Raw genomic sequence first — 56,467 nt, 5'->3', positions numbered from 1 at the left:
TGGCGGGGCCACTGGCGAGTTCCGCACCTTCACCGTGGAGCGAACATCATGACCCCCTACGCGCTGGCCTCCCTGCCGGCCATGCTGGGCATCCGGTCCGGCACCAAGGTTTCGGTCATCAACCCCCCGCGGGGCTTCGTGCAGAAGCTCAACCCGCTGCCGGACGGGGTGGAGTTCCTCATCACCGCCCAGACGGGGCTGGACGTCATCCTCTTCTTCACCTCCGACGCCACGGAGCTGGTGCAGCGGCTGCCCGCGCTGTCGCGCGCCACCACCGTCAACGGCGGCATCTGGGTCTGCTGGCCCAGCGGCGAGGGCGTGAAGACGCGCCTGTCCGAGGACTTCGTGCGCCAGGCGGCGCTCGACATTGGTCTGGTGGACAACAAGATCTGCATCATCGACGAGACCTGGACCGGCCTGCGCCTGGTGCGCCGTCCTCGCGGGCGGCTGGACAAGCCAGAGGGCCGCAAGCAGGCCCCCGCGCAGGCCTGAACGTCCGTCACCGAGCGCCTGGAAGCCCTGTGGGCGGGCCTACCGTCCATCTGCCCGACAGTGGATGAACGGGCGCTTCTAGCCTTTACACACCTGGAGGGGCGTGGAAAACTCTCCGTGTTTCTGGGTGGTTGTGTGACGCCCCGCGTTGGCGGGACATCAGGCCCAGGCAGGAATTTCGACGGGTTGCGCTTCCGGTTTCCTCCGGACGTCCCTGCTGCTCCGGGGCCCCCAGACGCCCCCCCAAGGTGGCCCACGCATGGGCACCGACCGGGTGTGGAAGAGGGGGCGGACGGCACGGGCGTGGTGGAGGCCTCGAGCGCGTGAAGAGAAGCAGCCCCGCCCGGCACGGTGCCGGTCGCAATGCGGGGCGACATGAACTCGGAGGAGCAGGCGGCGATGTCCTCGGCCCCCACCCAGGTGATGCGTTCTTCCTCCGGATCCTCCGGAAGGCGTCCGCACGCCGGAGGGCCACTGGCCGCCTCTCCCCTCGCAGCGTGCTCGGAGGTGTGGCGTCTCGCCGCCTCCCGTCCGGTGAGGTCCCTCCTACCGCGCGCGCTTCCAGGATTCATCCATGAGCAGTGTGCTCGTCATCAACGCCGCGGGTCGGGAGACCCGGGTGGCGCTCGTCGAGGGCGGCCATATCGCGGAGTTCTACCTCGAGCGTAAGAAGGACAAGGGCGTCGTCGGAAACATCTACAAGGGCCGTGTCGTCCGGGTGCTCCCGGGCATGCAGGCGGCTTTTGTCGACATCGGGTTGGAGAAGGCCGCCTTCCTGTACGTCAGCGACGTCGTCTACGACCCGGACTTCGCCCGCGCGCAGTTCGAGCTGACCGAGGGCGAGCACGAAGACGCCCCGGAGGTCCCCACCGAATCCGAGGCCGACGCCGTCGAGGCCGCCGCGTCCACCGTTCCGGAGGCCCCGCACGCGCTTGCCGCGGGCGCGCAGTCCGCTCCGGCTCCCGCGGAGCCCGTGCTGGCGCACGAGACCGCGCTGGCGCTGGACGTCCAGGCCCAGGCGGCGCCCCAGGGTGAACCCCACGAGGCCCCCGTTGAAGCGGCCCCGGAGGCTCCGGCGGACGTCCGGACGCCCGCCGCGGAGCCCCAGGCTGTCGCCGCGGAGTTCCCCCTCGCGGCTCCCGTGGAGCCCTCGTCCGTGAGCGCCGGCGCCGGGGACGCGCAGGCCGAGGTGTCCACCGCCGCCGTGGCGGTGCCGCTGACGGACACCGCGGCCCCCACCGGGGAGGCCCCCGCGCTGGTGCAGGAGACGCCCGCGGAGAGCGCCACCGTGGCCGCCACGCTCGCCGAGTCGGGCGTGGAGGGCACGACCGAGGCCTCCGAGCCGCCGCCGCACGCGTCCGCCCTGGGGGAGATCATCCCCGCCTCCGAGCCCGCCCGCCCGGCCGAGGTCTCCGGCGAGCGCCGCACGCCGCGGGAGGCCCGGGAGGCCCGGGAGCCGCGCGCGCGGGATGGCCGTGAGAAGGACAAGGACAAGCGCCGCCAGGAGCCGCCTCGCCGCGAGAAGCGCGACGAGGAGAAGGAGAAGCCCAAGCAGCGCAAGACGGACAAGATTGAAGACCTGCTGAAGGTCGGCCAGGAGGTGGTGGTCCAGATCTCCAAGGACCCCATCGGCACCAAGGGCGCGCGGCTCACCTCGCACATCTCCATCCCCGGCCGTCACCTGGTGTTCATGCCCACGGTGGACCACGTGGGCATCAGCCGCCGCATCTCCAACGAGAAGGAGCGCCGGCGGCTGCGCGAAATCGTGGACCGGCTGCGTCCGCCCGGCACGGGCTTCATCGTGCGCACCGTGGCGGAGAATGTTCCCCAGGAGAAGCTGGAGAGCGACATCCGCTTCCTCATCGAGGTGTGGAACCAGGTCGTGCGCCGCAACGAGAAGCGCGGCGGCCCGGGCCTGCTGCACCCGGACCTGGACCTCATCCTGCGCGCCACGCGCGACCTGTTCGCCCACGACGTGGAGAAGCTCGTCGTGGACGACGCGGAGGAGTACGAGCGCATCCAGGGCTTCGTCACCGCGCAGGACCCGGCGCTGCGCGACCGCGTGGTCCTGCACGAAACCGACGAGCCCGTCTTCGACGCCTACGGCATCGAGCAGGAGCTGCAGCGCGCCACCCAGCGCAAGGTGTGGCTGAAGAGCGGCGGCTACCTGATCATCGACCAGGCGGAGGCGCTCACCGCCATCGACGTCAACTCGGGCCGCTACGTCGGCAAGAAGAGCCTCGAGGAGACCATCACCAAGATCAACGTCGAGGCGGCCAAGGAGATCGTCTACCAGCTGCGGCTGCGCAACATCGGCGGCATCATCATCTGCGACTTCATCGACATGGAGAAGGCGCAGAACCGCGACAAGGTCTTCAAGTCGCTGCAGGAAGCGCTGGGCCGCGACAAGGCCAAGACGAACGTGCTGCGCATCTCCGAGCTGGGCCTCGTGGAGATGACGCGCAAGCGCGTGCGCGAGTCCATTGGCCGCGTGCTGCACGAGGACTGCCCCTACTGCGACGGCAAGGGCTTCGTGAAGACGGCCACCACGGTGGCGTACGAAATCTTCCGGGAGATCCGCCGCGAGGCGCCGGGCTACAAGGACTCCACGCTCGTCATCAACTGCAACGCGGAGGTCGCGCGCCTGTTGCAGGGCGAGGAGCGCAACGAGCTGCGGCACCTGATGGACCGCTACAACAAGTCCATCCAGGTCAAGGCGCAGCAGAACTACCACCGCGAGCAGTACGACATCTACGGCCGGTCGGCCACGGGCCCCGAGCACAAGGTGGCCTCGTCGCCGGGCTCCGGTGACGGCGAGCTGGCGATGCAGCAGCGCCGCTCGGAGAACCCCAACTACGGCCGGCAGGACCAGGGCCGCCGGGGTGGCCGGGACCGGGGCGGCGAAGGCCGCGGCGGTGAGAACCGGGGTGGTGGCGAGCGCGGCGGGGAACGCGGTGGCGAGCGCGGCGGAGGAGACCGTCGCGAGGGCCGGCGTCCCGAGCGCGGCGGCGACCGAGGTGGCGAGCGCGGCGGCGACCGCGGCGGCGACCGCAACCGGGGCGGCGAGCGTCGCGGCGGTGAAGGCCGGGGCGGTGAACGCGGCGGTGAGCGGTCCGAGCGCGGTGAGCGCGGGGGTTCGCAAGCAGCCAGCGCGGGCGGTGGCAACGGCAACAACGGGGGGAGTTCTGGCGGCACGCCTCCCGCGGCGTCCGGTGGGGGCTCGTCGGAGCCCTCCAGCGGGGGCAGCGAAGCCTGAGCCGGTGAACGGCGCCGGACCTTGAGCGCGGTCCGCGAGTGACAACCCAGGCCCGGTGGGGATCTCCCCGCCGGGCCTTTTCTCTTGCCCGGAGCCGGTCGTGGCCACGGGCTTCGCGGTGGAGACGTCCGGCCTGCTGTCCAGGGGCCAACCAGGCCCATGGGACCGTGCATGCGGTGACAGCCGCCTCTCGCTGGGGCGGGTGGGCTGGTTCCGCGGGCCCGAGTTTGGCTACGGTGGCGCTTCCACACCGGGGGGTGGGTGTTCGCCCACCGGTTCACGTGAATCCCCTCGGGATGAACCGCCTGCTTCCGCGCCTCCGCATGCTGCTGCCCCTCGGTGCGCCGTCCGCACCGGCACAGGAGCACGCCGGGAGGAGTCCGTGGGTGTGAAGCGGAGCCTGCCGTGGCGCCTCAGGCGGCACCTGGCCCGGACCCGGGCCTGGACGCTCACGACGGCGGCCCGCCTGTGGGCGCCCATCGGGGCGACGTCGGGTGGCCGGTTCGCGGCGGACATCTTCTTCGCCGGACGCACGGTGGCGCGCGGCTTCATGGGCGAGAACCTGCGCCTGCGCGCCGCCGCCCTCACGTACATCAGCATGTTCTCGTTGGTGCCACTGCTGACGGTGGGCCTCGTGCTGCTGCGCACGCTCCACCAGGAGCAGTTCCAGCGGAAGCTGCGCTTCGTCATCTCCGAGGTGCTGGCGCCAGGGGTCAGCGAGGAGTCCGCCGCCCTGCTCGACCGGTTCCTGCATCCGGGCGACTCCATCGCCGTGGGCAGCGTGGGCTTCCTCGCGGTGCTGATGTCGGCGGGCTCGCTGCTGCGCCACATCGACGGTGCGGTGAACGAGCTGTGGGGCATCCGGCGTCAGCGCCCGTGGCTGACCCGCCTGTCCATCTACGCGGGCCTGCTGCTCCTGGGCCCCATCTTCCTGGCCATCTCCTTCTCGGGGACGGGCCGGGTCCGCGTGCTCCTGCAGACCTACGCGCCCAGCGCGCCGCTGTTCATCGCGCTGGGCACCACGCTCATCGCCATGGGCAGCCTGACGCTGCTGTACCTCTGGACGCCCTACGCGCACGTCCGCGTGCGCTCGGCGCTGGCGGGCGGGCTGGTGGCCGGCCTGGGGTGGATGCTGGCGAAGCAGGTCTACGCCGAGTTCGCCGCGCGCAGCTTCCTCTACAACCCGCTGTACGCGTCACTGGGCGCCCTGCCCCTGTTCCTGGCCTGGGTGTACGTGAGCTGGCTGGTGATGCTGTTCGGAGCCCGGCTCTCCTACGCGGTGGAGCACGTCTCCTTCCGCGACTCCCTCTTCGCCTTCGCCGGCCACCCTCGCGCCCACGAGCTGGTCGCCGCGCGCGTCGCCCAGGACGTCACCCTGTGGTGGGTGGATGGGCGCACGCCACCCCTGCCCCGGGAGCTGGCCACGCGGCTGCGCGTCCCGGAGTCGCTGGTGCACGAGGTGGTGGACCGGATGGTGGAGGCCCGGCTGCTGGAGCGCGGGCGAAAGGGCGGGCTGCGGCCGGCGAAGGACCCGTCCGAGCTCACGCTCGCGGACTCCACCCTCGCCGTGCACGGGGTGATGATCACCGGCGGCCCGGAGACCTGGACGGGCCCCCGGGCCCCAGGCTTCGAACAGTTCGAACCGCTGTTCCAGGCAGCCGACTGTGCCGGGGTCGACCTGCTGCGCCGCACCCGCTGGTTGGACCTGGTGATACCCCTGCGTCCGGGGCTGCTGTCCCCGCCCGCTCCCGAGGCCCCCAAGGCAGCGGCCGGCGGCGGAAATCCGTAACGTTTTTAGAGGGTTGGGAGCCTACCCGGCTTGCAAGGAGGAGGTGTTCTGTTATGTATTCGGGACTCGACCACGGGCCAGAGAGCCCTGTCACCAAGGGGTCACGGGGTTTGCGGGAGCGTCCGATGCTCAAGTCCGATCTGATCAACATCCTCGTTGCCAAACGAGGCGTGACCCAGAAGCAGGCGGAGGCGACCATCGAGACGATTTTCGAGTCGATGAAGGACGCCCTCTGCCGCGGGGAGAACATCGAGATTCGCGGGCTTGGCGCCTTCCACGTGAAGAACTACCAGGGCTACCAGGGCCGCAACCCGAAGACGGGCCAGGTCATCCCGGTGAAGCCCAAGCGCGGCCTGCTCTTCCGCACCGGCAAGGAGCTGCGCGACCGGGTCAACCGTCCCGCGCCCCTGCAGGCCCAGTCGGACCTGCCGCCCTCCTCCGAGTTCAAGGGCAGCAGCGGGACTGGCACGCTCTAGGTCTCACCGCCCCACGGCGACCGGCGTCAGCCGGCCGATGGGGCGAATCTGCAGGTCCCCATCCAGCTCGCCATAGGTGAGCACCGCCACGTCCGGGAACGGGCCCTCGCACAGCTTGCGCAGCGGTCGGCGGATGTCCGGAGCCGTGAGCAGCACCGCCCGGCCGCCCGTGGCGATCTGCCGCACCCCTTCCAGGATTTCGACGACGCGCTCCGGGTCCGGCGAAGGCCCTCGTGGGCCGCCAGCGCGCAGCACGTCCTCCACCTCCGGGTCCACGAGGTAGGCGTACAGCGGGCCCGTGGGCGCGAACTGGTGGCTCAGGTAGCGGTGCAGGGCCTGGCGGCAGCGCTCGGCCAGGGCGGTCGCGTCGCCTTCGGTGGTGGGCGCGACGAGTGCCTCCAGGATGGCGCGCAGGTCCCGGATGCTCACCTGCTCCTGCACCAGCCGCCGCAGCACGTCCACCAGCAGCGGCAGGGGCACCTTCTGAAGGGCCTCCTTCACCAGCACGGGCGCCTGGGCCTCCAGGCCCTCCAGCAGACCCTGCACTTCCTGGAGCCCCAGCAGCGCGGCGGCGCGCAGGCGGAGCACGGCGCGGAGGTGGTCCGCGATGAGCTCCGAGGGCTTGCGCAGCGGCACCTGGGCCAGCTCCAGCCGGGAGCGCACCCCCTCCGGGACGCGGCTGATGGACCGCCCGGAGGCAGGCTCCACGGTCGCGTCCGCCTGGACCTCCAGGAAGGCCAGCTCCCCGGGAGGAACGAGCGCGTAGAGAGCCCCAGGCTGCACCACGCCGCCTCCCGCGGGGACCTCGTCCAGGAGGATGCGGTACTCGCCCGGCCCCAGGTAGGCGGCGTGGGTCCGCACCCGGATGCCGGGGATTCGCACCCCCAACTCGAAAAAGAGCTCGTCCCGCACCGCGTTCAGCACCCTGTGCACGAAGGCACCACCGTCGGCCTCCGCGAGGGGCGTCAGCGGCGAGGACAGGTCCAACGTCAGCGGCGTCACCCCCACGGGCGCCTTCGCGCATTCGGGAGGCTTGCCCGCCGCACCGTCAGCGACCGTCGCCCCCGCCGGGGTCCCCTCCTTCGACGGCGACTTCTCCGAGGCCCCTCCCTTGGGACGCAGCGCGTACCCCAGGCCTCCAAGGCCCGCGGCCAGGGTGAGGAAGGTCAGGTGCGGCATGCCCGGCATGAGGGCCAGCGCGACACACAGGCCCGCGACGGTGGCCAGCGTCCGGGAGTCGCCGAAGAACTGGGTGCCAATCTCCGTCCCCAGCGAGTCCTCCTCCTTCTCCGACGCCACGCGGGTGACCACGAGGCCCGCCGCCACCGCGATGCACAGCGAGGGCACCTGGGACACGAGCCCATCACCGATGGCGATGAGGGCGAAGGTGGCCGCGGCCTCGGAGAAGGACAGGCCGTTCTGCAACACGCCAATGAGCGTGCCGCCCAGCAGGTTCACCGCGACGATGACGAGGCCCGCGACAGCGTCCCCCTTCACGAACTTCATCGCGCCATCCATGGCGCCGAACATCTGGGACTCACGCTCCAGGTCGCGCCGCCGCCGCCGGGCCTGGGTCTGGTCGATGGCGCCCGCGCGCAGGTCCGCGTCGATGGACATCTGCTTGCCGGGCATGGCGTCCAGCGTGAAACGAGCGGACACCTCCGCGACGCGCTCGGCGCCCTTCGTCACCACCAGCAACTGCACCAACGTGAGGATGGCGAACACCACCGCGCCGACCACGTAGTCGCCACGCACCACGAACTCACCGAAGGCCTGGATGACCTCGCCCGCGTGTCCCTCCGAGAGGGCCAGCCGCGTGGACGACACGTTGAGCGACAGCCGGAACAGCGTCGTGAAGAGCAACAGCGTGGGGAACGAGGTCACGCGCAGCGCGTCCTTCGCGTGCAGCGCCGCGACCAGCAGCGCCACCGCCACGGCCAGGTTCACCGCGAGCCCCACGTCGAGGAGCCACGCGGGCAACGGGATGATGAGCGCGCCCAGCACGGCCGCCATCGCCACCGCGAGCACGACGTCGGAGGACTGGCGGGCCTTCAGCAATACCTTCATGAGCGGTTGCTTCACGTCTGTCTCCGTGGACGGTCGTCCGGCCCGCGCGTCTCCATCGCGGTCCGCAACACGACGGCCGCTGCCTGGTACAGCTCCTCGGGGATGGACTCGCCGACGTCGAAGTGGATGAGGCTGCGGGCGAGCGGCACGTCCCGGACCACGGGAATGCCTTGACGCCGTGCCTCCTCCTTGAGCGCGAGCGCGTCCTGTTCGCGCCCCTTGGCCACGAGGTAGGGCGCGTCACATTCGCCCGCGTCGTAGCGGAGCGCGACCGCGATGTGCGTGGGGTTGACGATCACGGCGCTGGCCTTTTGCACCCCTCGTGCCGACCCGCCCTGTGCCAACTGCCGATGCAGGGCCCGCCGCTGCCCCTTGTGACGCGGATCGCCTTCGCTTTCCTTGTGCTCTCGTTTGACTTCGTCGCGGGTCATCATCAGGTCGCGCAGGTGCCGACGACGCGCGAGCGCGTAGTCCACCGCACCGCAGCCCAGGACCACCCACGCCAGCCGCGACACCAGCGCCGCCAACCGGCCGACAAGGAACTCCAGTCCCCGGGTTCCCTCGAGCCACGCGGCCCGCAGGGCATCCGGGCCAACCGCCTCCACCTCGCTCCAGACGATGGACGCCAGCAACGCCGCCACGAGCAGGGCCTTGCCCATTTCCATGAGGGGCCGCACGCTGAAGAGGCGCTTGAGGCCCGCCGCCGGGTTGATGCGTTCAAGCTTCGGCGCGGCATGGCTCGCGTCCATCTCGAAGCCCACGGTGGCCACCGACACCGCCAGGGATGCCACCACGGCGCCCCCCAGCGCGGGACCACAAAGCCGGACGGCGATCCAGGCCCCGTCTTCCCACGCACCCACGAGGCTCTGCTCCAACATCAACCGGGATGCCCAGTCCTTCAGCCGGGTGAAGCCATCTGGCGCGAACGCGGTGAAGCCCAGCAATCCCCCTAGCGTCACCGCGCTGGCGGAGAGCATGCGGCTGCGAGGAAACTGGCCCTTGCGCCTCGCCTCCCGCAGCCGTTTCGCGGTGGGCTGCTCGGTCTTCTCCCCACTCATCGCGAGACCTCCCCCAGCAGCGACAGCGCGCCCTCGGTCGACGCGACACCCGCGAGCAGCCGCTCACACAGCAGCCCCACGCCCAACCACAGCAACGCGCCTCCCCCGAGAATGCGCAGGGGAGCCCCCAACTCCTGGAGGTTCACCTGGGCCGCGGCTCTCGAGGCCACCCCCAGGAAGCAGTCCACCGCCAGTGCCGCCGCGGCGACCGGGGCCCCCAACGCGAGCCCCGTGGCCATCGCACCGCCCACCATCACCACCACGTGCACGGCAGCGGCCTCCGTGGGCACGAAGGCCCCCAGCCGCACCACCCCGAAGCCTCGCAGCAAGGCTGAAAGGACCAGCGGGAACAGCGCGCCAGACACCACCCGGGCCACGAGCAGGTGGTACAGCCCATCTCCCGTGGCCGACTCGCGACTGCCCGCCAGCGGTAGGCTCGCTTCCGCGGAGGACCCTCGGAAGAGGTCGATGAAGCGACCTCCCATCCTCGCCGCGTCGAAGGGCAGCGCGGACACGAGCCCGACGGAGACACCGTAGGCCAGCTCACGCACCACGAGCGCCACCATCACCCACGGCGTCTCAACCTCACCGTTGAACCCCACCCCTGCCTCGACATGCAGGAAGAGCGACAGCGCGAGCACCAGCCCCAAGCGCACCGTCGTCGGAGCGGCCTGCCCCCCGAGCAACGGGCAGAGGAACGCGATGGGCACGAGGCGTGCCGCGCACAGCGCCACCGCGACCGCGTGCGGTCCCATCGTGAGCAACTGTTCACCCAGCGCGTCCGGGTTCACAGCGCCACCTCCGCGATGAGCGCCAGAAGCTGCTGCGTGAAGCGCGTGAGCTGACTGGCGATCCACGGCCCCGCCAGCACCAACGACACCACCGCCGCGCACAGCTTGGGCACCACGGACAGCGTGCTCTCCTGGAGCTGGGTGGTGGCCTGGAAGAGGCTCATCAGGAAGCCCACCACCATGCTCGCGCCAATGGGCGGCAGCGAGGCGAGCACCATCAACAGCAGGGCTTCGCGCCCCAGCGTGAGCAGGACGTCCTGGGTCATGACATCACCGGTAGCCGAGGATGAGTCCCCGCGCGAGCAGGGCCCAGCCATCCACGGCGACGAAGAGGAGGATCTTGAACGGCAGGCTCACCTGGCTCGGCGACAGCGTCTGCATGCCCAACGCGAGCAATACGTTCGCGATGACCATGTCGAGCACCAGGAAGGGCAGGAAGACGATGAAGCCAATCTGGAAGGCTTCCTTCAGCTCGGTGATGACGAAGGCCGGAATGACGACGAACAGGTCCGTCTCATGCACCTGATCCGCTTCCTCTGGAGGCCGCAGCTCGCGGGCCAGGTCCACGAAGCGCGCTCGCTCTTCCGGGCTGCCGTGCTTCATGAGGAAGCCGCGCAGGGGTTCCGTCACCTGCTTCGCGGCGGCGAGCACCTGCGCTCCGGAATGAACCCCGTCGTACGCCGCCTGCCCCGCGTCGTACATGCGCTCCATCACCGGCGCCATGATGTGCCCCGTCAACACCACCGCCAGCCCCGTGAGCACCACCGTCGGCGGAGCCTGCTGGGTGCCCATCGCCGAGCGGGCCAGCGAGAGCACCACGGCGATCTTCGAGAAGCTCGTCAGCATCAGCACCGCGAACGGCAGCAACGAGAGGAGCGCGAGCATCCCCATCATCGCCAGCGGACTGCCCGCGTAGGACGCCTGCGTCAGCGACGTCTCCGACGCGGACGCGAGCGCGGGAATGAACACGCCGAGTCCCAACCCAAGGGCGCTCATCCCCCACCCCGCTTCCGGGAAGCGCCGCACGGAGGCCGTGCCTGCCGCGCACGGGTGAAGAGCACCGTCGGTTCCAGATCCAATCGAGGCTTCACCGTGGGCCTGAGGGTCGCTCCGGGAAGAATCGCCATGCCCCGGGCCTCGTGGATCTCCGCGAAGGTGTCACCGTACGCCACCAGGTAGCGCCGCCCCTCCACCTGCACGAGCGCGAGGCCGCAGCGTTGGGAGAGCCCTACCCTGGAGACAATGCTCAGGGGTTCCGGCGGGAACGCTCCTGTCTCACCGCCAGCACCGCCCTTGCGGAGCAACACCCATCCCAGCCCCGCGAGGGCCATCGAGCCCACCAGAAGGCGCGAGGTGCCCACCCACGACAGTCCTCCAAGGGGCGCGAGCGCGGCCAACCCCACGAGCAGGGCCGCCGCGAACAGCAGCCGCCCACGGGGAGAGAACGAGGCCACCAGCATGTGCACCGGCGTGCTCACGGCAGCAACGCCAGGATGCGGGCGCCCACTTCGCCTTCGATCTCCACCAACTCCGCACGCGCGACCACCCGGTCGCCCACGCGCAGCAGCACGGGGCTGCTCGCGTTCACACGCAGTGGCAGCAACGTCCCCGGCTTCAGTGCCGCCAGCTCCGACAGCGGCAAGAGCACCCGCGTCAGTTCAATCTCCACGTCCACCGGAAGCGGGGGCATCGCCTCGCTCCGCTTGTTCGTCGCCACCATGTCCGACTCCAGTCGGGCCGCGTGTGGATGCACGCTCCCGGTCGAAAAGCCTTCCCCGCGAAACTCGCCCCGGAGCGCGAAGCCCCGGGTGAGCAACCGGCCCTTGCCCTCGAGGCGGCCATCCCGAAGCCGCACGTCCTCGAAGAGCACGACATCTCCAGCGGACAGCGCGTCCACGGCCGAGGCCTGCAAGGGGCTGCGCCCCATGAGGCACCGCGCGGGCACCGACGCCGCCAGCACCCGGGCAGCGGCGTCCCCCTCCTGCTCCATGGGCAGCTCTTGAAACGCGCTCTGCACGGCCCGCGCGGGCAGGAGCACCCGGCCTCCCGCCTTCACTCCCTCCACGCTCGCCGTCAGGGACACCGCCACATAGGGCTGCCGCGCATCCACCCGCGTCACCACGTCGCTTCGGCGCATCGACACCGCGGACAGCCGGGGGCCGAGCCTTCCCACCCACGCTCCGTGCCCGCGCATCGCGGCCAAAGCGGATAGCACCAGGTACACCAGCGTGGACTCCTCCAGCCGCGTCAGCTCCGCCACCGGCGCTGGACGCATCCCCGTCCCCGCCAGCCTCGACAGGGCCGCGAAGACGAGCGGTACCTCCAGCTCCACGATGGCGGTCCCCCCTACCGCCGACAGCTCCACCAGCGCGAACACCGCTCCCAACTCCAGCTCCCGCTCCGGATGGACCGCCGCGTCCACCAGGTGCCCCTCTACCTCCACCGCCGCGCCCACGTCCCGCGACAGCGCCGCGCTCACATCGCGAAGGAGCTCCGTCCCCCACCGCGCCACCTGGGGGCGCTGTCCCAGCAACAGATGGGTGCGCGTCAGCCGCCGCGCGCCGAGACGGAACGGGCGCGCGGACTTCTTCGCGGTGGCACCAGGGGACCTGACGGGGTTCGTCTGCATCCGGGACTCCAGGAAGTCGAAGGGACACACGGCCCTGTGCACGGTCCTGGCCATGAGGCCGGCGTCGTGGATTCAGGCGGTTGGCGGCTGGGGGAGGTCCACCGTTGGGATGCGGTGTTTCCGCGTCGGGATGGGGCCGCCCGAGCAGCTCCGCTCAGCGCGTGGCCTCGCGGATGCGCCGCTCCGCCAGAGCGGTCAGGACCGGCGAGGCGTGGGAAGGCGATGCGGGTCCTTCCAACTGGGGGAACCGGCTCCGGTGATACGGCGGAAGCCCGCGGAAGACCTCCCGGCGGAGCACCTCGGGCGCCGCGTCCAGGAAGAGGGCCAGCCGACTCGCGGCGTCCGCGCGCTCGCCGAACTCCACCGCGACCTTCGCCTGTCGCTGCGCGGAGGGCATGGCGGCGAACCGCTCCAGATGGCGCAGCGCCCTTCCCGCTTCGGCCTCCACCAATCCCTCCAGCAATTCCGGTCCGCGCCCCTTCGCGAGGACGCAGAGAACCAGCGCGATCCGCTCCAGGGGCAAGGACAACGCGGGCAACGTGACCTCCATCGCCGCGGACTGGGGTGGCTCCTTGCGCGCGGGCAGGAGCTTCCGGGCCATGCGAATCGCCCGGCCCACACGTGTGGCTTCCATGGAACCCATCGCGCGCTCAGGCCAGCTTGCGCGGAGCGCTCGGCGTCACCACCGGTCGCGCGGGCGTTGGCGGAGCAGGGGGCACCGCCGGGGGTTTCTCCGCCAGGAGCCGGTCTTGCCGCCATCGCAGCATCACCCAGACGAGCGCGCCGGACAGCCCCGTGACCAACACGCCCAACAGCGCGAGCAACACCCGCATCCGAAACGGCACCGCCCCGCCTTGGGACGACGGCGCCGCCACTCGCGTGGTCACCTCGTCCACCCGCAGCGACACCGCCTCGGGTGACAGCCCCTCCACGCCCCCCGCGATGAGCTCGCGCAGCGTGTCCGCCGATTTGCGCACGCGCTCCGCGCCGCCAGGGACCGCGCGCAGCATGGCCGAGGCCTTCGACGGCATGGGAGCCTGCCCTGGCCTCGGTGGGGGTGGCACCACCAGGTGCACGCGCGCCAGCAGCACGCCGTCCACCGTCTGGAGCGTCTTCTCCAGCTCCCGCTCCATTCCCCGGACGCGGCAGACCTGCTCCTCCAGCGGGGAGCGCACGAGGCCACTGCCACCAAACACATCGCAGCCCGTCTCCACGGCGGCCCGGGGCAGCCCCAGCTCCGCCAGGATGCGCACCGCGTCGGAGGACTGCGCGTCCGCCACCTCGATGGCCCAGGTGGGTTTCTTGCCCGGCTCGGGCACCTTGCGCGCATCGAGCCCCCGCTCGACGAGCACCGTCTGCAGTTCGTTGGCCTGACGCTCGTCGAGGCCGTGCTGGATGCGCTCCCGGCACGCCGGTGTGCCCAGGAGCAAGAGGAAGAAGAGACAACGAAGGGGAGCGGATCGCATGGAAGGAAGGACTCCTCACACCTGGGTCTGGAGGACCTGCTTGACGCCGCCGGTGGCCTTCTCGACGACCTTGCCGGCGAGATCGAGCTCCTGGCTGGCGCGGTAGACGTGCGCCTGGAGCGCAAGCAACTCCGTGGGGCTGAACGTGCGGCCGGACTCCGCGAGCTTCAGGATGTGGTCCAGCCGCTGCTGCGCCTGCCCCACCCGGTCCAAGACCTCCACGGCCTGCTGGCTCCTCGCCGCCTGGACCGAATCCACCCGGGCGCCCGGCGCGACCTCCGCGCAGCCCGCCTTCGCCCGCTCCACGCCCTCCGCGCGCGAGGAGCCCGCGGCGGCCTCGGTGGGGGTGCGCACCGGCTTTGGCGGCCCCTCCGTCGTCACCGGTACGGGGCGCGACGCAGGAGTGCGCACCCCGTCCAGAACCTTGCTGAACGACTCCCTCCCGGACTCCAGCGCGGGCGAAGGGCCCGCTCCTCCCACGGCTCCCAACTTGTCGATGGCCATCGCGAACGCGCCTCAGCGGATGTTGTTGATGGCGGCCTTCGCCGAGTCGTGGCGGACCTTCATGATGTTGGAGATGGCGTTGTGCTCGCGGCTCTCCTTCTGCATCTCGTTCTGGAGCGCGAGGTAGGCCATGTTGAACTTCTGGCCATCCGCGGCCATCACCTTCTGCGCCTCCAGCAGGTCCCACGCATCGCCCTGTCCCGTCGCCGAGGTCCCCGTCGCTCCCGCGCTGCTCGCGCGCGAAGACACCGTCGCGGCGCTGCCCACCGAGGAGAGCCCTCCCGCCGCGGACACCGACGTCGCTGCTTCAGCGGGCACCGCCGCGGACACCGTGCCGCGCAGGGTGGACACCACCGCGCTGGAGATGGGCCCCGAAGGCAGCATGCCGCCCACGAGGCCCGCGCCCGTGCGCACCACCTCGCGCGCCGCTCGCGCGAACGTGGGGCCGAAGTCCGTCTGGGGCGTCTGACGCGCGACGGACGGGGCGATGCTCAACGAGGGGATGCGGCGGTCTTGCTCCACGAGGTGCCTCCGGCAGGGATTCACCGGGGTTGCCTTCCACCGTCCGTGCCAGGACCCAACCGCTTGAAAGAACTGGGACGTGCCTCCGTGCGCCCATCCCAGACGTCTCCGTCAGGACGGCTCCAGGTCCACGGCGCGGGACGGCGGACGGCGGCCCGAAAACTTGCCTCCGCGCCAACCTGCTTCACAGTTGTCGCGTCCTGTCGCACCCAAAGGCGAGCAATCCGATGATGACCCCCTCCAACGGACCCCGTACGACCGAGCGCTACCACCCGCGCGTGGAAGCCCGGCTCCAGGTCAAGGTGCTTCTGTCGGGCCGCACCGTGCACGCGCAGGCCCGCGACATCTCCATGAACGGCCTGTTCCTCCAGGCCCACCCGGCCGACACGCAGCGCGCGCTCACCATCGCCCTGCCGCTGCCAGGGGACCGGGAGCTCGTCACCATGTGCGCCATCCGCCGCCGGGAAGTGGACGGCGTCGCGCTGGAGTTCGGCGAGCTGGACTGGGACGACCTCATCGCCCTGGCCCGCTTCCTCCATCCGCACCTGCCGTAGGCGTCAGTCCGCGGCCGTCCGGGCCGCGCGCAGCCGCTCCACCAGGTCCATCAGCTCAGCGCCTCGGAACGGCTTGTGGATGTAGCCATCCGCGCCCGCCTGCGTCGCGCTCTCCACGTCGGCCTTCTTCGCCTTCGCGGTGAGCATGTAGAGCGGCACCCCCGCGGTGACGGGGTCGCTCTTCAAGATGCGACACACGGAGATGCCGTCCAGCTGCGGCAGCACCACGTCCATCAGGATGAGCTGGAAGGCGCCGCCGCGGGCCAGCTTCAGGCCCTCCAGGCCATTGGCCGCGCACACCACGTCCACCGCGCCGTCGCTCAGCATGGAGCGCACCAGCTCGCGGATGACGGGCTCGTCCTCGACGAGCAGGATGTGGAACGGCGCCTGGGCGTTGCCAGCCATGATTCCTCGGGGGCCTCTCGTAGGCCATTGGCCCGGCGACGTCCAGCGAAGCGACAACGCCCGGTCCCCCTCTGTACGAAAGCGAGCCACGGCCGGTTTCCCTGGCGGCTGGGGTCGCTCCGGCCCCGCCTAGATTTCGGCGACGCCGTCGCGCTCGGCCCAGCCCTCCAGGCCATTGGGCAGACGGATGCGCACGTACTTCCCCGTCTCCTCCAGCAGCTGCACCTTCAGGCCGGCGTGTACCTCGAAGAGCGAGCGCCCTTCCGAGCGAGGCAGCTCCCGCGCCACCAGCGTGGGGGACAGCACCACCGCCTCGTGCACGTTCTCGTGAACCCAGATGTGCGCCCCCAGCAGGAGCGCCGCGGGCACCGCCGCCGTGAGGCACAGCGCCATCAGCACCACCACCCCGGTGCGGCGCATGGCGGGGAAGACGCGCCGCAGGAGCAGCAGCGCGAAGCCCACGAGCCACGCGACGAAGAACACCCAGGCCACCGCCGCGCCGTCCGTCGCGGCCGCCAGCCGGGGAAGGAAGGCCTCGTCCGCGGTGGAGCCCACCACCTTGTCCACCTGCCGCGCCCGCGCCAGGGCCAGGTTGGCCTCCAGGTCCGAGGAACGGCCGCCCTGCTTCCGGGCCTGCTCCAGGGCCAGCACCGCGCGGCCCAGGTCGCCCCGGGCCAGGTGCGTGGTGCCCAGGTTGTAGAGCACGTCCGGCCCGCCGAAGCCGTGGGCGAGGAGCTTCTCGTAGTGGCCCTGCGCGGTGGCGTAGTCCTCGCGCCCGTACGCGTCGTTGGCCTGCTGGAAGACGGCCTCCGCTTCCTCGGCGGTGTAGTAGCCCTGCGTCGCCGCGTCGCTCATGCGGACCAGCCTTCCATCACCGCCGCCGCGGTCGCCAGCACCTTGCGGCGCTCCCCCGGCTCCACCCCACCGCCGTAGCGACCCAGGTCGCACGCCTCCAGCACGAAGAGCACGCGCGCGCGCCGCTCCGCGTCCACGCCCGCCGCCGCCAGCTTCTCCCCAAGCGCCTCGCGCGTCAGGCCGCCCACGGGGAAGCCCAGCTGCGCCTCCAGGAAGCCCACCATCGCCTTCTCCACCTCCACGTAGAAGGCCCCCGCGTCCGAGCCCGCCTTGAGCTTCTCCGCCTCCGCCAGCCGCTTGCGCGCGGCCTTCGCCTGCTGACGGCCCCGGCCCGCCTCGGAGCGGGTGGCCAGCCGGCCACGCATGCCGCCGACGAACGCCACGCCCACGAGCAGCCCCAACGGGGCCAGCACGCCCGCGAGGAAGAAGGGCCGCATCCACACCGGCTGCGACGGCCCCACGAAGTGGGCCTGGTAGCGCACCGGGCGCAGACCTCCCGCGGTCAGCACGTTCTTCTGCTCGTTGGCCGCGTCCACCATCTGCGAGGGGGTCATCGTCGAAGGCAGGGACGACACCCCGCCCGCGCCCGCCTCCACGGTGAGCGTGATGGGGTCGGTGCGCGCCACGTCGTACTGGCGGCGGTTGGGGTCGAAGTACGGGAAGCGCAGCTCTGGCAGCGTGAAGGTGCCCGTGCGCTGCGGCATCACCAGGTACTCCACCACGCGGCGGCCCTGGATGCGGTTGCGGTTGGGCGTGAGCCGGTCCGTCGTGGTGGGCTCATAGATTTTCAGCGCGGCGGGGCCGGTGAGCTTCGGCGGGGTGACGTTCTTCACGTTGCCCACGCCCTCCAGGATGACCTTCACCGTGATGGGCTGTCCCAGCTCCACGCGGGTCTGCGACACGTCCAGCGACATGCGCCACGCGCCCACGTTCGCGTTGGACATGTTCGCGGGCGCGCCGGACGGCAGGGGCCGCACCTTCACCTTCAGGCCGTTGGAGACGCGGTGCACGCGGTGGCCCGCGAAGAGGAACCCCGTGGTGATGTCCGCCTCCGCCGGGGTGATGGCCAGCGTGCCGGACTTCACCGGGAACAGCGCGCGGCGGCGCAGCAGGTAGGCGCGGTACGGGATGCCGTCCACCACCTTCTGCTCGCCCGTCAGCTGCGTGGGGCTCTCCACCTCTTCCGTCCAGAAGCCCTCCAGCTTGGGCATGGTGACGGCGTCCACGCTGGACAGGTCCACGCGCGAATAGATGTACAGCGACAGCGTGGCCTGCTCACCGACATAGAGGTCGTCGCGGTCCAGGCTCGCGCGCAGGAACAGGTCCGAGTCCCCGCGCGGAATCACCGGCGCGTCGTCGCTCACGTCGGAGTCGTCATCCCTGAAGGGGTCCGGCATGTTGCGCAGGTTGCGGAATGGATCCGGCAACCCGGGCCGGCCCCCCTGCTGCGCCTGGGGCGCGTTGCCCGCGCGGCCTTCGCGCACGGTGAGCTGCACGGCGTCCGTGCGCAGCGTGCGTCCGCCCGCGCTGAGCGTCGCGGGCGGAATCGTGAGCTTGCCCGCGCGCAACGGGCGCATGAGCAGTTCGTGGCGGGTGATGTCCTGGATGACGGCCGGGCCGCCGCCGGACAACGAGATGGAGCGCTGGCTGCCTCGCGACGAGGACAGCACCTCGAAGTCGTTGGACTCGGGCATGCGCACCTGGGCGTTGGGCGGCGCGTCCACCACCACCACGGTGAGCTTGAAGGTGTCGTCGGTGCCCACCTCGGTGCGATCCACCGTCTGGTAGAACTCGATGTCCGCCGCCCACGCCGGCGCCGTGGCCAGGAGGGCGAGCACGGCGAGCAGCGCCGTGCGTCCGCTACCAGTCCTTCTCATTGGGCTTCCTCTGCTTCTTCTTCTGCTGCTGGAAACGCCAGAGCTGGAGATTCTTCTCGTTCTGCTTCATCGCATCCAGCAGGCGCTCGGCCTCCTGCCGGTCGACGTCTCCCGGTGACACGCCGCCGTCGCGCGGGTTCGACTCCTTCTCTTCCTCGCCCTCGCTGCCGCCGTCCGCGCCGCCATCGCGCGAGTCGCCGTCGCCCTCGTCCTGGCCGCCGTCGGCCGTGCCGCCATCCGCCCCGCCGTCGCCCTTCTGGTTCGGATCCTGCTGCCCGGCATCGGAGCCGCCATCCGCCCCACCATCGCCAGGCCCGGCATCACCCCCACCGCCGTCCGCGCCGCCATCCGCGCCACCATCCGGTGCACCGCCATCCTGGCCACCGTCGGCGCCGCCATCTGGCGCGCCACCGTCCTGGCCCGCGTCCTGCGGCGTGCCGCCGTCGTCCTTCTTTCCGCCGTCCTCGCCGCCGTCCGGACGCCCACCGTCGCTGCCGCCGTCCTGGCCTCCATCCGTGCCGCCATCCGGCCCGTTCTGGGGCGGCGGCAGGTCACGCAGCACCACCTCGTAGTTGTGGCGGGCCTGCGGATCCGTGGGGTCCAGCGTGAGCGCCTTGCGGTAGGACTTGAGCGCTTCCGTGCGGTCGCCAGAGGTGGCCGCGAGGTTGCCCAGGTTGTACCAGCTCTTCTGCGCCAGGTCGGGCTGGCGCGAGGACTCCGCCACCTGCTTGAAGGCCTCGCGCGCCTCGGCCGTGCGGCCCAGCTTCGCGAGCGCGTCCGCGCGGTTGAACTCCACCGCCGGATCGTTGGGCCGCTCCTTCTTCGCGGCCTCGAAGTCGCGCAGCGCGTCCTCGTAGCGGCCCGCCGCGTAGGACTCGCGCCCGCGCTGCACCAGCGGGTGGTCCTTCTCCAAGGGGCCCACGGCCCACGCGGGGCCCGGCAGCGCCAGCAGCCCCGCCAGCCCCACCGCCACCGCGCGCGCCGCGCGCCGCCGCATCGAACGCGCGCTCATGCGCCCCTCCGGCGCGACGGGATGAGCGCCATGCCCAGCACCAGCAGCGCCAGCCCGGGGATGGCGAACATCTGGAAGCGCTCGTCGTAGCGAACCGTCACGCGGCTCTCCAGCTCGCTCTTCTGCAACTGGTCGATGCGCTCCACCACCTGGCTCATCGCCACGCCGTTGGGCTGGTAGAAGAAAGCCCCGCCCGTCGCGTCCGCGATCGCCGTCAGCCCCGCGCGGTCCAGGCGGGTGATGACCGTCTCTCCGGTGGAGTCCTTCTTGTAGTCCACGAACTCGCCGCGCCGGTCGTAGACGGGAATGGGCTCACCGGCGTCGGAGCCCACGCCCACCGCGAGCACCTGGATGTGCGCGTCCTTGAGCGCGTCCGTGGCTTCGCGCACCTCGCCCGTGAGGTCCTCGCCGTCCGAAAGCAGCACCACCACGCGCTCCTTGGAGCCGCGGTCCGCGTTGTCCAGCACCTGCTTGGCCAGCTTCAGCGCCGCGCCCACGTTGGTGCCCCCCTGGGGCATCACGTCCGGATCCACCGCGCGCAGGAACAGCTTCACCGCCGAGTAGTCCGACGTGAGCGGCGACTGCACGAACGCGTCCCCGGCGAACACCACCAGCCCGGCGCGGTCGCCCTTCAGCTCGTCCAACAGCGTGTTGAGCTCCAGGCGCGCACGGTCCAGGCGGCTGGGCTGCACGTCGCGCGCGAGCATGGACTTGGACGCGTCCAACGCCACCACCACGTCGATGCCCCGGCGCTTCGTCAGCTCGCTCTTCGTGCCGCACTGGGGCTGCGCGAGCGCCAGCCCGAAGAGCATCAGCCCCAGCCCGTACAGGCCGCCCTGCGCCGCGGGCCGCCACACGGACACGCCGGGCGCGAGCGCCGCCACGTGCCGCTCCGCGATGAGCGCGGACAGCCGGGTGCGCCGGCCCAGCGCCTTCATGAGCGCGAGCAGGCCCAAGAGCAGGCCCACCAGGAGCAGGCCCAGGAACAGCGGCTGCGCGAGCCCCACCTGATAGCCCAGCAGCGTGAAGCGCCATGCCTCCATCGTGGGCATCATGGGAACACCCGCAGGAAGGTGGCGCGCAGCAGCAGCTCCAGCGCGGCGAGCCCGAAGGCCACGAGCAGGAACGGGTGGAAGTTCTCCTTGTACGTGGCGCTGGCCCCGCCCTCCATCAGCTTCGAGCGCTCCAGTGCGTCCAGGACCTTCTGAAGGCCCTGCTTGAGCCCCTCCGGGTCGGTGGCGCGGTAGTACTCGCCGCCGGTGCGGTCCGCGATGTCCTGCATCAGCTCCGGGTTGATGGGGATCTCCGTCTCACGCCACACGGTGTTGCCGAACAGGTCCGTTCCCTGCGGGAAGGGCACCTTGCCGCCCTTGCCCACGAGGATGGTGTAGATGGGGATGTGCAGCGACGCGGCCATGTTCGCCGCGTCCAGCGGGGAGATCTTCCCGGCGTTGTTGTCGCCGTCGGTGATCAACACCACCACCCGGCTCTTCGCGTCCGAGTCGCGCAGGCGGTTGAGCGACGTGGCGATGGCGTCGCCAATGGCAGTGCCGTCCTCCAGCACGCGGGTGCGCAGCTGCTTGAGCACCTCCTTGAGCACGCCGTAGTCCAGCGTCAGCGGGGACTGCGTGTACGCGGCGCCGGAGAACACCACCAGGCCCAGGCGGTCGTTCACGCGGCCGGTGATGAAGTCCGCGAGCACCTCCTTCGCCACGTTCAGGCGGTTCTGCGGCCGGAAGTCACCCGCCTCCATGGACGTGGACAGGTCCAGCGCCACCACGATGTCGATGCCCTCCACCGACAGGTCGCGCACGCGCGAGTCGCGCGACTGCGGCCGGGCGATGGCCACCACCGCCGCCACCACCGCCGCCGCGCGCAGGACGGGCAACAGGGGCAGCAGGTACGTGCGCAGCCCGCGCCCGCCCTTCGCGAAGACGTGCGCGGCGGAGAAGCGCAGCGTCGCGCGGCGCTTGCGCTCCCAGAAGGCGAGCCCCAGCAACAGCGGCGCCAGGAGCAGGGCCCAGAGCACCTCCGGGTTATTGAACGCGAGGTCCGGAGGCAGCATCGGGCGTGGGGGGAGCGGGAGGAACGTACGTCCGGGCCAGCAGGTCGTAGCCGAAGGCCAGCGCCTGATTGCAGGACTCGGGGGAGGCGTCGGCGCGGGCGTACTTCACCATGTCCGACTCGGAGACGAAGCGCATCAGCGCGTCCTCGGGCAGGCCCGGCGTGGGCAGCCTGCGCAGGGACGTCATCAGTTCGGACGACGTGCACTCCAGGGCCTCGAAGCCGTAGCGCTCGCCCAGGTAGCCACGCACGATTTCGGAGAGGCGGAAGTAGAAGTCCTTCGCGTGGCCCCGGCCCGGCAGGTCCTCGCGCTTGAGCGCGTCCAGCGACTGGCGCACGCGCACGTCCAGGGGCAGCAGCGGGACGACCTTCTCGCGCTTCGGGCGGCGCTGCCACCAGCGCGCCAGCGCCCAGACCGCGAGCCCCACCGCCAGCGCCACCGCCAGCGCGTAGAGCAGCGTCCAGGACCGGATGGGCACCTCCTGCGGCGGCTGGTAGTCGAACAGCTCCGCGCCCTGCCCGTTCGCGTCCGGAGGCAGCGAGGAGACCACCTCCACCGGCTTGCCCTTGAGCACGAAGCGCCGGGGGCCCTCCGGCGTCGCCACGTCGAAGGTGAGGTCGGGCAGCTGCACGCCGCCCAGCTCGAACGCGGAGAAGCGCAGGCCGAACGTCGTGATGGCGTCGTTCGCGTTGTCCTGGCGCTGGCGCGTCTGCTGGAGCAGCTCGACGGCGCCCTCTCCCGTGGGGGGCACCAGTTCGTAGCGCTGGTCCTTCGGGTGGGTGAGCGTCACCTGGTAGGTGAACGGCTCGCCGATGCGCACCTCCTCCGGCTCCACGCGCGCGGAGGCCCCCGTGGGCGTCACCGACTCCAGGACGGCCGGAGCCTTCGCCGGGGCCGGGGCCTGCGCCCACACCGCTGGCGCGCTGAAGCCGAGCACGGCCGCGAGGACGAGCGCGCGCCTCATGCCGCCATCCTCCGGGCCCGCGTGCGGAAGAAGTTGGCCAGGGCCTTGCCGTGGTCGTCTCCGGCGCGCAGCTCCACGTGGTCCAGCTCCAGCTTCTTGAACAGCTTGCGGCGCTCGTCGCGCTGGACCTGCATCGCGCGCGCGAACCGCCCGCGCACGGTGGAAGAGCTGGTGTCCACGACGAAGCGCTCCCCTGTCTCCGGGTCCTCCATCTCCACGAGCCCGTGGCGCGGGAACGCCTGCTCCAGCGGATCCTCGATGACCACCGGCACCAGGTCGTGCCTGCGGCCCACGAGCCGCAGCGGCTTCTCGTAGCCCGTCGCCATGAAGTCCGACACGAGGAAGGTCACGGCCTTCCGCTTCGACACCTGCGTCAGGTACGTGAGCCCCGACGCCAGGTCCGTCCCCCGGCCCTTCGGCTTGAAGGTGAGGATGTCGCTCACCAGCCGCAGCACGTGCGTGCGGCCCTTGCGCGGCGGGACGACCTTCTCCACCCGGTCCGAGAAGAGGATGAGCCCCACGCGGTCGTTGTTGGCGATGGCGCTGAAGGCGATCTGCGCGGCCACCTCCGCGGCGACCTCCGCCTTGGTGCGCTCCTTCGAGCCGAACTCGTTGGAGGCGGACACGTCCACCAGGAGCATCACCGTGAGCTCGCGCTCCTCGGTGAAGACCTTGATGAACGCCTCGTTCATGCGCGCGGTGACGTTCCAGTCGATGAAGCGGATCTCATCCCCGGGCTGGTACTGCCGCACCTCGGAGAAGGCCATGCCTCGGCCCTTGAACACCGAATGGTACTGGCCGGCCAGCATGTCGGAGACCACCTTGCGGGTGCGGATCTCCAGCTTGCGGATGCGGCGGATGAGGTCCTTGGGCAGCACGGGCGCGCTCTTACCGGGGGGCGGTCAGGGGACTTCCACGCGGTCGAAGACGCGCTGGATGATCTTCTCCTGGGTGAGCTCCTCCGCCTCGGCCTCGTAGGTCATCGCGATGCGGTGGCGGAGCACGTCGAAGGCGATGGCCTTCACGTCCTCCGGCGTGACGAAGCCGCGGTGGCGCAGGAACGCGTGCGCGCGAGCCGCCTGCGCGAGCGCGATGGTGGCGCGCGGCGAGGCGCCGAACTGGATGTAGTCCGCCAGGTCCTTGAGGCCGTACCGCGCGGGCTCGCGCGTGGCGAACACCACGTTGAGGATGTACTCCTTCACCTTCTCGTCCATGTAGATGGCGTGGACGAGCTCGCGCGCGCGCGCCAGGTGCTCCAGCGCGATGACCCGCTGGGCCTTGGGCGAGGAGCCGCCGGACATCCGGTCCATGATGACCTTCTCCTCATCACGGGTCGGGTAGCCCACCTTCACCTTGAGCATGAAGCGGTCCACCTGGGCCTCGGGCAGGGGGTAGGTGCCCTCCTGCTCGATGGGGTTCTGGGTGGCCAGCACGAGGAAGGGCGAGGGCAGGCCGAAGGTCTGGTCGCCGATGGTGACCTGGCGCTCGGCCATGGCCTCCAGGAGGGCGGACTGGACCTTGGCGGGGGCGCGGTTGATTTCGTCCGCGAGGACGATGTTCGCGAAGATGGGCCCCTTGCGGACGGTGAACGCGGCCGTCTGCTGGTTGTAGATCATCGTGCCGACGAGGTCCGCCGGCAGCAGGTCCGGGGTGAACTGCACGCGCATGAAGGTGGCGCTGAGCGAGTCCGCCACGGTCCGGACCGTGAGCGTCTTGGCGAGTCCAGGCACGCCCTCCAGGAGGACGTGCCCGTTGCACAAGAGACCAATGAGGATGCGTTCGAGCATGTACCGCTGCCCGACGATGACCTTGCCGGTCTCCTGGTTGAGGACCTCGACGAAGCTGCTTTCCTGCTGCACGCGCTCCGTGAGCGCGCGGATGTCGGTGTTCATGTCCCCTCTGTCGGCCTGGGCGGCGGGCAGCCTAGGGTTCCCGGGCGTCCGGCTCAACACCGCTGTAGGCCGGACATTCCGTCAAGCCGCCCCGTCCCGTAAAGGGTCATCCTCACCATGTCCCGCCCGCCTCCCCCCCGCCGCTCTCCCCTCCCCCCTCGCTGGGACGCCGCCGGCCGCCCGGGGGCCCCGGGCGCCACACCCCCGGTGGGCCCGGTGGAGGCGGGCCTCCTGGCCCAGCTGGCCCCCGCCGTGGTGCCCCAGGTGCACTGGCTGCCCGGAGGGGGCGCGGTGCGAATCCTCGAGGGAGGCCCCCCGGAGGGCGCGCGTTCGACCGTGGTCTGGCTCCATGGGCGCGGCCACTGCGCGACGCACGCGTTCCCCTCTCTGACGGCGCTGGCCCGGCACCACCGGGTGCTGGCCCTGGACCTGCCCGGCTTCGGACAGTCCACCGCCCCGGACCTGGCCGTGCGCTCCCCGGAGGACGCGGCGCGCTTCTTCACCGCCCCGGTGGAGGAGGCGCTCGGGCTGGTGGCGCCGGGGCCGGTGACGGTGGTCGGTCACTCCCTGGGCGGGCTGGTGGCGCTGGAGCTGGCGCTTCGCGGGACGGTGCCGGTGGAGCGGCTGGTGTTGGTGGACGCGATGGGGCTGGGGCCGGAGATGACCCGGGCCTCGCGCCTCTTCTTCCACGCGGGGCCGGAGCGGCTGGCGCGCAACCTGGGGCCCTGGGCGATGGCGCGGATGCTGCCGCCGCCGCCCACCCCGCTGGGAGTGAAGCTGGGCGCGCTGGGCTATGAGCTGCTCGCCGTCCCTGGCGGCAGGCCAGAGGCGGCGCGGGCCTTCAACACGCTGGCGCCGCTGACGGGCCCGGTGTTCCACCGCCGCGAGCGGCTGGGCGAGGTGAAGGTCCCCGTGCTGCTCATCTGGGGTGAACGGGATGAGACGCTGCCTGTCTCCCTGGCGGACGAGGCCGCGCGCGGGCTGCCCCAGGCCCGTGTGCTGCGCGTGAACTGCGGACACAGTCCGCAACTCGAGCGCCCCGAGCGCGTGCTCCCCGAGCTGAAGGCCTTCCTGGACGCGGAGCGCACCGGCGACTGAGCGGGCCCGGCATCCCCGCCGTCATCCGAACCGGGTACAGTCCTGCGCCGTGCCGAGAGACTTCCTAGACCTGGAGGCGACGCCAGAGCGGTTGCAAGCGCTGGTGGACGCCAGAATCCTGAGCCCCGACGCGTACGGGCGCGCGCTGCACCTGGCGGTCGCCACGCCGTCGCGCTCCGCGTGGAGGGCGTTCCTGTCCACGACGCTGATGGCCCTGGGCGCGCTGCTGGTGCTCGCGGGCGTGGTGTACTTCTTCGCCTTCAACTGGGCGGAGCTGGGACGCTTCGCGAAGCTGGGCCTCGTGGCCCTGGGCATCACCGGGGCGGCCGTGGGTGCGTGGCGGCTGGGGGAGCGGCCCTCGGGGCAGTTCTCGCTGCTCGCGGCGGCGGTGCTCGTGGGCCCGCTGCTCGCCGTCTTCGGCCAGACGTACCAGACGGGCGCGGACCCGTATGAGCTGTTCATCGGCTGGGGAGTGCTCATCCTCCCGTGGGTGGCGCTCGCGCGCTTCACGCCGCTGTGGCTGTTGCAGCTCGTGCTCATCAACACCGGCCTCATCCTCTTCTGGGGCCAGCGCATGCACGGCTTCGAGTCGCGCGGCACGAACCTGGCGCTGATCCTCGGGCTGCTCAACGGGTTCGCGTGGGCCACCTACGAGCACTTCGCCAACCGGCGGGTGCCGTGGCTCCAGGGGCGGTGGATGCCGCGCGTGCTCGCGCTGATGGCGATGGGGCCGCTCGTGGGCATGTCCATCCTGTTCATCGTCAGCCAGTACAACCGCGCGTTCGACACCGGCCTGTCGCTGCTGCTGCTGCTGGGGGCCTTCGCCGCCATCTACGCCCTGCACCGGCACCTGCACGGCGAGCTGTTCCTGCTCACCGTGGGCGCGCTGTGCGCCATCATCCTCGTCACCACGGCGGCGGGCTACTTCCTCATCGAGGTCACCCGCGCCGAGGAGCTGACCCTCTTCCTCCTGCCCCTGCTGCTCATCTGCGAGGTGGGGCTGGCGGTGTACTGGCTGCGCCATGAGTCGCAGGCCACGGGCGTTTCGGAGGAGACCTGACCATGGCCCTGCGACCGACGATGCGCGAAGTCCTGGAGGGCCTGACGGCCGAGGGCCACGTGGGCGCGGAGGTAGACGCCCGCGCCCGCACCGCCCTGGAGGTCCGGCAGAAGACCGTGGGCGCGTCCCCCTGGTTCGTGAAGGCGCTGGCCGGGCTGGGCGCATGGCTGTCCGCCGCCTTCATGCTCAGCTTCTTCGCCTGCGTGGGCCTTTGGAAGGAGGAGGCGGCGCTCACCGGCCTGGGATTGGCGTTGGCCGTGGCGTCGGTGTTCCTGCGCCGCGGCACCCGCGGGCCCTTCATGGAGCAGCTCGCCCTGGCCCTGTGCCTGTCGGGCGTCGGAGCGTTCCTTTCAGGGCTGGGCATCAAGGAATTGGACATGGACCTCCTGGCGTTGGCGGGAATGCTGATGGGGATCGCCCTGCTCGCCACGTTCCCCGATGTCATCCTCTACTTCCTGGCGACGGTGGGCATCTGCGTGTCGGGCGCGGTCCTGGCGTACCAAGGCCTGGGGGGCGTGGGCGTGGACGCGTGGATGCTGGTGGGCGCCACGGCGCTCTGCGGCTTCCTCCTCTTCGAGCCTCAACTCCGGCGCGGACCGCTGGGGGCCCGCGTGGGCCCCATCGCCTTCGCGCTCGCGTGCGCGGTGCCCGGCTGGCTCTTGTTCCGCAGCATCGAGGGCGCCCAGCAGGGCTTCCGCTACCTGTTCCACTTCGCCAGCGACTTCGTGCCGCGCGCGGGGATCTCCCTCGTGCTGGCCCTGCTCGCGCTGGGGACGGGCTGGCGGGTGCTGCGTGAGCAGGGACTGGCGGGGGACAAGCGTGCCTGGGTCCCGGCGGCCTGCGCGCTCTTGCTCCTCACCGTCATGACGCTGCACACTCCTGGCGTGCTGATGGCGGGGCTGATGCTGACGCTCGGCTTCCACCGCCGCAGCCGCGTGATGCTGGGGCTCGCGGCGGCCTTCCTGCTGACGTTCGGGTCGTTCTACTACTACGACCTCCAGCTCACGCTGCTGGCCAAGGCGCTCGCGCTCGTGGGCGGAGGCCTGGTGCTGCTGGGCGTGCGGCAGTTCGTCCTGCGGCGGGACCCCGCCGTGCTCGCGGAGGCGCGATGAAACGCGGCGTCGTCATCTTCGGAGGGCTGGCGGTGGTGCTGCTCGCCATCGCGTTCCTCGTCGTGCAGAAGGAGACCGTGCTGGCCCAGGGCCAGCCGGTGCTGCTGCGGCTGGCGCCGGTCGATCCCCGCTCGCTCATCCAGGGCGACTACATGGTGCTCGACTACGCCATCAACCAGGGCTGGCGCGAAGGCCGCGAGGAACCCCAGGAGGACGGCAACATCGTGCTGCACCTGAATGAGCACAACGTGGGCGAGTTCGTCCGCTACGAGACGCCGGGCACCCCGCTGGCCCCGGGCGAGGTGCGGCTGCACTTCCGCATCCGGAACTCGCAGATGCGCCTGGGGGCGGAGGCCTTCTTCTTCCAGGAGGGCCACGCGGAGCGCTTCGCGAAGGCGCGCTACGGCGAGCTGCGCGTGATGGACAACGGATCCAGCGTGCTGGTGGGCCTGCGCGACGAGAACTACGAGCTGCTCGGCAGCAACGTGCACTGAGGCCGCCACGCTCCGCGCCCCAGCGGATGGGGCGCGGGGGCGGCGAGGCTACTCGGCGTCTTCGTTCTCGAGCAGGTCGGAGAAGGGCGAGCCCCCCTCGCCCAACGCCTTGTAGAGGACGTCCACCTTCTCCAGCTCGCGCTTGAGCGCCTTGTGGTGGTTGCGGTTCTTCACCAGGCTCTCGCGGCCCAGCAGGCGGAAGGCCTCGTCGCGGCCCACCTGGCGGATGGCCAGCCCCAGCACCAGTCCGCGGAAGCCGTCCGCGCAGTCCAGGTCCAGCGGAGCCCCGCGCCTGCGCGCCTCGCCCACGAAGGCCTGCGCCGCGGCCCGCAGCGCTTCGGGGAGGGGACGGCCGCCCGGCGCCTGCTCGTAGTCCAGCGCGCGCGCCACGTGCTTCTCCTGCAGCACGAGGTCGCCCGCGCCGGCCGCCTGCTCCACCATCGCCAGCGTGTAGGCGCGCCGCACGATGTTGTCGAGCTGCCGCAGGTTGCCCGGCCAGGTGCTGGTGGTCAGCAGGTGCTCCGCCTCCGAGGCCAGCCGCGCGGAGCCCTCCGGCATCCGCTCGCGGTGGCGGCGGTTCACCATGTACCGGGCCCAGAGGGGGATCTCGTCCTGGCGGTCCTGCAGGGGCGGCATGCGCACGGGCAGCACGTTCACGCGGTAGTACAGGTCCTCGCGGAAGCGCCCGGCCCGCACCTGCGCGTGCAGGTCCGCGTTGGTGCCGATGATGAAGCGCACGTCCGCGAGCTTCTCGCCGGTGCCCTCGCCCAGCGGCCGATAGCTGCGCGACTCCAAGAGGTGCAGCAGGCCGGCCTGCGCCTTCAGCGACAGCTTGTCGATTTCGTCGATGAACAGCGTGCCCCCGTCCGAGCGGGCCACCACGCCCGGCGCGTCGCGCACCGCGCCGGTGAAGGCCCCCTTCTTCCAGCCGAAGAGCTCCGCCATCTGGAGGTCCTCCGGCACGGTGACGAGGTCCAGCGTCTCGAAGGGCTTGCCCCGGCGGTTGGAGCGCTCATGGCACCAGCGCGCCAGGCGCGACTTGCCCGCGCCGGTGGCGCCGCTCACGAGGATGGTCTCGTCCTGGAGCGCGAACACGCGGAGGATGGGGAGCAGCTCCGCCATGGAGTGGCCCACCACGGGAAGGAACTCGTCCACCTCCGGAGTGGCCACCGGCCGCTGCGGCAGCGCGGTGAGGTACGGCGCGGCGATGTCCGTGAGCAGTTGGAGCAGGTCCCCGGCGTCGCGCCAGACGAACTCCTGGCCCATCGCGGCGAGGCAGTCCGCCTCCAGCGAAATCATGCCCTCCATGCCCGCGGGCGTGCGCAGGGGCAGCACGCACACGTGCGTGGCGTGGCGGCCCAGGAAGCGCTGCTTGCTTTCGTTGCTGTGGAAGCCCGCGAGCCCCGGGTCCCCCGTCACCGGCGCGTCCGGCGCGTGCGGCTGCACCGTGCCGATGTTCACGTCGATGGACACCGCGCACCGGTGCTCCACCACCGCGCGCCAGGCCGTGGCGGAGGTGAAGAAGGGCGTCCCGACGCCCGCGTCCGTGGTCTCCTTGCCGCCCACGTCCAGCGCCGCCAGCCGCCGGTACGCCTCTCCGGGACGCAGGTGGACGATGCCGCGCAGGACCCGGGCCCGCCCCGCATAGCGGCTGGCCGCCACCGCGGCTTCCGCCACGGTCAGCATCCGCCGCAACGTCGCGGCCGCCGCCGTTTCGAAGTCCCTGGAATCCCTGAGCGCAGCCATGAGCTGCGCCAACTCGTCTTGCATCCCCTCGCCTCCCGTGCGGAAGCCACGCCACCGCCGACCGGCGAAGCCGTCCAGAAATCAGACGCGGACTCTATCGGAGATGACGAGGAGGTGCGGATCCAGATGGAGAGCGCGGAAGGAGCGGCCCCTCCTTCCGCGCTCCGGAAGCATCTGGATGCGGTACACACCGTTGCCGGCGTATGGGCGGGACGCTTTGCGGATGTCGTGCCAGGAACAAAGCCCTGTGATTCCAGCGGCTTCTCCGCAGCGGCCCTCTTCCACTGCGTCCTGATGGAACGCAGGCGCGTCCTGATGGAACGCAACCCCGGCACCGTTTGAGCCCCAAGGCCTGACGCGCCCCTCGGTGTCCCGCTTAGCGGGAGCACCTGGGGTCATTCCATACCGGTCAGCGCGTGCTTCAGGGAGCGGCGCCCACGTCCGGCTTCAGGATGAACACGCGGTCCAGGCGCGGACTGCCGCGCCCCACGGGTGCCTCCAGGTCGTAGTCGAAGTCGAAGGTGGCGGCGACGCGCAGACCGGACTTGCGGAACAGGCGCTTCACCTGGGCTTCGTCGTAGGTGCGGAAGTGCCACGTCGTCTCGATGAGCCAGTCCTTGCCGGGTCCGGTGACGCGCAGGCGGTTGCGCATGGGCGAGCGGCGCAGCTGCTTCTCCGGCAGGCCCTCGTGCGTGTTGCAGACGACCTTGTCGCGCCCCACCTGCCCCACCCAGCGCTCGTGCTCGGGGCCGGAGCGCGCGTAGTCGGTGAGGTGGAAGCCCAGCACGTAGATGCCGTCCGGCTTGAGCAGGCGGCGGGTGCCGGACAGGTGCTCCACCGCGGCCTTCTCGCTGTCCAGGTAGCGGAAGGTGGACACCAGCGTGTGGGCCAGGTCCACGCGGCCCTCCAACGCCGGGTCGAAGAAGTCCTCCATGCGCGCCTGCGACAGCTTCACGCGGCGGCGCTCGGCGGGGGTGAGCCGCTTGCGCGCGTGGGCGAGCATGGCCTCCGACAGGTCATAGCCCGCGACGCGCAGGCCCCGCCCCGCGGCCTCCGCCACCAGCCGCCCCGCGCCGCACGCGGGCTCCAGCCACTGGTTGCCCCCCGTGCCGTAGCGCTGGCTCAACGCCTGGAGGAAGTCCGCCTCGCGCACGGTGTCGGTGCCGAAGATGGCCTCGTAGTACTCCGGGTGCTCGTACCAGTCCTTGCGTCGTTCCATGGCGCCTTCAGTGCTCCGTGTGTCCCAGGACCCGCGCGAGCACGAACATCACCAGCAACCCGGCTGCCAATGCCACCAGGTTGCGTCCGGGCTTGTCCCTGCCGTGCTTGTTCACGTGCGGCAGCAGGTCCGACACGGCGATGTAGAGGAAGGTGCCCGCGGAGAAGGCCAGCGCCTTGGGCGCCAGGGACTCGAAGCGCAGCACCGCGTCGAAGCCGAAGTAGAGCACCGCGCCCACCGGCACCATCAGGCCGTACAGCGCGGTGTACGCCAGGATGGTGCCGCGCTTCTTGCCCTCCGCCTGGAGGATGGACGCGAGCGACAGCGACGAGGGCACCTTGTGCGCGGTGATGGCCAGGAGCGCCATGGCGCCCACGCCCTCCTTCACGGAGGAGCCCAGCGCGATGCCGTCGAAGAGCGTGTGCGTGGACAGCCCCAGGAACGCGCTGAGGCCCAGCGCGTGGCCGTGCACGTGTTCAGCGCAGTCCGGCGGCTCCTCGCACGCGTGGGCGAGCAGGTAGCGCTCCAGCACCAGCACGAAGAGGAACCCCATGGGGACCAGCGCGAAGGCCCACCAGCCCCCGCCTTCGTACGCCTCCGGGAGCATGTGGAAGAAGGCCGCGCCGAACATCACGCCCGCCGCGAAGGCCAGGAACGTCACGAGCCGCGTGGAGCGGTCGTTGAAGATGACCACGCTCGCGCCAGACAGCGCGCTCACCACGACGATGAAGGAATACAGGAGGACTTCGGCCACGACCGGCGACATGGGGCGCGCACCCTACTCCCAAAACGCCCGGGTCAGTAGCTTCGCACCACGAGCACCGCCACCCGTCCCGGCTTCACGTCCACCAGGTGCGTCGTCGGCCGGCCCGGCGCGTCCACCTGGACGGTGTGCTTTCCCGGAGGAAGCCGGAATCGCGCCACCTGGAACTCCGCTGGCAGTGAGAGCCACGAGCGCAGGTCCGGCTGGTTGCCCGCGTTGAGCACCAGGAAGGTGAGCACCCCCAGCTCCTTGCTCTTGGTCAGCGCGCCCACGCCCGCGGCCAGGCCCGCCTTCGCCACCGCGCCCGCGAGCTGCTTCGCGAGCATGCGGCCGATGCGGTCGTTCAGGTGCACCTGGGCCACGCGCGACAGCGACGTCACCGTGATGGCCCGCTCCGCCTGCCCCTCCACCGACACACGCACCGGCGGTGTGCCGCCGCGGTCGCGATAGACGGGCACTTCAATCAGCTCCCCGGAGTCACCGCTGGAGCGCGACATCCGCTGCTTCTCCGGAGACAGGCCCGCTTCCACCACCACCACCAGCTGCCCGTCCCCTGGCGCGAGCGGGTCGTGCGCCACGCCCGAGAACTTCCGGGACAGGGTGTCGTAGGCGTCGTCGCGGCCGGTCTTCTTCGCCAGCCGCAGCAGCGGCTCCGCCAGCCCGCCCAGCCGGGGCTCCAGCTCATAGGCCTTCATGTAGTCGATGAAGGCCGAGTCCCATTCGCGCTGGTCCTCGTACAACACGCCGCCCAGGTAGCGGGCGATGGCCAGCTGTTCGTAGGGCTTCTTCTCGTCGACGATCATCTTCTCGATGCGCTCGTTGACGCGGCGGACCTCCACGAGCGCGTCCTCGTCCCGGCCCAGCTCCGTGTAGTTGAGCGCCTGGAGGACGGAGATCATCAGCTTCTCGAAGTCCTCTCCCCGGTAGGCGCGGTGCCGCTCGTTGCTGAGCAGCACCCCGGCCTCCTCGCTCACGGAGGTGATGTCCAGCTCGCCGCTGAGCCGGTCCGCCTCCGCCAACACCTTCGTGCTCTCCTCCCACTGGCCGGCCGCGTGCAGCACCATGCCCCGGTCCAGCAGCAGCAGGAGCCGGTCGCGCTCCGGGGACTCCCGCTGCTCGGCATCCAGCGCGCTCAGCGCGCGCGGGTAGTCCGAGGACTGGTACGCCCAGCGCGCCGAGGCCGTGCGCGCCACGTAGTCGCTGGCGCAGCCCGTGCCCAGGACGCTCAAGGCCACGGCGAACAACAGGCCCCAGCGCGCGGCCGCGGGACGGACGGGAGCGCGTGGGGCCTGGGGGACGATGTCAGGGAGGTTGGACACGGGGACGGCTACCAGCTCACGCCCTGCTTCTCGAACTTCTTGCGGATCTGCTTCTCGTCCGTCCACGCCAGCGTCCCGGTGCGCACGTCGTTCAGCTTCGCCGTCATCTTGTAATAGACGAGCTTGTCGCGGCCGACCTCCTGGATGATGGAGGCGAGGTCGCCCGTCATCAGGAAGTCCACCGACGCCTGCTGGCCCGGGGCCTTCGCGGCGTTCGGGTTCACATAGCCGGACTGCTGGTACTCGTACTCCTCCGCGATGTCCTGGCGCGCGGCCTGGTCCACCAGCGCGAAGCGGCCGGTCTGCGCGAGCGCCGTCTGGATCTTGTCCGCCAGCGAGCGCATGTCGATGTGCTCACTGGTGCTGTTGCGCAGCTTGCCCACGAGGACGATGGGCAGGGACTGGCCCTGCGGCGGGGCCTGGGCGAAGCGCGGAGAGCTGGCGAGCGACTCGGCCATCTTCTTCGCGATGAGCTGCAGGTCGTTCTCGTTGAAGCGGTCCCCCAGCATCTCGATGGTGTTGGGGTCTTCATAGGTGCCCCGCGTGAAGGCGCGGGGGCCCGCGCAGCCGGCGAGCGACACGGCGACGAGGGCGGACAGCAGCAGGCGGCGGGTGTTCATGGTCGGGTCGACTCCTAGTTCCATTCGCATTCGAAGCGGCTGCCTTCGAAGTTCCACTTGTAGGCAAGCACCGCGTCGCGGCGGTAGCCGGCCGTCAGCCGGCAGAGGCTCTGCAAGGACGCGCGCGGATAGTCGAAGGTGTACGTCTGCGCCTTCGCGCGCTCCTGCGGGGTGAGCTGCGAGGGGTGCGTGAGCGTGGGGCTGGCGCTGGCGGCCACCAGCACGCGGTGCGCGCCGTAGGTCTTGAGCGGCACGTGTCCCGCCAGCTGGATGCGGCGCACCGTGCGGGCCACCATGATGTCGCTGCGGTCCACCATCGTCTCGTGGCTGTTGCTGCGCTGGAGCAGCTCCGGGAGGTTCGCGGAGAACACGCGGGTGATGTCCCCGTCGTCCACGAAGAAGTAGAGGAACGCCTCGCGCGCGGTGCGGCTCTCTCCGGTGAAGTCCAGCGTCACCAGGACGTCCAGCTGCCGGTTGGGCGCCAGGCCGTGGCGCGACACCGCCGCCAGCACCGTCTTGTCCACGCCCGCCTTCTTCAGGCGGATGAGGCCGTCCGCGCTGGCGTCACAGGAGCAGCGGCGCTCTTCAATCATCTTCACCAGCTGGGCGGGCTCGAAGCCGGCCTGGGACAGCTTGGTCAGCTCCTCATCCGTGAGCGGGAGCTGATCCGAGCGCTCGTAGATGCGCGGCAGCTGGTTCGGGTCCCACTGGATGATGTTGTAGGTCTGCACGTCCCCCGACGGGAACGGCAGCGAGACCGGGGGCGCGGAGGCACGAGGCGCCTGCGCGGCGGTCAACGCGACAGCGGCGGCGAGCAGTTGGGCGATCATGGCGACGTTAGAACCGGTATCCGATGTTCATGAACAACCGGTTCGTCACTCCTCCTCCCCCGATGGGGATGTCCGGCGAGTAGTGCAGACCCATGAGCACGCGGTCGCGGCGGCCCAGGAAGAGCTCCGCGCCCACCTGCGGCGACAGGGCGAAGCGAAGGCCCTCGCCCTCCGGGATGACGATGGCGCCCGCCTTGATGCCCAGGGTGAAGGACACCGGCCAGCCCCAGGTGCGGAAGGTGGGGCCCACGTTGCCGATGAAGCGGCCTCCGTCGAACACGTAGGCGCCGCTGGCGTCCAGGCGGTACCAGTCATCGCCCCAGAGGGAGACGGTGGCGCCCACGAACAGCGGCGGCCCCTCCGGCGCGCCCGCGGGGTTCTTCTGGGCGTTGATGGCCGCGCCCCAGTCGAACTGGAGCGACACGCCCCGGCGGTTGTCGCCGTAGCCGCCCGCGCCGTACTCCGACTCCTCGGGCCCGTCGGTGCGACCCCGCTCCTGGGCGCTCGCGGTCAGCGGCGCGGCGACGGCCAGGAGCGCCAGGGCTCCGCACAACGTGACAGGACGCTTCATCTCTTGGACTCCCCAGCGAGGGTGCGACTGCTCTTACGCGCGTCATACGTCGCGACGGGCGACATATTCATCGGGTGGCGAACTTCCGTGCAAGCGCCCGCTCCCCCGGAGGCGCCGGATTCAGGCCCGGGGCTCCGGGGCGCCCGCCGTGGCCTCCTCCAGATCGTCCTTGGGAGGCGGGGGCAGCTGGGCGGCGCGGGACTCGCTGCGCACCATGGGCAGCCACTGGGGACGGCCGCGCAGGAAGAGCACCAGCCGCTCGCGCACGAGGAAGCGCAGGTCGCCCAATTGGCTGGAGTTCGCCGCGCTCACCAGGGCGCGCACGGTGAGGGTCTTGTCCATCACGTCGAAGACGACCAGCGTCTTCACCCGGCCATCCCACAGGTGCTTGCCCTCGTTCGCGAGGATGCGGTCCAGTTCGGCGCGCAGCGCGTCGATGTCCGCCATGTAGTCCACCTGGAGGATGACGGTGCCCATCATCTCCGGGGAGCCCTTGCTCCAGTTCTGGAAGGGCTTGTCCAGGAACTGGGTGATGGGGATGACCATCCGGCGCTGGTCCCAGATGCGCAGCACGACATACGTGAGGGTGATCTCCTCCACGACGCCGAACTCGTTCTCCACCAGCACCTGGTCCCCAATGCTCACCGGCTGGGTGATGGACAGCTGGATGCCGGCGAGCAGCGTGGAGATGGACTTCTGCGCGGCGAGACCGATGACCAGACCGGCGATGCCGGCGGAGGCGAGCAGCGACACGCCGACGTTGCGCACCACCTCGAACTGCATCAGCAGGAGCGCGGCGGCGATGACGTAGGTGGCCACCTCGAACACGGCGCGCAGCACGGCCAGCTGCGTGCGCAGCGAGCGCGCGCGGGGCTGGTTTCCCCCCTCGGTGGTGACGCGGCTCTGGACGAACGCCTCCGACACCCGGAGGAAGCGCAGGATGAACCACGACACCGCGACGATGACGAGCGAGTAGCTCACCCGGTCGCTCAAGAGCCGCAGCTTGGGGGGCAGCAGCAGGAACGACGTGCCCAGCGCGAGGAACAGCGAGAAGAACGGCAGCCGCAGCGGGCCCCGTCCCGCGCCGACGAGCTGATCATCCCAGGTGATCTTCGTCCAGCGCGCCACCCGCATCGCGGCGGACAGGAGCAGCTTCTCCAACAGGTACGAGAAGATCCACGCGCCCAGCAGCGTCACCGCGAGCCCCAGCCACTGCCACAGCTCCAGGCCCAGCACGGTGCGGTCGAAGAAGAAGGCCGGCAGCGTTTCGGTGAGCAGCGGGCCGTACTCGTCGAAGAGCGGGTCCACCATCTTCACGGTGGCCTCCGCGAAGACCCAGGTGGGCGCGCCGTCCACCGTCACCCGTTGCAGGCGGATGGGCACGCTCTCCCCCTTGAGCGGGATGGCGCCCAGGGAGCTGAAGCGCGCCCCCGGAGGCTCGCCTTCCGGCACCTTGGGAAGGGCGGACACCTCCACGGCCAGCTCGCGGTCCAGGACGAACTTCAGCTTCCGCGCCAGTTGGGCGCCCTGCGCGGCCTGTTCGGAAGCCGGGAGGTAGTCCAGGTAGAGGTAGAAGGCGGCGCGGGGGTAGTCCCCGCGATGCACCGCGTCCAGGAAGCCTTGCGTGGTGGCGCGCGGCGACGAACGGTCGAGGTCCTGGGGGACCTGCCCCAGTCCAGGGTTGAGGGCGGCCGCGGGGAGGCCACCGAGGAGAAACCCCAGGAGGAGGAGGGCCGCCAGGGCCCGGGAGGCGCGGTGCTTCATGGCGCTTCCTTACCCTTTTTCGGTCCCGTTGCCCGTGAAAGACGGCCACGACCTCCGCGCCCGCCCGGCGGCTGGGACGCCCCTCGGGCAAAGCCGCGAACCCGGCCTGGGTTGCGACACGGGAAAGCATTGGTGCGACGCTGGGTGGTGGGCTAGAACCGACCCCAAGGAAGGTCGCCGTGTCCGAGCAGAAGCGAAGAATCCTCCTGATTGACGACAGCGAGATCACCCTCGCCATGGAGAAGGCCGTCCTGGAGGCGCGGGGCTACGAGGTCGTGGCCACCTCCACGCTCATGGAGTTTGAGAAAACGCTTCAGAGCTGGCGACCGGACCTCATCCTCACGGACATCCACATGCCGGAGGCGAAGGGCACGGACATCTGCCGCACGCTGAAGAACGAGTACAACACGCAGGACATCCCCATCGTGTTGTTCTCCAGCCTGCCGGACGACGAGCTGTCGAAGCTGGCCGAGCAGGTGGGCGCGGACGGCTCGCTCTCCAAGGTGAATGGCCTGGAGGCGATGGGCGAGAAGATCGACGAACTGGTGCAGAGCATCCTCTGGTGATGACGATGCGCGCGGCCGTCCTCGCGGTGCTCGTGAGCGCGCTTCTCGCCGGTTGCAGACGCCAGGAGTCGCGCCCCCAGGAAGGCGGCGCCCCGGCGAAGCAGGCCCCCACCCCCGCGCCTCCGGGCGCGGTCCTCTTCCTCTCCGCCGACACGCGCGGCTACCTGGGCCCCTGCGGCTGCAGCGAGAACATGCGCGGCGGCATCGGACGGGCGGCGTTCCAGGTGCAGGAGGCGCGCAGGGGCGGCCAGCCGGTGCTGTACGTGGACGGCGGCAACAGCCTCTTCGGGGAGACGCACCTCAAGGCGGATCAGGTGCCGCAGGAGGAGCGCAAGGCGAAGGCGCTGGCGGACGCGCTGCGCACCATGGGCCTCGCCGTGCGCGCCACGGGAGCGCTGGACGACACGCGCGGCGCGGACTTCCGCCGGGGGCTGGGCCTCCCGGAGGTGGCGCCGGGCGAGGTGAAGGTGCTGGACGCGGGGGCTCGCCAGGTGGGCGTGGTGGCGGCGGATTCGGGCGAGGCGCTGGTGAAGGCCAGCCAGCGGGCGCGGGAGCAGGGCGCGGACTTCGTGGTGGGCCTGTTGGACCAACCGCTGGAGACCGCGCAGGCCGCCGCGGCGCTGCCGGGGCTCGCCGCGAACCTGGTGGTCGCGACCCACAGCGCCAGCGAGTTCTCCGCGGAGGAGAACCGGCTGGTGCGCTCCGACGTGCCGGTGGTGGCGCTGCAGAGCAAGGGGCGCTCGCTGTTGCGCTTGGACCTGACGTACGCGGCCGCGAAGGGACCCTTCGCGCTCCAGGCCTCGCAGGGAGACGTGGACCGGGAGGTGGCCGCGCTGGAGCAGCGCATCGCGCTCCTGGACAAGGAGATCGCCCTGCCGGGACTGGACCCGAAGCTGAAGGCGCTGAAGCAGGGCAAGCGCGACGAGCTGGCGGCGCGCAGACAGACCGCCCTCACCGCGCCGCCCGCGACCGCCACCGACGTCAACGGCTTCACGCTGCGCTTCCTGCCGCTGGAGTCGAACCTGCCCACCGCGCCGGACACGCAGGCGCTGGTGAAGGCCTACGACGCGGACGTGGGCGCGCTGAACCTCGCGTGGGCGAAGGCGCACGGCCAGGACTGCCCGCTGCCCGCGAAGGGACAGTCGGGCTTCGTCGGCAGCGCGGCCTGCGCGGACTGCCACCCCGACGCGACCGCCGTGTGGGAAGGCACCAAGCACCACCACGCGTGGGCGACGCTGGAGGAGGTGGGCAAGCAGCACCACCTCAACTGCGTCGGCTGTCACGTCACCGGCTGGCAGCAGCCCGGCGGCGTGTGCCGGCTGGACAAGGTGGCCGGACGCGAGGACGTGGGCTGCGAGAGCTGCCACGGCCCCGGCTCGCGTCATGTGGACGCCCCCAGCCCGAAGACCATCGTGGGCAAGCCGGGACAGGCCGTGTGCGTCACCTGCCACAACACGGAGAACTCGCCGCACTTCGACTTCGCCACCTACCTGCCCCGCGTGCTCGGGCCGGGTCACGGAAGACCGGAGAAGAGCGGGCAAGCGGCGGAGCCCCCGTCGAAATAGGGCGCTCGCTCCCACTCGGTGTCCATTCGGGGGGCACACCGAGCGACTTGTTGTTTGACTGTCAAGAAAGCTGGCGAATACTGCGGCCTTCGCCTGCTTCTGGGCGACATCGCCTGGCGTTCCCATGCCGCCTCTCTCCCTCATCCTGCTTGCCCTGGCCTCGGTCCCCTCCCCGCCGGGGGTGGCGCCGAAACCCGTGCCACCGCCGGGCGTGCATGCGGTTCCCTCCTCGGAAGCACCTTCGCTGACGGCGGACGGCACGCTGGCCGCGCCTCCGGTCCCCATGATGGAGGAGGGCGAGGACAGCGACGAGGTGGAGTCCGAGTCCGCCGAGCTGGAAGAGCTTCGCGCGCTGGAAGGCGCCACGCTGGACCCCGAGTCGAAGCCGAACGCGGAGATGATGCAGTCGCTGCGGCGGCTGGGGCTGACGAACCCGCTGCGGCTGCGGATGCTGGACGCGCTGGAGGAGCCGACCTTCCGCGAGGACGACACGCCCCCGGCGCTGGCGCGCATCACGGACCTGGCGACCTTCGACATCTCGCGGGTGAAGGACCGCTACGACATCCCGGTGGACATGCAGCCGCGGGTGGCCGAGTACATCCAGTTCTTCCAGGGCCCCGGCCGCAAGTGGTTCCGCAAGTGGATGGCGCGCTCCACGCGCTACCTGCCGGTGATGCAGCCCATCCTGGAGGCGAAGGGCCTGCCCCGGGACACGGTGTACCTGGCGATGATCGAGAGCGGCTTCTCCGCGAACGCCTATTCCTGGGCGCACGCGGCCGGGCCGTGGCAGTTCATCTCCAGCACCGGCAAGCAGTACGGCCTCAAGCAGGACTTCTGGGTGGACGAGCGGCGCGACCCCATCAAGGCCACGCAGGCGGCGGCGGCGTACCTGAAGGACCTCTACGGCGAGCTGGGCCACTGGTACCTGGCGTGGGCGGGCTACAACACCGGCTCGTACCGGGTGCGCAAGATGGTGGAGCGCTACGGGACGAACGACTTCTGGGTGCTGGCGGAGGAGCGCGGGCTGGCGAAGGAGACGAAGCACTACGTGCCCAAGCTCATCGCCGCGGCGCTGGTGGCGAAGAACCCCACCGCGTTCGGCTTCTCCGAGGAGGAGTTCCAGTACGAGGCCACGCTGGAATACGACGAGGTGAAGCTCACGGACGCGACCGACCTGGACGTGGTGGCGCGCGCGGCCGGGGTGAGCGTGACGGACGTGCAGGAGCTGAACCCGGAGCTGCGGCGCTGGTGCACGCCGCCCGCGACGACCTCGAAGCCCTACGTGCTCAAGCTGCCGCGCGGCACCACGACGCTCTTCGCGGAGAACCTCCAGAAGCTGTCGCCGGCGGACCGGCTGACGTTCCGGGTGCACACCGTGAAGCGCGGCGACACGCTGTCGCAGATCGCCCAGAAGTACGGCACGGCGCCCGAGGCCATCCTCCAGATGAACCGGCTGAAGAACGCGCGGACGCTGAAGCTGCGCACGGAGCTGGTGATTCCGGTGCCGGCGAACGGCCGGGGCGGCAGCGGCGAAGCGGGTGGCGCCCTGGCGTCGAAGGTCGCGCAGGCGCGGCGCAGCGGCGTGGTGGTGGCGCGGCCGGAGGACGAAGTGCCCGCCGGAACGCCCAAGGGGCCCGTGGCCGCGGGTCCCGTGAAGACCGAGAAGGTGGATGGGAAGACGCGCGTGACGTACGGGGTGCAGGACGGCGACAGCCTGTGGCTCATCGCCAACCGCTTCCAGGTGTCCGTGGACGACCTGAAGAAGTGGAACAACCTGCCCCGCCGCAACCGCACGCTGTCGGTGGGCACGCTGCTGGCGGTGTGGCCGTCGGACGCCAAGAGCGCGGCGCCCGCCAAGGTGGAGGAGCGCGGCGGGACCATCGTCGTGGCGAACACCGTCGCGGGCCAGGCCCCCGTGGGTCCCAAGGGCAAGGTGCACACCCTGGCCGAGGGCGAGACGCTCTGGTCGGTGTCCCAGCGCTACAACGTGTCCGTCGAGGACATCATGAAGTGGAACCACATCAAGGACCACCGCACGGTCCCCACCGGCAAGCTGCTGTCGCTGAGCGCGCCGTAGCGGCATGAGGGCGTGAGGCGACGGCCGGGGGCTTGCAGTCCCCGGAGCCATGCTCGCATCCGCCCTGCTTCGAGAGACGTCCGCGGTCCTCCCTGAAACGCCCGACACGCGAGAGCCCGCGCCCATCGACGCGGGCCGGCCGCCGGGAGCGCCCCTGCTCCGGTCCGTCCTGTTTGGTGGAGCCGGTCGTCCGGGAGACAGGACGGTTCCCAGGGAACCGACTCCGCGCCGCGAGCCTCCTGCCTCCGAGCCCAACTCGCTCACGCGCTTCCGTGAGTCCCCTTCATCCGCGCACGCACCGCTTGCCAGCGCGCCACCGGGAGCCGGGACCGGGGCCACGCCGCGCGCACCGGGCACGGCCTTCCACGAGCGCTCGCGCGTCGCCGCGACGACGGATGGCCGCGCGAGCGCGATGCCATGGTCCGGAGAGACGGCCCGCGCATGGGAGGCTGTGTCGACGGCACCGGTGACACGGATGGCTTCATCGCTCGCCTTGGCGAACGCCGTCACCTTCAGGCCCACACCTCCGGGCGACAGCGCGCGCACCGGAGGCACGGACGGCGCGAGCCCTTCGTCGACGCCGCCCCTGGAACACCCTCGCTTCGCCGGCTCCTCTCAGCTCATGGACGTGGCCGCGGGTGGGGCGGTGCTGGGCGCGGGCTCACGGGGTGACGGACTTCTCGCGGTGCAGGGCGCGCTCCTGGACATGGGGTTCGCGCTGTACGGCGGCGCGGACGCACGCTACGGCCCGGACACGGCCCGCGCGCTGCGCAACTTCCAGGTGCATGCTCGCGCGGGGTTCCCCGAGGTGCGCTCGAACGGGGTGCTCGACGCGGCCACGCTGCGCGCCCTGGTGGCGCTCGCCCCCGCGCCGGGGGCCCGGGGACAGTCGCGCGCCCTGCCCTCCCCCTTCTACGCGGGACAGCCCGTGCGCGTCGTCATCGCCCTGCGCGAGCACCGCACCTTCCTCTTCGACCCGGAGGGGCAGCTCCTGGACATCTTCCCCAACGCGGTCGGCACCGCCGCCACGCCCACGCACGCGGGCCTCAAGGTGGTGCGCGCGAAGCTGGATCAGGTGGCCACGGAGGACGCGGGCGCGCGGCTGTGGAACGACCGGCACGTCTTCGGCGCGCGGCTGCTGGACCTCTCCTGGGTGGATGGCCACCGCAGCGGCGAGGAATTGCACGGCACCAGCGCCCCCGCCCTGCTCGGGGGCGACGTGTCCCATGGCTGCATCCGTCACGCGAACGAGGACATCCTGGTGCTGCATGACGCGCTCGCCGTGGGCGACCGCATCGCGGTGGTGGAGACGCTCCAGGATCCGAACCTGGGCGTCCCCCTCACCGCTGGCTGAGGCCCTACTGCTCCTCGAGCAGCATCTTCAGCTCGCGGACGCGCCGGCTGATGAAGTCCCGGTCCACCTTGCGGAAGTTCTCTGGCAGCAGCGCCCGGCTGGTACACTCCTGCACCGCCACCAGGTTCTGCATCTCGATCTCCAGCGGATAGCTGGGCGGGACGAAGTCGGTCAGCACGGCGATGAGGTCGTCCTTCGTCACCTGGTCCCGCCCGTCCGCCAGCGCGCGGAACTTCGAGCGGACCATCACCGCCTCGATGTCCGCGCCGCTGAAGGCCCGCAGGCCCTCCGGAATCAGCGAGGAGAAGGACTCCACCCCCTCCACCGCCACGCCCGTCTTGCGGCTCATCGCCTGGAACAGCTCGTTCCGCTCCGCGTCCGTCTGCGGATAGAAGAGCGCGATGTGCTCCTCGGCGCGCCCCTGACGCTTCAGGTCGATGGGCAGCAGGTCCGGCCGCGCCGTCAGCAGGAACCAGACGATCTTCCCGCGGTACTGCGTGTTGCCCATGAAGGACGCGATGGAGCCGAAGATGCGGCTGCTCGTCCCCGAGTCCCCGCCAGAGTCGCGGTTGCCCAGGAAGGTGTCCGCTTCGTCGATCATCACCGCCACCGGCCACAGGGCCTTCAGCAGGTTGAAGATCTTCTCCAGGTTGGCTTCCGTGACGCCCTGCCACTGGCTGCGGAAGTTCAGGAACTTCACCACCGGGATGCCAATCTCTCCGGCGAAGCAGCTCACCATGAACGTCTTGCCCGTCCCCACCGGGCCGCTCACCAGGTAGCCCATGGGCATGACCTCGATGCGGCCCTTCTTCAGCGCGGACGCCGCCTGCCGCAGCATCTGCTTGGCGGGCGCATGGCCCGCCACCGCGTCCAGCGTGTGCGCGGGTTCGATGAACTCCAGCAGGCCGTGGCACTCCGCCTGGATGAGCTCCTTCTTCTTCTCCTTGAGCAGGTCCGGCGTGATGCGGATCTCCCGCTCCAGCGCCTCCGTGAGCACGCGGTCCAGGTTGATGCGCGACAGGCCCGCCGTCATCTTCGCCAGGCCCGCCAGCGGCACCTCCGACAGCGACTGGAGGCGCTTGCCCTCCAGCTTGGAGCGCACGTAGTCCAGGCGCTCCTCCTCCGTGGGAAGGGGCAGCTCGATGGGCGCCACGTACGGGTTGCGGCTGATGCGCGGCGACATGTCCGCCAGGTTCTCCGCCAGCAGCACCACCGACACGTCCCCCGCGAGGAACTGCGGGTCGTGCGCCCACTTGTCCAGCGTGGCCACGACGAAGCGGTCCTCCGCGGACAGGTGGCTCATCTCCCCGCCGGGGACCAGCGTCTCCGCGAAGTCGATGATGAGCGCCAGCGAGCGGCCCTCGCTCAGGCGCATGCGCAGGAAGTTCTCCAGGATCTGCAACGCACGGCCCGGATCGCGCGGCATGACCTTGGCGTAGTCGGTGCCGTACATGGCGTCGTAGCCCGACATGGCCCGCACCAGGTCCTTCTGCGTCTCCGGCGTCGCGGAGCGGATGCCGGACGAGCGGTCGTAGAACAGGACGTGGTCCCGCCCACCGAACAGCTCCTCCGACAGGAACGTCTTGAGCGTCCCGAAGCCGCGCCCACCGCCTTCCAGCTGCAAGGGCTGCAGGTCGCGCACGGCCCCGTACAGCAGGAAGGTGCTGACCGTCTTCGTGTAGTACTTGCGCGCCAGCTGCTGCGCCCACCGGGGCAGATCCGCCAGCGGATCCGCCTTGTTCACCTTGCGCACCTTCGTCACGGACATCCCTCCGGCGCCACTCCCCCCAGGGACATCCGGGGGGAGGACCCCCAGGCCTACCTTTAGTGTCGGGACCGCGCCGCCGCTAATCGCGGCAGCGCGCCAGCTTCTTCAAGGACGCTTCCACCTTCACCGAGCCGCCCGGCGTAGCAGGCGCTCCCACGGACACATCCGCGTCGGAGAAGCACTTCGCCTTGAGCGTCAGCTCGCGCGTGCCAAAGGGCACCCGCACGTTCGTCGGCGTGACGGCGCCCAGGTCCTTGTTGCCCAGGAAGATGGAGGCGCCCTCCGGCGTGGACTCCACCCGCACGTCCACCGGGGCACGCTCGAGCACCGCCGCCACGTCGAGGCCGCTGCTCTTCACCTGCACGGTGGAGATGTGCGGCGCGTAACCGGGCGCCGACACCTCCACCAGCGGCGAGTCGGAGCTGAGGGAGAACTCCCGGTTGACCAGCTCGTGGCTGCCCTGCGCCCGGGCCACCTTTCCGTCGATCTTGACCTCGGCGTCGTCGGGCTGGGTCTTGAAGACGACCACCACCGAGCGCGACTGGCGCTTGAGCACCACGGGCACCTGCGTGGCGTTGGCCCCTTCGGACACCATCACGGCCTGGTTGAAGGCGTCGGCGCCGTCCGCCGTCACCACCACCAGCACGTTGCCCACCGGCACCTGCTTCAGGATGAAGCCGTTCGAGGGGAACTTCTCCGGAGGGCCGGCGTTGATGGACACCATCGCGCGGTCCTTCACGTCCAGCGACTTGAGCTCCACCATCACGTAGCCCAGGGCGGCCTTGCTCGGCGAGAGCACCACCGCCATGCCCACCAGCAGGAGCAGCGAGGCCAGGGCCACGGCGCTGTAGAGCAGGCGCTTGTCGATGCCGCGCAGGCCCATGCCACCGCCAGAGGCCTCCGCGGGCGCCTCCTTCGTCCGTGCATCCCTCGCGTGGGGCTCCTTCGCCGGGGGCGGACGCGGCGGCGCGTTCGCCCCGCTCAGGACGGGCGGCCCGGGCGGGCGCGACAAGGGCGGCAGCTGCTCCGGCGGCGCGTCCGGCCGGTGGAGGCGCGGCAGCTGGCTGTCGTTGCCCCGGTTCGGCGTCTGCCGCGGCGCGGGCGCGTCGTGGGCCATCAGCGTGGGCACGTTGGTGAGCGACGGGCGCGGGGGCGCGGCGCTGAGCACCGGGGCGTTGCTCTGGGACAGGCGCGGCGGCCCCGGAGGAGGCGGGGGCAGCGACGAGGGCGGCGGGATGACTGCGGTGCGGCCCGCCACGTCCTCATCGTCGTCCACGGGCGCGGCTGGAGTCTCCAGCGGCGTGACGGCGCGGCCAATGGCGGCCCCCGGCTGGGTGGTGGGCTCCGGGGCGTCGTCGAAGACGGCGTCGCGGTCCACCATCTGCGTCGCCAGCTCCTCGTCCTCCTTGGGCGAGGGCGCGGCGGGCGCGGCGGTGAGCTTGGGCAGCGCGGCGAGCGTGGGCGAGCGGCGGGCCCCCTGGCCGGCGTTCGCGCCGGAGTTGGAGGCGCGCGGCGGCGGCGCGGAGACCGGCTCCACGGCGGGCGCGGAGGGCGCCACCGCGGGGATGTTGGTCATGCTCTGCGTGGGCACCGGCGACGGGCCGCTGAAGCCCGCCTCGATGGCCGCCAGCATGCCGTCCGGCGCGCGGATGTCCGCGTACTCGGCCAGCCGCTGCTTCTCCCGTTCCACCTCTTCGGCGAACGTGGACTTCATGTACTGCATGAGGTCCTTGCGGCCGAAGATGGAGTCGTTCGTCAGCAGGAAGCGCTGGAGGTCGTCGCCCAGCTCGCTGGCATACTGGTAGCGCTCGTCCACGTCCTTCGCCAGCGACTTGAGGACGATGCGCTCCAGCGCCTCTGGGATGCGCCGGTTGTACGTGGACGGGGACGGCACCTCCGCCTTGCGCACCTTCTCCAGCACGCTGAAGTCGCTGTCGCCCACGAAGAGGCGCTCGCCCGTGAGCATCTCGTAGAGGCACACGCCAATGGCGAACACGTCCGAGCGCCGGTCCAACGGCAGGCCGCGGATCTGCTCCGGGCTCATGTAGCCGAACTTGCCCTTGAGGATGCCGGCCTGCGTCTTCGTCGCCTTGCCCGCCGCCTTCGCGATGCCGAAGTCGATGACCTTGACCTCGCCCTCGAAGGACACGAGCACGTTCTGCGGCGAGATGTCGCGGTGGACGATGTTGAGGTCGCGCCCCATCCCGTCCTTCTTGCGGTGGGCGTAGTCCAGGCCCTCGCACATCTTCGCCACGCAGAAGGCGACCAGCGGCACCGGCGCGGGCTCCCCCTTCTTCCGGCAGCGGTCGAAGATGGCCCGCATGTCCTTGCCGGGGATGTACTCCATCGAAATGAAGTAGCTGCTGGCGATCTGCCCCAGCTCGTAGATCTGCGCGATGTTGGCGTGGGTCAGCTGGACGCTGATCTTCGCCTCATCGATGAACATCGAGATGAATTCTTCGTCCTCCGCGATGTTCGGGAGGATTCGCTTGATGGCGACGAGCCGCTCGAAGCCACTGGCGCCGAACTGTTTGCCGCGCCAGACCTCCGCCATGCCGCCGATGTTGACGCGGTCCAGGAGGAGATACTTCCCGAACGGGATGGGTTGCCGCTTCGGTTGAGAGGTCGTCACTTTGAGTGGGGGTCGAGTCCTTGCAGGGAGCCTATCGATCGCGGCTCCGAGGGGTCAACCGCGCACGCGGACCTATTTCCGCACGCTTGCCCTGCAGGCGACCCGGATTCAAGGCACAGGGGACGTCACCGCGCCACCCCCATCCACCTGGGGAATCTCCAGATCGATGCCCTCCATGACGCCTTCCTCCTCTGGGACCTGGACGCGGACGACGGCGAAGCGAGGCTCGCCCCCGCGCGAGAACACCGCTGGCGCACCAAAGCGCACCTCGGCGGGCAGCCCGACCAGCCCCACCCAGGCCTGCCTGCCATCCCGGGCGACGCAGTACAGCAGCGTCCCGGGGCGTGTCCCAGGAGCCTCACGGGGGGGACCCTCGCAGTCCGTGCGCACCTGGAGTGCGTAGGCCGGCACCGGCACGCCCCGCTCCAAATACGGAGGGCTGCCCAATTCCTCCACCAGGGGCTGGAGGACGCGCGCCTGCGTGGGCACGGCCTGCGGCGTGGCCAGCTTCTGGGCCCCGCTTTGGAAGCGCTGGAGCGCGACCGCGGCCAGCTCGGGCGAGTCCAGCGGCGTCCGCCCCTCCGCCAGGACCAGGTCCACGAAGAGCGCGCCCACGAGCAGGATGGGCAGGAGCCGGTAGCCCTTGAAGCCCTCCGGCTGCTTGCGCAGGAGTCCCCCCAGGAACACGGCCAGCCCCACCGCCGCGAGCCCCAGCACCACGCCCGAGCGGACGGCGGACGGCGGCGTCATGAGCGCGGAGACCTCCGCGGAGCGGGCGCGCAGGGCATCCGCGAGGTCGCCCCCGTAGATCCACGCGAACCCCACCAGGCACACCCCGTTGGTCAGCAGCGTCTTGCGAGCAGGGCCGGTCATCCCGCGAGCGTCCTGGCCGGGTCCGTGGCGGCGGCGCGGCGGCTGGGGAAGTAGGCGCCGGCGAGCGCGGCCAGGAGGCCCAGCAGCACGCCGCCCAGCACCACGCCCACGGGGAAGGAGAAGAAGCTGTCGGGCTTGAAGGGGAAGTTGGGCAGGTAGCCCGCCGCGAACCGGTCCACCGCGAAGGCCAGCACCAGCGCCGCCGCGGTCCCCGCCCCACCGCCCAGCACGCCCACCACGCTGGCCTCCGCCAGCACGATGGCGCGCACGTCCGCGCGCGAAGCGCCCACGGCCTGCATCACGCCAATCTCCCTTGCCCGTGCGCGCACCGACGAGGACATCGCATGGGCGATGTTCACCGCGGCCAGCACGCAGATGAGGATGGACAGCAGCGCCAGCGCGGAGGTGGTGAGCGCCACCGCCGCGCCCGCGTTCTCCGCCATCCTGCGCTCTTGATCATCGATCTCGAAGCCCATCCCCTTCACCGCGTCCACCAGCTCCGGGACGCGCGAAGGGTCCGCCGCCACCAGCGTGACGCCGGAGTAGCTGTCCGCGTCCGCGCCCGCGGCGCGGTTGATGCGCACCGCCGTGTCCAGGGGGATGGTGATGCCCGCGAGCATGGCCCGGTCGGACGCGCCCACCACCTGCGCCTGCTGCGTGGTGCTGGGGCCGCCCGACGTGGCCGCCACGTAGGAGCGGTTGAACTCCACCGGGAAGCCGAAGCCGATGAGCATCTCCGCGGACAGCTGCGGCAGCTTGCGCGCGGGCGCGAACGTCTTGTTGTACAGCTCCAGCAAGCGCGTGGAGATGAGCGCGGGGATGGCCTTGCCCTCGCCCGGGTCACTGAAGTCCTTCGCCTCCTGGAGCCCCACGTCCTTGCGCACGAGGCCGGGGTCCACGCCCACCGCGAGCACCTCCATGCCCATGCGCAGGCGCGAGCCGAAGAAGACGCCGTCGTAGCGGGTCACCGCCGGCACGCGCACGTTCATCTTCCGGTACGTCGTCTCCACGCCGGGCAGCGCGCCCAGGCGCTCCACCGCCGCCGCGTCCAGCTTGCCGCCGCCCAAGAGGCCCAGCGACACCGACGCGGGCACCACGTCCACCAGGCGCGAGTCCGTGGGGAAGATGCGCTCGCGGATGACGCTCCCCACGCCCAGCCCCAGGCCCACGAAGAACACGAGCGCGCCCACGCCCATGGCCACGCCGAAAGCGGAGAAGAACGCGCCCCGGCGCTCGCGCGCGAGGGACAGCCGCACCAGCCTCGACAGCGCGTCCCACCTCACGGCGCACCTCGCGAGGCCAGGGGCTCGGAGGAGGTGGACTCCTCCACGAGCCTCGCGTCCTTGAGCCGGAGCACCCGGCGCGCCACCGCGCTCATGCGCTCCTCGTGGGTGACGGTGAGCACGGTGAGCCCTTCCTTGTGCAGCTCCTGGAAGAGCTGGATGACGCCCGCGCCCGTCGCCGCGTCCAGGTTGCCCGTGGGCTCGTCGCACAGCAGCAGCCGGGGACTGCCGAAGAGGGCCCGCGCGATGGCCACGCGCTGGCGCTCGCCGCCGGAGAGGCGGATGGGCGCGCGGTCCTGCTTGGCGCCCAGGCCCACGCGCTCCAGCAGCTGGCTCGCGCGCTTGCGCCCGTCCGCCGTGGCCGGACCGAAGTGCGAGGGCAGGAGCACGTTCTCCAGCGCGGACAGGTTGGGGATGAGGTGGAACGACTGGAAGACGAAGCCCACGTGCGTGTTGCGAAAGCGCGCCAGCTCCCTGTCGCGCAGGCCGGTGAGCTTCACCCCGCCCACCTCCAGCTGCCCCTGGTAGTGCACGTCCAGGCCGCCCAACAGGTGCAGCAGCGTGGACTTGCCGCTGCCGGACGCGCCCACCACCGCGACGAAGTCGCCGGCCTCCACGTCCAGGGACACGCCGTCGAGGACGCGCACCCGCGCCCCCTCGCCGTCCTCGTATTCCTTCACGACGTCTCGCGCGCGGATCACGGCGTGGCCGGGGTCGTGGTCGTGGTGGCGGCCGGCGCGGGCGTCAGCCTCAGGGAGATTTCAGCCTGCAGCGCCTTGTCCTTGCGCGACAGCGCCATCGTCACGGCGCGCAGGTCGTCGGTGGCGTCCAGCCAGCGCACCGTGGTGGCCTTGATGGCGAAGCCGCCAATGCCCCACGCGGCGGACGGCAGCGCCTTCACCGCGTCCGCCAGCCGGCGCAGGTCCAGGAGCACCACCACCGCGGCGTCCTTGCCCACCGACTTCAGGTCCTCCGACACGGGGCCCGTGCCCGCCGGCTGGGCGAGCGCGGCCAGGGACGACTCCAGGCGCGCGCGCGGCGCCGCGAGCACCAGCTTGCCGTCCTTCGACAGCGCGAAGTGCGCGCCCTCGCCCGCGCGGTACGACGTGAGGTAGGCCTTCTGGCCGTTCACGTCCATGGGCTCCACCTTCGCGCCGAAGCCGCCCGCGAAGCCGGGCACCTTCTCCAAGGTGGCCTGCCCCTTCGCCACGTCCTTCACCTCCGCCAGCGCCACCAGGTTGACGAAGCGGAAGGGGTTGGTCCGCCGCAGGTCCAGGTCCGGCATGCCCGAGGACAGGTTGACGTTGGGCGACAGCGACAGCGACAGCACCATCCCCGGCTTGAGGTTGTCCAACACCTCCGTCTTCACGTTGAAGCCGGCCTCCTGCACCGCGCGCGTCACCTGCGAGCCCGCGAGGTACGGCCACACGCCGTCGAGCTGCGCGGGGTCTCCCCGGAAGCGCGCCACGAAGAAGCTGTCCTGCGGCAGCCAGCCCACGAGCGCCTCACCGCCCTTGGGCTCCAGCCCCGCGAGCGACGCCTGCGTGTCCGGCCACGGCGCGTCCGCGCGCAGCGTCACCGCGCGCTCCTCGATGTGGCCCGTGAAGGTGATGCCCTGCACCGTGCCCATGGGCAGCAGGCCCGTGCCGCCCGGCAGCCACACGTGGAAGTCCCGGTCGCCGGAGAGCCGCTTGAGCGACGCCTCCAGCACCGGCTCCTTCGCGAGCGAGCTCTCCTCCGGCAGCACCGCCAGCTCCGTCAGCCGCGCCACCGACGCGCCCGCGGACAGCAGCACCAGGTCGTGCTTGAGGAAGAGCATGCCCAGCAGGGGCTCCGTGGAGCCCGGGCGGTGGAAGGTGACGAGCCGCCCCGCGTCCGACTTCGCCTCCTTCTCCTCCGACGCGCCCAGGCGCGTGCGGGCGAAGGTGGCGAAGGTGGTCTTGAGCTTGTCCGCGTCCTTCACGCCGATGACGGACACCACCTGCGTGCCGCCCAGGAAGGCCGCGCCCGCGCCGCGCTTCGGATCGATGCCGGCATCCTCCAGCGCCTTGCGGCTGCGCAGGTCCACGCCCACCTGCCGCATCACCGCGGACACGTAGCGCTCCGCGGACGGGAAGTTCTGCAGCTGCGCGACGAACGAGGCCACCTTGAGGTTCTGGAAGCGCGCCAGCTTCTCGCCCAGCGTGCCCAGGTCGTCGATGACGACCGCCGCCTGCGCCGTGCGCGGCAGGTAGCGCGACACGCCCGACGGCGAGGCCGCGGGCCCGGCCGCGTCCTTCCCGCAGCGCGAGCAGCCGGCGAACACGACCAACACCAAGAGCAGCGGGAGGAAGCCTACGCGGCGGAGCATGGACGTCAGGACAGGATGCCTGCGGCGGAGAGTCAATCTATTCGTGCGCCGTCACCGGCCGCTGCCTCGCCCCCAAGGTGCCACGGTGAACAGGCGCCACCCGACCCACCGCGAGGGGCGGTCCAGGCCAGCAGGGGCGGACCGGCATGCGGGCCCGCGCCCGGCTCACCGCACGCGCGTGCCGCCGTGCGGCAGGGGCCCGCGCGTCTCCTCGGTGAAGTCGAGGAAGCGCTCCATCTGGCGCACCGTCTCATCGGTGGCCTCCGTCTCCGCGGAGAGCACGTCGAGCTGGCGGTTGACGCTCTCCGGGTCGCGGATGGCGATGGACTGCTCGTGCGTCAGCCGCATCAGGTCCTCGATGCCGGCCAGCTGGTGGCTCACCACCTCGCGGCTCTCGCCCGCCTGCTCGAAGCGCATCAGGCGCTTGCGCAGGATCTCCACGCGCTTGCCCTTCACGTCCTTGAGGCGTGGGTTGGGCTCCTCCGCGACCTCCGCCTCCAGCGCCGCGACCTCACCCGCCAGGTGCTCCCGGTCCGACCCGCCCAGGTACGTGCGGTACTGGTTGAGCGCGGAGATGAGCCGCAGGAACGACGTGAGCAGCGCGTCCAGCTTGGGCTCGCTGTCCGCCACCAGCACGCGCCCGCCGGGCAGCTTGCGGTAGTTGCCGAGGATCTTCTCCTTCAGCCCCACCAGCTGCTGGTAGTGGTCGCGCTGCGACGGCGCGAGGTCCGCGAGCAGCGCGTCCACCGCCGCGCGCGCCGCCTCCGGGTTGTCCGGCTGCTTCGAGCGCACGGCGCGCTGGAAGCGCGACATGGACGACAGGACGCCCAGGTACAGGCCCTCCACGCCCAGCGCCACCAGCATGGGCAGCGGCTGCTGCGTCACGGCGCTGGACATGGCCGCCGTCGTCAGGCCCACCAGGTTGGCCGGCAGGAGGAACGCGGCCTTGATGTAGTTCGGTGTCTTCGCCACGTCCGACTCCCCTTCCCGCTGCCCACTCCCAGAGCCTAAAGCAGGGCCTAGGGCCCCCGCGCCTCGGAGACGTATTTCAGCGCGCCCAGGTCCCGCGTGTCCTCCGCGGGCGGGGGCGCGGTCCCGCGCTTGAGCTTCTGGAAGAGCGCCGCGGCGCTCTGGAAGAGCTCGTCATAGGTAACTGGCGCCTCGCCGGAAAGTCCGAAGAAGGCCCGATTGTCCGCCAGCGTCGCGGGCGGCGCGCTGCGGATGGCCTCCGTCGGGTCGCCCAGGTAGGGCGCCACCTCGCCCAACAGCCGCGCCCCGGCCGCCGGGTCCTTGAGCACGCCCTGCCCCGCGTCCAGGAGGCCCCGGAGCACCCGGCGCACCGCGTCCGGGTAGCGCGCCGCGAAGTCGCCCCGGGCCACCAGCACCGTGGCCAGGAGGTGCGGCGCGTCCGCCGTCGTCGCCAGCACCTTGCCGCCCCGGTCGCGCGCGGCCAGCTCCACGTCGCCCCACAAGCCCACCACCACGTCCGCCCGGCCCTCCCGCAGCGCCCGGCCGGCGTCCAGCGTGGAGGGCAGGTCCACCCACCGCACGTCGGAGGTCCGCAGCCCGGCCCGCGCCAGCACCCACAGGGCGAAGTAGTGCGACGAGCCGCCCGGATACACGCCCACCCGCCTGCCGCGCAGGCTGGCCAGGTCCGGCACGCCCACCGCCGCCATCGCCTCCTGGCCCCGGCTGCGCCCCACGAGCAACACCGTGCGCGGCGCCGCGTCCCGGAGCGTGGGCGCCCACGACGCCAGCCGGTCCACCGACAGCGCCGCCATGTCCACGCCGCCGTTCTCCGCGCCCACGGACAGGGCCTGCTTCAGCTCCTCCTCCCGGGCGAAGAGCACCGCGCGCGCATCCAGCGCGTACGCTGTCTTGAGCAGGCCCTGGGCCGCGCCAGCGGGCGTCACCGGGTTGTCCAGCGTGGTGGAGCCACCCGCGGCGACGAGCAGCGCGGAGGCGGAGCCGCGCGGGGTGAAGCCGATGAGCACGGGCCTGAGCGGCACCGACGCCACGTCCGCCACCGGGGCCGCCACGCCCGCGGGAAAGTCACCGGGGGACAGCCGCACGGCTTCGCGGGTGGAGGGGAAGAAGCGCGCCTGCAAGCGGTCGAGGTAGCCCGCCCGCGAGGCGAACACGTACCCCGCGCCCAGGACACAGAGCGCGAGGAAGAGAAAGAGGCCGGGTCCGCGGTGCAGCTTCATCCGTGTGCGCCGGCCTCTTTCATGGGGGGAGAACTACTTGATCTCCACCTTCTTGCCGATGGTCTTCTCGGGCCCCGCCCCCACGTCCGACACCGGCGCGGGGCTGTCCAGCAGGCCCATCTCCATCTTGAACTGCTTGACCAGCTCGTCGCCCTGGATCTTCTCGGCCTCTTCCTCGATGGCCGCCGCCTGGTGGTCCACCGACTCCAGCGCCATCTGCATGCGCGCCTCGTTGATGGCCGTCTTCTCCTGCACCTTGCGCAGCATCTCGTCGTGCGTGGAGTCCACGCCGGCGACCGTGAAGGACTCCATCGTGTCGGCGACCTTCGCCTGCCACTTGGCGCGCCGCGCGTCCCGGACGGCGTTCATCGCCTCCTGGGTCTTGCGGTCCTTCTCGCGCATGAACGCCTTCTTGACGTTCAGGGCCTTCTCGTAGGCCTGCTTCGCGATGTCGAGCTGCTGCTGGTTGCGGGCGAGCGCTTCCTTCTCTCCCTGGAGCTTGGTCGCGTACGTGCCGGCCAGGTCGTCGCGGCCGGCCTGGATGGCGGCCTTCACCTTGGCGGTCAGCTCCCGCACGTCCTGCTGGTACTTCATGTTCTCCTTCTCGAGCAGCGTCACATTCGCCCGGACCATGGCGATGGACTCGTTCATCTTGGGGACCTGGTCGTTCAGGTCACGGATGTTCTGCTCGAGAATCAGCTCCGGATCCTCGATGGAGGAGACGAAGAAGCCCGCGAAGCTCCGCATCGCTCTCTTGAATCGCTGCCACATGTCGGCTCTCACCTCCGCCTGTGCGTAATCCCAGCCACCTTACACGAACTCCGCCACCCACAAGCACCCGGCCGAAAGGCGCGTGTCATCGTGACTACGCCTGCCCGGAACGGATGATTGCCCCCGGACGGCCACCGCCCGCCAGCCCGGCCGGGGCCAGGGCCACCGGACGACCCCCTCCCGCCAGCCCCTGTTTCTAGGGGTCCGGCGGGTGTCGCGAAAGACGAGGCGGCCATGAACTTGCCGGGCGGGGAGGAAGCGGGGAAAACGGGAGCGTCCCATGGACACAGAACCTCCCGTCGCCTTTGAGAATGAACTCGCGCGGGTCGTGGCCGCCCAGCGCAAACATGTGCTGGGCGCGGGAGCGGCGGTGCGGCTGGTGGGCACGGCCGTGTTCTTCGCCGTGAGCGTGGGGCTGTGGTTGTCCGGCGCCCGCGACTGGACGCACTATCCCCCGCTGCTGCTCTGCTACGGCGGCGTGGTGGCGATGCTCTTCGCGCTGCGCTCCCGGCCCTTCTCGCGGCAGCTGGGCGTGGTGCAGTCGCTGGTGGACGTGGGGCTGGTGTTCGGGCTCCAGCAGCTGGCGCTGCCCGTGTCGCCCTTCCCCGCGGGCGTCGCGGGCTTCAGCCTGGGGCTCTTCGCGCTCGTGGTGGCGCTGTCCGGCCTGGAGCTGATGCCCTGGCTCGTCTATGGCACGGCGGGCCTGTCCGCGCTGGCGCAGGCGGTGCTCATGCGCGAGGCGGGCGTGGGCCTGGGCGCGGTGACCGTGGCCGCGGTGACGCTGGTGCTGGTCGCGGCGGTGAGCCACTACGGCACCGGGCGGCTGCGGCAGCTGGCCATGGACCTGTCGCGCGCGGAGGTGGCGCGGCAGCTGGACGCCCGCCGCGCCACCGAGGTGGAGGACGCCCACCGCACCATCGAGCGCATGCTGTCGGAGGCCCACGGGCGCAACGCCCAGCTGGAGGCGCTCCAGGCCCACCAGGAGCAGCTGATGCAGTTCCTGGTGCACGACCTGCGCTCGCCGCTGTCGGCCGTGACGCTGTCGCTGTCGTGGATGGAGCAGGAGCTGCCCGTCGGGACGCCGCTGGTGGAGTCGGTGCGCACGGGGCTCGCCGTCACCGCCCGCCTGGACCGGATGATCTCCGACCTGCTGGACGTGCCCCGGCTGGAGCAGGGCCGGCTGTCCCCGCGCAAGCAGCCCTTCCCGGTGGCCCCCCTGCTGGACGAGGTGCGCCGCTCCCTGGACGGCGCGGCCCGCCTGCGGAAGATCCGGCTGGAGCTGGCCTCCTCCCCGGGCCTGCACCTGACGGGGGACGCGGGCCTGCTCATCCGCGTGGTGGAGAACCTGGCCACCAACGCGCTCCGCTACGCGCCGTCCGGCGGGCGGGTGCGCCTGGAGGCGGGCGAGTCCGAGGGCCTGCAGTGGCTGGCGGTGCGCAACGACGGCATCGCGATCCCCCCCGAGGCGCGCGAGTCCCTCTTCGACAAGTACGTGCAGGGCAGCCGTGAGAAGGAGGGCCGCCGGGGCTACGGCCTGGGCCTGTACTTCTCCCGGCTCGCGGCCGAGGCCCACGGGGGCCGGCTCTCCGTCGAGGACGCGGACGGCTGGGCCACGTCCTTCGTGCTGCGCCTGCCCCGCGCGCAGGCCCAGGACGCGGCCACCGCCCAGCGCCGCTAGGCCGTGTCTGATGGATGTGGGAGCGCCGGTTGTTGTCTCCGCAAGGAGGCAAGGCGAGATGATGCGCTACGAG

Annotated in this window: 52 protein-coding genes (1 of these 52 cut by a window edge); 15 read left to right on the top strand and 37 right to left on the bottom strand. The window is 71.1% G+C overall.

Features of this window, described 5'->3' with window-relative positions; translation table 11 throughout:
• The 5 genes from GTY96_RS35110 to GTY96_RS35090 form a co-directional block, all read left to right on the top strand.
• Positions 1–52 carry the 3' end of an acylphosphatase gene (locus GTY96_RS35110; RefSeq protein WP_143899894.1) on the top strand. 236 nt of this gene lie to the left of the window's left edge, so the window shows 52 of its 288 coding nt (coding positions 237–288); its start codon lies beyond the left edge, outside the window; it ends in the stop codon at positions 50–52.
• The gene (locus tag GTY96_RS35105) at positions 49–492 is read left to right on the top strand and encodes a DUF3052 family protein (protein WP_143899896.1); all 444 of its coding nucleotides are present in this window, start codon (positions 49–51) and stop codon (positions 490–492) included. The genes GTY96_RS35110 and GTY96_RS35105 overlap by 4 nt, the downstream gene beginning before the upstream one ends.
• Before the next feature lie 574 nt (positions 493–1,066).
• Complete coding sequence (locus GTY96_RS35100) at positions 1,067–3,748, top strand: Rne/Rng family ribonuclease (RefSeq protein ID WP_161667010.1); 2,682 nt, start codon at positions 1,067–1,069, stop codon at positions 3,746–3,748.
• A 400-nt stretch (positions 3,749–4,148) separates the two neighbouring features.
• Positions 4,149–5,537: a YhjD/YihY/BrkB family envelope integrity protein gene (locus GTY96_RS35095; RefSeq protein ID WP_161667026.1), complete on the top strand. Its 1,389-nt coding sequence runs from the start codon at positions 4,149–4,151 to the stop codon at positions 5,535–5,537.
• A 125-nt stretch (positions 5,538–5,662) separates the two neighbouring features.
• Positions 5,663–6,013 carry an HU family DNA-binding protein gene (locus tag GTY96_RS35090; protein WP_043321998.1) on the top strand — a complete coding sequence of 117 codons (351 nt, stop codon included), beginning with the start codon at positions 5,663–5,665 and terminating at the stop codon, positions 6,011–6,013.
• A 3-nt stretch (positions 6,014–6,016) separates the two neighbouring features.
• Here GTY96_RS35090 and GTY96_RS35085 read toward each other — a convergent pair whose 3' ends face one another.
• The 11 genes from GTY96_RS35085 to GTY96_RS35035 form a co-directional block, all read right to left on the bottom strand.
• The gene (locus GTY96_RS35085) at positions 6,017–8,080 is read right to left on the bottom strand and encodes a flagellar biosynthesis protein FlhA (protein WP_161667025.1); all 2,064 of its coding nucleotides are present in this window, start codon (positions 8,078–8,080) and stop codon (positions 6,017–6,019) included.
• Between the two features lie 11 nt (positions 8,081–8,091).
• Positions 8,092–9,138 (bottom strand): EscU/YscU/HrcU family type III secretion system export apparatus switch protein, encoded by a 1,047-nt coding sequence (locus tag GTY96_RS35080; protein WP_161667009.1) that lies wholly within the window; start codon positions 9,136–9,138, stop codon positions 8,092–8,094.
• Positions 9,135–9,893, bottom strand: a complete 759-nt coding sequence (locus GTY96_RS35075; protein WP_161667024.1) for an EscT/YscT/HrcT family type III secretion system export apparatus protein — start codon at positions 9,891–9,893, stop codon at positions 9,135–9,137. The genes GTY96_RS35080 and GTY96_RS35075 overlap by 4 nt, the downstream gene beginning before the upstream one ends.
• 32 nt (positions 9,894–9,925) lie before the next feature.
• Positions 9,926–10,195: a flagellar biosynthetic protein FliQ gene (locus tag GTY96_RS35070; RefSeq protein WP_161667008.1), complete on the bottom strand. Its 270-nt coding sequence runs from the start codon at positions 10,193–10,195 to the stop codon at positions 9,926–9,928.
• A 4-nt stretch (positions 10,196–10,199) separates the two neighbouring features.
• A complete protein-coding gene (gene sctR / locus GTY96_RS35065; RefSeq protein ID WP_161667007.1) occupies positions 10,200–10,925 on the bottom strand; it encodes a type III secretion system export apparatus subunit SctR in 726 nt (241 codons plus the stop codon).
• The gene (locus GTY96_RS35060) at positions 10,922–11,407 is read right to left on the bottom strand and encodes a flagellar biosynthetic protein FliO (RefSeq protein WP_161667006.1); all 486 of its coding nucleotides are present in this window, start codon (positions 11,405–11,407) and stop codon (positions 10,922–10,924) included. Before GTY96_RS35060 ends, sctR begins: the two co-directional genes overlap by 4 nt.
• Positions 11,404–12,558: a type III secretion system cytoplasmic ring protein SctQ gene (sctQ, locus tag GTY96_RS35055; RefSeq protein ID WP_235686094.1), complete on the bottom strand. Its 1,155-nt coding sequence runs from the start codon at positions 12,556–12,558 to the stop codon at positions 11,404–11,406. Before sctQ ends, GTY96_RS35060 begins: the two co-directional genes overlap by 4 nt.
• Before the next feature lie 154 nt (positions 12,559–12,712).
• Positions 12,713–13,159, bottom strand: a complete 447-nt coding sequence (locus GTY96_RS35050; RefSeq protein WP_235686093.1) for a hypothetical protein — start codon at positions 13,157–13,159, stop codon at positions 12,713–12,715.
• Positions 13,160–13,208: 49 nt separating this feature from the next.
• Positions 13,209–14,024: a flagellar M-ring protein FliF gene (locus GTY96_RS35045; protein ID WP_161667003.1), complete on the bottom strand. Its 816-nt coding sequence runs from the start codon at positions 14,022–14,024 to the stop codon at positions 13,209–13,211.
• Between the two features lie 15 nt (positions 14,025–14,039).
• Complete coding sequence (locus GTY96_RS35040; protein WP_161667002.1) at positions 14,040–14,528, bottom strand: ATP-dependent helicase HrpB; 489 nt, start codon at positions 14,526–14,528, stop codon at positions 14,040–14,042.
• Positions 14,529–14,540: 12 nt separating this feature from the next.
• Positions 14,541–15,050, bottom strand: coding sequence for a hypothetical protein (locus GTY96_RS35035; protein ID WP_143899919.1), 510 nt, complete (start codon positions 15,048–15,050; stop codon positions 14,541–14,543).
• Positions 15,051–15,277: 227 nt separating this feature from the next.
• Between GTY96_RS35035 and GTY96_RS35030 the strand changes: the two genes are divergently transcribed.
• Positions 15,278–15,604, top strand: a complete 327-nt coding sequence (locus GTY96_RS35030; RefSeq protein WP_143899921.1) for a PilZ domain-containing protein — start codon at positions 15,278–15,280, stop codon at positions 15,602–15,604.
• Between the two features lie 3 nt (positions 15,605–15,607).
• On the opposite strand, the gene GTY96_RS35025 is transcribed toward GTY96_RS35030, so the two are convergent.
• From GTY96_RS35025 to GTY96_RS34985, 9 genes are all read right to left on the bottom strand, one after another.
• Complete coding sequence (locus GTY96_RS35025) at positions 15,608–16,009, bottom strand: response regulator (protein ID WP_143899923.1); 402 nt, start codon at positions 16,007–16,009, stop codon at positions 15,608–15,610.
• A 129-nt stretch (positions 16,010–16,138) separates the two neighbouring features.
• On the bottom strand, positions 16,139–16,864 hold the full coding sequence (locus tag GTY96_RS35020) for a tetratricopeptide repeat protein (protein WP_143899925.1): 726 nt from the start codon (positions 16,862–16,864) through the stop codon (positions 16,139–16,141).
• Positions 16,861–18,741: a BatD family protein gene (locus GTY96_RS35015; RefSeq protein WP_161667001.1), complete on the bottom strand. Its 1,881-nt coding sequence runs from the start codon at positions 18,739–18,741 to the stop codon at positions 16,861–16,863. Before GTY96_RS35015 ends, GTY96_RS35020 begins: the two co-directional genes overlap by 4 nt.
• Positions 18,725–19,753, bottom strand: coding sequence for a tetratricopeptide repeat protein (locus GTY96_RS35010; protein ID WP_161667000.1), 1,029 nt, complete (start codon positions 19,751–19,753; stop codon positions 18,725–18,727). The genes GTY96_RS35015 and GTY96_RS35010 overlap by 17 nt, the downstream gene beginning before the upstream one ends.
• Entirely contained in the window at positions 19,750–20,805 is a 1,056-nt protein-coding gene (locus tag GTY96_RS35005; protein ID WP_143900517.1) for a VWA domain-containing protein, read from the bottom strand. Before GTY96_RS35005 ends, GTY96_RS35010 begins: the two co-directional genes overlap by 4 nt.
• Positions 20,805–21,818, bottom strand: coding sequence for a vWA domain-containing protein (locus GTY96_RS35000; RefSeq protein WP_235686092.1), 1,014 nt, complete (start codon positions 21,816–21,818; stop codon positions 20,805–20,807). Before GTY96_RS35000 ends, GTY96_RS35005 begins: the two co-directional genes overlap by 1 nt.
• Entirely contained in the window at positions 21,790–22,782 is a 993-nt protein-coding gene (locus GTY96_RS34995) for a hypothetical protein (RefSeq protein ID WP_143899931.1), read from the bottom strand. Before GTY96_RS34995 ends, GTY96_RS35000 begins: the two co-directional genes overlap by 29 nt.
• On the bottom strand, positions 22,779–23,660 hold the full coding sequence (locus GTY96_RS34990) for a DUF58 domain-containing protein (RefSeq protein ID WP_161666999.1): 882 nt from the start codon (positions 23,658–23,660) through the stop codon (positions 22,779–22,781). The genes GTY96_RS34995 and GTY96_RS34990 overlap by 4 nt, the downstream gene beginning before the upstream one ends.
• Positions 23,661–23,684: 24 nt before the next feature.
• A complete protein-coding gene (locus GTY96_RS34985; RefSeq protein ID WP_161666998.1) occupies positions 23,685–24,674 on the bottom strand; it encodes an AAA family ATPase in 990 nt (329 codons plus the stop codon).
• A 117-nt stretch (positions 24,675–24,791) separates the two neighbouring features.
• Here GTY96_RS34985 and GTY96_RS34980 point away from each other — a divergent pair, with 117 nt between their 5' ends.
• Genes GTY96_RS34980 through GTY96_RS34965 form a run of 4 tightly spaced genes read left to right on the top strand, consistent with a single transcriptional unit; the run spans position 24,792 to position 28,438 of the window.
• Positions 24,792–25,772, top strand: coding sequence for an alpha/beta fold hydrolase (locus tag GTY96_RS34980; protein WP_235686091.1), 981 nt, complete (start codon positions 24,792–24,794; stop codon positions 25,770–25,772).
• Between the two features lie 49 nt (positions 25,773–25,821).
• The gene (locus tag GTY96_RS34975; RefSeq protein ID WP_143899937.1) at positions 25,822–26,832 is read left to right on the top strand and encodes a DUF2157 domain-containing protein; all 1,011 of its coding nucleotides are present in this window, start codon (positions 25,822–25,824) and stop codon (positions 26,830–26,832) included.
• A gap of 2 nt (positions 26,833–26,834) precedes the next feature.
• Positions 26,835–27,944: a DUF4401 domain-containing protein gene (locus GTY96_RS34970; protein WP_143899939.1), complete on the top strand. Its 1,110-nt coding sequence runs from the start codon at positions 26,835–26,837 to the stop codon at positions 27,942–27,944.
• Complete coding sequence (locus GTY96_RS34965) at positions 27,941–28,438, top strand: GDYXXLXY domain-containing protein (RefSeq protein ID WP_143899940.1); 498 nt, start codon at positions 27,941–27,943, stop codon at positions 28,436–28,438. Before GTY96_RS34970 ends, GTY96_RS34965 begins: the two co-directional genes overlap by 4 nt.
• 48 nt (positions 28,439–28,486) lie before the next feature.
• Here the strand turns inward: GTY96_RS34965 and GTY96_RS34960 are convergent, their stop codons facing one another.
• The 8 genes from GTY96_RS34960 to GTY96_RS34925 form a co-directional block, all read right to left on the bottom strand.
• Positions 28,487–30,208, bottom strand: coding sequence for a sigma-54-dependent transcriptional regulator (locus GTY96_RS34960; RefSeq protein WP_143899942.1), 1,722 nt, complete (start codon positions 30,206–30,208; stop codon positions 28,487–28,489).
• 397 nt (positions 30,209–30,605) lie between these two features.
• Entirely contained in the window at positions 30,606–31,403 is a 798-nt protein-coding gene (locus GTY96_RS34955; RefSeq protein ID WP_143899944.1) for a class I SAM-dependent methyltransferase, read from the bottom strand.
• Between the two features lie 7 nt (positions 31,404–31,410).
• The gene (locus GTY96_RS34950; RefSeq protein WP_143899946.1) at positions 31,411–32,169 is read right to left on the bottom strand and encodes a ZIP family metal transporter; all 759 of its coding nucleotides are present in this window, start codon (positions 32,167–32,169) and stop codon (positions 31,411–31,413) included.
• A gap of 32 nt (positions 32,170–32,201) precedes the next feature.
• Entirely contained in the window at positions 32,202–33,485 is a 1,284-nt protein-coding gene (locus tag GTY96_RS34945) for a COG3014 family protein (RefSeq protein ID WP_186001838.1), read from the bottom strand.
• A gap of 8 nt (positions 33,486–33,493) precedes the next feature.
• Positions 33,494–34,105: a penicillin-binding protein activator LpoB gene (lpoB, locus tag GTY96_RS34940; protein WP_143899948.1), complete on the bottom strand. Its 612-nt coding sequence runs from the start codon at positions 34,103–34,105 to the stop codon at positions 33,494–33,496.
• 14 nt (positions 34,106–34,119) lie between these two features.
• The gene (locus tag GTY96_RS34935) at positions 34,120–34,935 is read right to left on the bottom strand and encodes a hypothetical protein (protein WP_143899950.1); all 816 of its coding nucleotides are present in this window, start codon (positions 34,933–34,935) and stop codon (positions 34,120–34,122) included.
• Between the two features lie 7 nt (positions 34,936–34,942).
• Positions 34,943–35,506 carry a hypothetical protein gene (locus GTY96_RS34930; protein ID WP_143899951.1) on the bottom strand — a complete coding sequence of 188 codons (564 nt, stop codon included), beginning with the start codon at positions 35,504–35,506 and terminating at the stop codon, positions 34,943–34,945.
• Positions 35,507–35,626: 120 nt separating this feature from the next.
• Entirely contained in the window at positions 35,627–37,270 is a 1,644-nt protein-coding gene (locus tag GTY96_RS34925) for a mechanosensitive ion channel family protein (RefSeq protein WP_143899953.1), read from the bottom strand.
• Between the two features lie 179 nt (positions 37,271–37,449).
• Here GTY96_RS34925 and GTY96_RS34920 point away from each other — a divergent pair, with 179 nt between their 5' ends.
• From GTY96_RS34920 to GTY96_RS34905, 4 genes are all read left to right on the top strand, one after another.
• Positions 37,450–37,836, top strand: a complete 387-nt coding sequence (locus GTY96_RS34920; protein ID WP_143899955.1) for a response regulator — start codon at positions 37,450–37,452, stop codon at positions 37,834–37,836.
• A gap of 5 nt (positions 37,837–37,841) precedes the next feature.
• Entirely contained in the window at positions 37,842–39,401 is a 1,560-nt protein-coding gene (locus GTY96_RS34915; RefSeq protein WP_161666996.1) for a multiheme c-type cytochrome, read from the top strand.
• Positions 39,402–39,525: 124 nt separating this feature from the next.
• On the top strand, positions 39,526–41,478 hold the full coding sequence (locus tag GTY96_RS34910; RefSeq protein ID WP_143899957.1) for a lytic transglycosylase domain-containing protein: 1,953 nt from the start codon (positions 39,526–39,528) through the stop codon (positions 41,476–41,478).
• A gap of 475 nt (positions 41,479–41,953) precedes the next feature.
• A complete protein-coding gene (locus tag GTY96_RS34905) occupies positions 41,954–42,832 on the top strand; it encodes a L,D-transpeptidase family protein (protein WP_161666995.1) in 879 nt (292 codons plus the stop codon).
• Positions 42,833–42,836: 4 nt separating this feature from the next.
• On the opposite strand, the gene GTY96_RS34900 is transcribed toward GTY96_RS34905, so the two are convergent.
• The 9 genes from GTY96_RS34900 to GTY96_RS34860 all read right to left on the bottom strand — a co-directional run bounded on the left by GTY96_RS34900 (position 42,837) and on the right by GTY96_RS34860 (position 54,716).
• A complete protein-coding gene (locus GTY96_RS34900) occupies positions 42,837–44,594 on the bottom strand; it encodes an ATP-binding protein (protein WP_186001856.1) in 1,758 nt (585 codons plus the stop codon).
• Between the two features lie 85 nt (positions 44,595–44,679).
• A complete protein-coding gene (locus GTY96_RS34895) occupies positions 44,680–47,232 on the bottom strand; it encodes a serine/threonine-protein kinase (protein ID WP_143899963.1) in 2,553 nt (850 codons plus the stop codon).
• 108 nt (positions 47,233–47,340) lie between these two features.
• Positions 47,341–48,105, bottom strand: coding sequence for a hypothetical protein (locus tag GTY96_RS34890; protein ID WP_143899965.1), 765 nt, complete (start codon positions 48,103–48,105; stop codon positions 47,341–47,343).
• On the bottom strand, positions 48,102–49,388 hold the full coding sequence (locus tag GTY96_RS34885; protein WP_143899968.1) for an ABC transporter permease: 1,287 nt from the start codon (positions 49,386–49,388) through the stop codon (positions 48,102–48,104). Before GTY96_RS34885 ends, GTY96_RS34890 begins: the two co-directional genes overlap by 4 nt.
• A complete protein-coding gene (locus GTY96_RS34880) occupies positions 49,385–50,089 on the bottom strand; it encodes an ABC transporter ATP-binding protein (protein ID WP_143899970.1) in 705 nt (234 codons plus the stop codon). The genes GTY96_RS34885 and GTY96_RS34880 overlap by 4 nt, the downstream gene beginning before the upstream one ends.
• A complete protein-coding gene (locus GTY96_RS34875) occupies positions 50,086–51,738 on the bottom strand; it encodes a hypothetical protein (RefSeq protein ID WP_161666994.1) in 1,653 nt (550 codons plus the stop codon). The genes GTY96_RS34880 and GTY96_RS34875 overlap by 4 nt, the downstream gene beginning before the upstream one ends.
• 165 nt (positions 51,739–51,903) lie before the next feature.
• A complete protein-coding gene (locus GTY96_RS34870; protein ID WP_143899974.1) occupies positions 51,904–52,710 on the bottom strand; it encodes a hypothetical protein in 807 nt (268 codons plus the stop codon).
• A gap of 47 nt (positions 52,711–52,757) precedes the next feature.
• Positions 52,758–53,945, bottom strand: coding sequence for an ABC transporter substrate-binding protein (locus tag GTY96_RS34865; RefSeq protein WP_143899976.1), 1,188 nt, complete (start codon positions 53,943–53,945; stop codon positions 52,758–52,760).
• 33 nt (positions 53,946–53,978) lie between these two features.
• Positions 53,979–54,716: a PspA/IM30 family protein gene (locus tag GTY96_RS34860; RefSeq protein WP_120528049.1), complete on the bottom strand. Its 738-nt coding sequence runs from the start codon at positions 54,714–54,716 to the stop codon at positions 53,979–53,981.
• A gap of 280 nt (positions 54,717–54,996) precedes the next feature.
• Between GTY96_RS34860 and GTY96_RS34855 the strand changes: the two genes are divergently transcribed.
• Positions 54,997–56,394: a sensor histidine kinase gene (locus GTY96_RS34855; RefSeq protein ID WP_143899978.1), complete on the top strand. Its 1,398-nt coding sequence runs from the start codon at positions 54,997–54,999 to the stop codon at positions 56,392–56,394.
• Positions 56,395–56,467 lie beyond the last annotated feature (73 nt).

This window comes from Corallococcus silvisoli, from assembly GCF_009909145.1.
GTDB classification, from domain to species: Bacteria; Myxococcota; Myxococcia; order Myxococcales; family Myxococcaceae; genus Corallococcus; species Corallococcus silvisoli.
The sequence above is the reverse complement of the archived record's forward strand: the minus strand, read 5'-3'. Positions and strand labels throughout refer to the sequence as shown.

Bases quoted from the DNA above. Each gene is read 5' to 3' on its own strand.
- GTY96_RS35105 (WP_143899896.1), top strand. From the start codon at position 49: ATGACCCCCTACGCGCTGGCCTCCCTGCCGGCCATGCTGGGCATCCGG.
- GTY96_RS35100 (WP_161667010.1), top strand. From the start codon at position 1,067: ATGAGCAGTGTGCTCGTCATCAACGCCGCGGGTCGGGAGACCCGGGTG.
- GTY96_RS35090 (WP_043321998.1), top strand. From the start codon at position 5,663: ATGCTCAAGTCCGATCTGATCAACATCCTCGTTGCCAAACGAGGCGTG.
- GTY96_RS35085 (WP_161667025.1), bottom strand. From the start codon at position 8,080: ATGAAGGTATTGCTGAAGGCCCGCCAGTCCTCCGACGTCGTGCTCGCG.
- GTY96_RS35080 (WP_161667009.1), bottom strand. From the start codon at position 9,138: ATGAGTGGGGAGAAGACCGAGCAGCCCACCGCGAAACGGCTGCGGGAG.
- GTY96_RS35075 (WP_161667024.1), bottom strand. From the start codon at position 9,893: ATGGGACCGCACGCGGTCGCGGTGGCGCTGTGCGCGGCACGCCTCGTG.
- GTY96_RS35070 (WP_161667008.1), bottom strand. From the start codon at position 10,195: ATGACCCAGGACGTCCTGCTCACGCTGGGGCGCGAAGCCCTGCTGTTG.
- sctR (WP_161667007.1), bottom strand. From the start codon at position 10,925: ATGAGCGCCCTTGGGTTGGGACTCGGCGTGTTCATTCCCGCGCTCGCG.
- sctQ (WP_235686094.1), bottom strand. From the start codon at position 12,558: ATGCAGACGAACCCCGTCAGGTCCCCTGGTGCCACCGCGAAGAAGTCC.
- GTY96_RS35050 (WP_235686093.1), bottom strand. From the start codon at position 13,159: ATGGCCCGGAAGCTCCTGCCCGCGCGCAAGGAGCCACCCCAGTCCGCG.
- GTY96_RS35045 (WP_161667003.1), bottom strand. From the start codon at position 14,024: ATGCGATCCGCTCCCCTTCGTTGTCTCTTCTTCCTCTTGCTCCTGGGC.
- GTY96_RS35040 (WP_161667002.1), bottom strand. From the start codon at position 14,528: ATGGCCATCGACAAGTTGGGAGCCGTGGGAGGAGCGGGCCCTTCGCCC.
- GTY96_RS35030 (WP_143899921.1), top strand. From the start codon at position 15,278: ATGATGACCCCCTCCAACGGACCCCGTACGACCGAGCGCTACCACCCG.
- GTY96_RS35025 (WP_143899923.1), bottom strand. From the start codon at position 16,009: ATGGCTGGCAACGCCCAGGCGCCGTTCCACATCCTGCTCGTCGAGGAC.
- GTY96_RS35020 (WP_143899925.1), bottom strand. From the start codon at position 16,864: ATGAGCGACGCGGCGACGCAGGGCTACTACACCGCCGAGGAAGCGGAG.
- GTY96_RS35015 (WP_161667001.1), bottom strand. From the start codon at position 18,741: ATGAGAAGGACTGGTAGCGGACGCACGGCGCTGCTCGCCGTGCTCGCC.
- GTY96_RS35010 (WP_161667000.1), bottom strand. From the start codon at position 19,753: ATGAGCGCGCGTTCGATGCGGCGGCGCGCGGCGCGCGCGGTGGCGGTG.
- GTY96_RS35005 (WP_143900517.1), bottom strand. From the start codon at position 20,805: ATGCCCACGATGGAGGCATGGCGCTTCACGCTGCTGGGCTATCAGGTG.
- GTY96_RS35000 (WP_235686092.1), bottom strand. From the start codon at position 21,818: ATGCTGCCTCCGGACCTCGCGTTCAATAACCCGGAGGTGCTCTGGGCC.
- GTY96_RS34995 (WP_143899931.1), bottom strand. From the start codon at position 22,782: ATGAGGCGCGCGCTCGTCCTCGCGGCCGTGCTCGGCTTCAGCGCGCCA.
- GTY96_RS34985 (WP_161666998.1), bottom strand. From the start codon at position 24,674: ATGAACACCGACATCCGCGCGCTCACGGAGCGCGTGCAGCAGGAAAGC.
- GTY96_RS34980 (WP_235686091.1), top strand. From the start codon at position 24,792: ATGTCCCGCCCGCCTCCCCCCCGCCGCTCTCCCCTCCCCCCTCGCTGG.
- GTY96_RS34970 (WP_143899939.1), top strand. From the start codon at position 26,835: ATGGCCCTGCGACCGACGATGCGCGAAGTCCTGGAGGGCCTGACGGCC.
- GTY96_RS34965 (WP_143899940.1), top strand. From the start codon at position 27,941: ATGAAACGCGGCGTCGTCATCTTCGGAGGGCTGGCGGTGGTGCTGCTC.
- GTY96_RS34960 (WP_143899942.1), bottom strand. From the start codon at position 30,208: ATGCAAGACGAGTTGGCGCAGCTCATGGCTGCGCTCAGGGATTCCAGG.
- GTY96_RS34955 (WP_143899944.1), bottom strand. From the start codon at position 31,403: ATGGAACGACGCAAGGACTGGTACGAGCACCCGGAGTACTACGAGGCC.
- GTY96_RS34950 (WP_143899946.1), bottom strand. From the start codon at position 32,169: ATGTCGCCGGTCGTGGCCGAAGTCCTCCTGTATTCCTTCATCGTCGTG.
- lpoB (WP_143899948.1), bottom strand. From the start codon at position 34,105: ATGAACACCCGCCGCCTGCTGCTGTCCGCCCTCGTCGCCGTGTCGCTC.
- GTY96_RS34935 (WP_143899950.1), bottom strand. From the start codon at position 34,935: ATGATCGCCCAACTGCTCGCCGCCGCTGTCGCGTTGACCGCCGCGCAG.
- GTY96_RS34930 (WP_143899951.1), bottom strand. From the start codon at position 35,506: ATGAAGCGTCCTGTCACGTTGTGCGGAGCCCTGGCGCTCCTGGCCGTC.
- GTY96_RS34925 (WP_143899953.1), bottom strand. From the start codon at position 37,270: ATGAAGCACCGCGCCTCCCGGGCCCTGGCGGCCCTCCTCCTCCTGGGG.
- GTY96_RS34915 (WP_161666996.1), top strand. From the start codon at position 37,842: ATGCGCGCGGCCGTCCTCGCGGTGCTCGTGAGCGCGCTTCTCGCCGGT.
- GTY96_RS34910 (WP_143899957.1), top strand. From the start codon at position 39,526: ATGCCGCCTCTCTCCCTCATCCTGCTTGCCCTGGCCTCGGTCCCCTCC.
- GTY96_RS34905 (WP_161666995.1), top strand. From the start codon at position 41,954: ATGGCTTCATCGCTCGCCTTGGCGAACGCCGTCACCTTCAGGCCCACA.
- GTY96_RS34890 (WP_143899965.1), bottom strand. From the start codon at position 48,105: ATGACCGGCCCTGCTCGCAAGACGCTGCTGACCAACGGGGTGTGCCTG.
- GTY96_RS34875 (WP_161666994.1), bottom strand. From the start codon at position 51,738: ATGCTCCGCCGCGTAGGCTTCCTCCCGCTGCTCTTGGTGTTGGTCGTG.
- GTY96_RS34865 (WP_143899976.1), bottom strand. From the start codon at position 53,945: ATGAAGCTGCACCGCGGACCCGGCCTCTTTCTCTTCCTCGCGCTCTGT.
- GTY96_RS34860 (WP_120528049.1), bottom strand. From the start codon at position 54,716: ATGTGGCAGCGATTCAAGAGAGCGATGCGGAGCTTCGCGGGCTTCTTC.
- GTY96_RS34855 (WP_143899978.1), top strand. From the start codon at position 54,997: ATGGACACAGAACCTCCCGTCGCCTTTGAGAATGAACTCGCGCGGGTC.